This is a genomic window from Paenibacillus catalpae, from assembly GCF_900112695.1.
In the GTDB taxonomy this organism is placed as follows: Bacteria; Bacillota; Bacilli; order Paenibacillales; family Paenibacillaceae; genus Pristimantibacillus; species Pristimantibacillus catalpae.
Window position 1 is genome coordinate 230,686 of record NZ_FOMT01000004.1, and the last position, 57,671, is coordinate 288,356.

General features: G+C 50.0%; 48 protein-coding genes and 1 riboswitch (2 of these 49 only partly in view). Of the genes, 15 read left to right on the top strand and 33 right to left on the bottom strand.

Going from position 1 to position 57,671, the window contains the following annotated elements:
* Both BM200_RS18790 and BM200_RS18795 read left to right on the top strand, forming a co-directional pair.
* Window positions 1-1,149, top strand: the 3' portion of a protein-coding gene (locus BM200_RS18790; protein WP_091188198.1) for a glycoside hydrolase family 43 protein. Its footprint begins 459 nt before the window's first position; 1,149 of the gene's 1,608 nt are visible here — the last part of the coding sequence; the start codon falls outside the window, past its left edge; its stop codon occupies window positions 1,147-1,149.
* Between the two features lie 383 nt (window positions 1,150-1,532).
* Complete coding sequence (locus tag BM200_RS18795; RefSeq protein WP_091188199.1) at window positions 1,533-2,042, top strand: tetratricopeptide repeat protein; 510 nt, start codon at window positions 1,533-1,535, stop codon at window positions 2,040-2,042.
* 36 nt (window positions 2,043-2,078) lie between these two features.
* On the opposite strand, the gene BM200_RS18800 is transcribed toward BM200_RS18795, so the two are convergent.
* Window positions 2,079-2,471 carry a hypothetical protein gene (locus BM200_RS18800; RefSeq protein ID WP_091188200.1) on the bottom strand — a complete coding sequence of 131 codons (393 nt, stop codon included), beginning with the start codon at window positions 2,469-2,471 and terminating at the stop codon, window positions 2,079-2,081.
* A gap of 294 nt (window positions 2,472-2,765) precedes the next feature.
* Here BM200_RS18800 and BM200_RS18805 point away from each other — a divergent pair, with 294 nt between their 5' ends.
* Window positions 2,766-6,014 (top strand): OmpL47-type beta-barrel domain-containing protein, encoded by a 3,249-nt coding sequence (locus BM200_RS18805; protein WP_245773108.1) that lies wholly within the window; start codon window positions 2,766-2,768, stop codon window positions 6,012-6,014.
* Window positions 6,015-6,100: 86 nt separating this feature from the next.
* On the opposite strand, the gene BM200_RS18810 is transcribed toward BM200_RS18805, so the two are convergent.
* Genes BM200_RS18810 through BM200_RS18820 form a run of 3 tightly spaced genes read right to left on the bottom strand, consistent with a single transcriptional unit; the run spans window position 6,101 to window position 8,050 of the window.
* On the bottom strand, window positions 6,101-7,084 hold the full coding sequence (locus tag BM200_RS18810; RefSeq protein ID WP_245773085.1) for an NAD(P)-dependent alcohol dehydrogenase: 984 nt from the start codon (window positions 7,082-7,084) through the stop codon (window positions 6,101-6,103).
* Window positions 7,085-7,117: 33 nt separating this feature from the next.
* Window positions 7,118-7,558 (bottom strand): hypothetical protein, encoded by a 441-nt coding sequence (locus BM200_RS18815; RefSeq protein WP_139230808.1) that lies wholly within the window; start codon window positions 7,556-7,558, stop codon window positions 7,118-7,120.
* 27 nt (window positions 7,559-7,585) lie between these two features.
* On the bottom strand, window positions 7,586-8,050 hold the full coding sequence (locus BM200_RS18820) for a hypothetical protein (protein ID WP_091188202.1): 465 nt from the start codon (window positions 8,048-8,050) through the stop codon (window positions 7,586-7,588).
* A gap of 145 nt (window positions 8,051-8,195) precedes the next feature.
* A riboswitch (TPP riboswitch) is annotated at window positions 8,196-8,299 on the top strand.
* A gap of 304 nt (window positions 8,300-8,603) precedes the next feature.
* Between BM200_RS18820 and thiC the strand changes: the two genes are divergently transcribed.
* Entirely contained in the window at window positions 8,604-10,367 is a 1,764-nt protein-coding gene (thiC, locus tag BM200_RS18825) for a phosphomethylpyrimidine synthase ThiC (RefSeq protein ID WP_091188203.1), read from the top strand.
* Between the two features lie 59 nt (window positions 10,368-10,426).
* Here thiC and BM200_RS18830 read toward each other — a convergent pair whose 3' ends face one another.
* From BM200_RS18830 to BM200_RS18860, 7 genes are all read right to left on the bottom strand, one after another.
* Window positions 10,427-11,305 carry a carbohydrate ABC transporter permease gene (locus BM200_RS18830; protein ID WP_091188204.1) on the bottom strand — a complete coding sequence of 293 codons (879 nt, stop codon included), beginning with the start codon at window positions 11,303-11,305 and terminating at the stop codon, window positions 10,427-10,429.
* Window positions 11,306-11,553: 248 nt separating this feature from the next.
* On the bottom strand, window positions 11,554-12,435 hold the full coding sequence (locus BM200_RS18835; protein ID WP_091188205.1) for a carbohydrate ABC transporter permease: 882 nt from the start codon (window positions 12,433-12,435) through the stop codon (window positions 11,554-11,556).
* A 96-nt stretch (window positions 12,436-12,531) separates the two neighbouring features.
* The gene (locus BM200_RS18840) at window positions 12,532-13,863 is read right to left on the bottom strand and encodes an extracellular solute-binding protein (protein WP_425434592.1); all 1,332 of its coding nucleotides are present in this window, start codon (window positions 13,861-13,863) and stop codon (window positions 12,532-12,534) included.
* A gap of 123 nt (window positions 13,864-13,986) precedes the next feature.
* Window positions 13,987-14,775, bottom strand: coding sequence for a response regulator transcription factor (locus BM200_RS18845; protein WP_091188207.1), 789 nt, complete (start codon window positions 14,773-14,775; stop codon window positions 13,987-13,989).
* A complete protein-coding gene (locus tag BM200_RS18850) occupies window positions 14,772-16,526 on the bottom strand; it encodes a cache domain-containing sensor histidine kinase (protein WP_091188208.1) in 1,755 nt (584 codons plus the stop codon). Before BM200_RS18850 ends, BM200_RS18845 begins: the two co-directional genes overlap by 4 nt.
* A 210-nt stretch (window positions 16,527-16,736) precedes the next feature.
* Complete coding sequence (locus tag BM200_RS18855; protein WP_091188209.1) at window positions 16,737-17,306, bottom strand: GNAT family N-acetyltransferase; 570 nt, start codon at window positions 17,304-17,306, stop codon at window positions 16,737-16,739.
* 101 nt (window positions 17,307-17,407) lie between these two features.
* Window positions 17,408-17,698, bottom strand: a complete 291-nt coding sequence (locus BM200_RS18860; RefSeq protein ID WP_139230809.1) for a hypothetical protein — start codon at window positions 17,696-17,698, stop codon at window positions 17,408-17,410.
* A gap of 68 nt (window positions 17,699-17,766) precedes the next feature.
* Here BM200_RS18860 and BM200_RS18865 point away from each other — a divergent pair, with 68 nt between their 5' ends.
* A complete protein-coding gene (locus BM200_RS18865) occupies window positions 17,767-18,165 on the top strand; it encodes a GNAT family N-acetyltransferase (protein ID WP_091188211.1) in 399 nt (132 codons plus the stop codon).
* Between the two features lie 93 nt (window positions 18,166-18,258).
* Here BM200_RS18865 and BM200_RS18870 read toward each other — a convergent pair whose 3' ends face one another.
* Genes BM200_RS18870 through BM200_RS18885 form a run of 4 tightly spaced genes read right to left on the bottom strand, consistent with a single transcriptional unit; the run spans window position 18,259 to window position 21,683 of the window.
* On the bottom strand, window positions 18,259-18,861 hold the full coding sequence (locus BM200_RS18870) for a response regulator transcription factor (RefSeq protein WP_091188212.1): 603 nt from the start codon (window positions 18,859-18,861) through the stop codon (window positions 18,259-18,261).
* A gap of 5 nt (window positions 18,862-18,866) precedes the next feature.
* A complete protein-coding gene (locus BM200_RS18875) occupies window positions 18,867-20,018 on the bottom strand; it encodes a sensor histidine kinase (protein ID WP_091188213.1) in 1,152 nt (383 codons plus the stop codon).
* Window positions 20,018-20,776, bottom strand: coding sequence for an ABC transporter permease (locus BM200_RS18880; protein ID WP_091188214.1), 759 nt, complete (start codon window positions 20,774-20,776; stop codon window positions 20,018-20,020). The genes BM200_RS18875 and BM200_RS18880 overlap by 1 nt, the downstream gene beginning before the upstream one ends.
* 16 nt (window positions 20,777-20,792) lie before the next feature.
* Window positions 20,793-21,683 (bottom strand): ABC transporter ATP-binding protein, encoded by an 891-nt coding sequence (locus tag BM200_RS18885; RefSeq protein WP_091188215.1) that lies wholly within the window; start codon window positions 21,681-21,683, stop codon window positions 20,793-20,795.
* A 199-nt stretch (window positions 21,684-21,882) separates the two neighbouring features.
* Between BM200_RS18885 and BM200_RS18890 the strand changes: the two genes are divergently transcribed.
* Entirely contained in the window at window positions 21,883-22,341 is a 459-nt protein-coding gene (locus BM200_RS18890; RefSeq protein ID WP_091188216.1) for a VOC family protein, read from the top strand.
* A gap of 265 nt (window positions 22,342-22,606) precedes the next feature.
* Here the strand turns inward: BM200_RS18890 and BM200_RS18895 are convergent, their stop codons facing one another.
* Together BM200_RS18895 and BM200_RS18900 are read right to left on the bottom strand one after the other, a co-directional pair.
* Window positions 22,607-23,269, bottom strand: coding sequence for an HD domain-containing protein (locus BM200_RS18895; RefSeq protein WP_091188217.1), 663 nt, complete (start codon window positions 23,267-23,269; stop codon window positions 22,607-22,609).
* 93 nt (window positions 23,270-23,362) lie between these two features.
* Complete coding sequence (locus tag BM200_RS18900) at window positions 23,363-23,815, bottom strand: GNAT family N-acetyltransferase (RefSeq protein WP_091188218.1); 453 nt, start codon at window positions 23,813-23,815, stop codon at window positions 23,363-23,365.
* 118 nt (window positions 23,816-23,933) lie between these two features.
* On the opposite strand from BM200_RS18900, the gene BM200_RS18905 reads away from it, so the two are divergent.
* On the top strand, window positions 23,934-24,368 hold the full coding sequence (locus BM200_RS18905) for a GNAT family N-acetyltransferase (protein WP_245773086.1): 435 nt from the start codon (window positions 23,934-23,936) through the stop codon (window positions 24,366-24,368).
* A 50-nt stretch (window positions 24,369-24,418) separates the two neighbouring features.
* On the opposite strand, the gene BM200_RS18910 is transcribed toward BM200_RS18905, so the two are convergent.
* Complete coding sequence (locus tag BM200_RS18910; RefSeq protein ID WP_091188220.1) at window positions 24,419-24,877, bottom strand: GNAT family N-acetyltransferase; 459 nt, start codon at window positions 24,875-24,877, stop codon at window positions 24,419-24,421.
* Window positions 24,878-25,067: 190 nt separating this feature from the next.
* Here BM200_RS18910 and BM200_RS18915 point away from each other — a divergent pair, with 190 nt between their 5' ends.
* The 3 genes from BM200_RS18915 (at window position 25,068) to BM200_RS18930 (ending at window position 28,586) form a co-directional block, all read left to right on the top strand.
* The gene (locus tag BM200_RS18915) at window positions 25,068-25,874 is read left to right on the top strand and encodes an alpha/beta fold hydrolase (RefSeq protein WP_091188221.1); all 807 of its coding nucleotides are present in this window, start codon (window positions 25,068-25,070) and stop codon (window positions 25,872-25,874) included.
* Window positions 25,875-25,898: 24 nt separating this feature from the next.
* Window positions 25,899-26,873 carry a sensor domain-containing diguanylate cyclase gene (locus BM200_RS18920; RefSeq protein ID WP_091188222.1) on the top strand — a complete coding sequence of 325 codons (975 nt, stop codon included), beginning with the start codon at window positions 25,899-25,901 and terminating at the stop codon, window positions 26,871-26,873.
* A gap of 498 nt (window positions 26,874-27,371) precedes the next feature.
* The gene (locus BM200_RS18930; RefSeq protein ID WP_091188224.1) at window positions 27,372-28,586 is read left to right on the top strand and encodes an MFS transporter; all 1,215 of its coding nucleotides are present in this window, start codon (window positions 27,372-27,374) and stop codon (window positions 28,584-28,586) included.
* A gap of 52 nt (window positions 28,587-28,638) precedes the next feature.
* On the opposite strand, the gene BM200_RS18935 is transcribed toward BM200_RS18930, so the two are convergent.
* The 3 genes from BM200_RS18935 to BM200_RS18945 all read right to left on the bottom strand — a co-directional run bounded on the left by BM200_RS18935 (window position 28,639) and on the right by BM200_RS18945 (window position 31,462).
* A complete protein-coding gene (locus tag BM200_RS18935; protein WP_091188225.1) occupies window positions 28,639-29,844 on the bottom strand; it encodes a glycosyltransferase family 4 protein in 1,206 nt (401 codons plus the stop codon).
* Complete coding sequence (locus tag BM200_RS18940) at window positions 29,834-30,832, bottom strand: lysylphosphatidylglycerol synthase domain-containing protein (RefSeq protein WP_245773110.1); 999 nt, start codon at window positions 30,830-30,832, stop codon at window positions 29,834-29,836. Before BM200_RS18940 ends, BM200_RS18935 begins: the two co-directional genes overlap by 11 nt.
* Before the next feature lie 180 nt (window positions 30,833-31,012).
* Window positions 31,013-31,462 carry a GNAT family N-acetyltransferase gene (locus BM200_RS18945; RefSeq protein WP_091188227.1) on the bottom strand — a complete coding sequence of 150 codons (450 nt, stop codon included), beginning with the start codon at window positions 31,460-31,462 and terminating at the stop codon, window positions 31,013-31,015.
* A gap of 153 nt (window positions 31,463-31,615) precedes the next feature.
* On the opposite strand from BM200_RS18945, the gene BM200_RS18950 reads away from it, so the two are divergent.
* Together BM200_RS18950 and BM200_RS18955 are read left to right on the top strand one after the other, a co-directional pair.
* Window positions 31,616-32,146, top strand: a complete 531-nt coding sequence (locus BM200_RS18950) for a hypothetical protein (protein ID WP_091188228.1) — start codon at window positions 31,616-31,618, stop codon at window positions 32,144-32,146.
* Between the two features lies 1 nt (window position 32,147).
* Window positions 32,148-32,633 carry a hypothetical protein gene (locus BM200_RS18955; RefSeq protein WP_091188229.1) on the top strand — a complete coding sequence of 162 codons (486 nt, stop codon included), beginning with the start codon at window positions 32,148-32,150 and terminating at the stop codon, window positions 32,631-32,633.
* 408 nt (window positions 32,634-33,041) lie between these two features.
* Here the strand turns inward: BM200_RS18955 and BM200_RS18960 are convergent, their stop codons facing one another.
* Window positions 33,042-33,206 (bottom strand): hypothetical protein, encoded by a 165-nt coding sequence (locus BM200_RS18960; RefSeq protein WP_175532925.1) that lies wholly within the window; start codon window positions 33,204-33,206, stop codon window positions 33,042-33,044.
* A 476-nt stretch (window positions 33,207-33,682) separates the two neighbouring features.
* On the opposite strand from BM200_RS18960, the gene BM200_RS18965 reads away from it, so the two are divergent.
* Window positions 33,683-40,123, top strand: a complete 6,441-nt coding sequence (locus BM200_RS18965; RefSeq protein ID WP_091188230.1) for a tandem-95 repeat protein — start codon at window positions 33,683-33,685, stop codon at window positions 40,121-40,123.
* 154 nt (window positions 40,124-40,277) lie between these two features.
* Window positions 40,278-40,895 (top strand): DUF975 family protein, encoded by a 618-nt coding sequence (locus BM200_RS18970; RefSeq protein ID WP_091188231.1) that lies wholly within the window; start codon window positions 40,278-40,280, stop codon window positions 40,893-40,895.
* A gap of 114 nt (window positions 40,896-41,009) precedes the next feature.
* Here BM200_RS18970 and BM200_RS18975 read toward each other — a convergent pair whose 3' ends face one another.
* The 9 genes from BM200_RS18975 to BM200_RS19015 all read right to left on the bottom strand — a co-directional run bounded on the left by BM200_RS18975 (window position 41,010) and on the right by BM200_RS19015 (window position 50,631).
* Window positions 41,010-42,023 carry an ABC transporter substrate-binding protein gene (locus BM200_RS18975; protein ID WP_091188232.1) on the bottom strand — a complete coding sequence of 338 codons (1,014 nt, stop codon included), beginning with the start codon at window positions 42,021-42,023 and terminating at the stop codon, window positions 41,010-41,012.
* A 97-nt stretch (window positions 42,024-42,120) separates the two neighbouring features.
* Window positions 42,121-42,960: a helix-turn-helix domain-containing protein gene (locus BM200_RS18980; RefSeq protein ID WP_245773087.1), complete on the bottom strand. Its 840-nt coding sequence runs from the start codon at window positions 42,958-42,960 to the stop codon at window positions 42,121-42,123.
* An 86-nt stretch (window positions 42,961-43,046) separates the two neighbouring features.
* Window positions 43,047-44,087: a FecCD family ABC transporter permease gene (locus BM200_RS18985; protein ID WP_175532926.1), complete on the bottom strand. Its 1,041-nt coding sequence runs from the start codon at window positions 44,085-44,087 to the stop codon at window positions 43,047-43,049.
* 3 nt (window positions 44,088-44,090) lie between these two features.
* Window positions 44,091-45,173, bottom strand: a complete 1,083-nt coding sequence (locus BM200_RS18990; RefSeq protein ID WP_245773088.1) for a FecCD family ABC transporter permease — start codon at window positions 45,171-45,173, stop codon at window positions 44,091-44,093.
* 87 nt (window positions 45,174-45,260) lie between these two features.
* Complete coding sequence (locus BM200_RS18995) at window positions 45,261-46,268, bottom strand: iron-hydroxamate ABC transporter substrate-binding protein (protein WP_245773089.1); 1,008 nt, start codon at window positions 46,266-46,268, stop codon at window positions 45,261-45,263.
* A 238-nt stretch (window positions 46,269-46,506) separates the two neighbouring features.
* On the bottom strand, window positions 46,507-47,484 hold the full coding sequence (locus BM200_RS19000) for a glycoside hydrolase family 43 protein (RefSeq protein ID WP_091188655.1): 978 nt from the start codon (window positions 47,482-47,484) through the stop codon (window positions 46,507-46,509).
* Window positions 47,485-47,513: 29 nt separating this feature from the next.
* Window positions 47,514-48,356, bottom strand: a complete 843-nt coding sequence (locus BM200_RS19005) for a carbohydrate ABC transporter permease (protein ID WP_091188234.1) — start codon at window positions 48,354-48,356, stop codon at window positions 47,514-47,516.
* Between the two features lie 2 nt (window positions 48,357-48,358).
* Window positions 48,359-49,243, bottom strand: a complete 885-nt coding sequence (locus BM200_RS19010; RefSeq protein WP_091188235.1) for a carbohydrate ABC transporter permease — start codon at window positions 49,241-49,243, stop codon at window positions 48,359-48,361.
* Between the two features lie 110 nt (window positions 49,244-49,353).
* Window positions 49,354-50,631: an ABC transporter substrate-binding protein gene (locus tag BM200_RS19015; protein WP_091188236.1), complete on the bottom strand. Its 1,278-nt coding sequence runs from the start codon at window positions 50,629-50,631 to the stop codon at window positions 49,354-49,356.
* 150 nt (window positions 50,632-50,781) lie between these two features.
* Between BM200_RS19015 and BM200_RS19020 the strand changes: the two genes are divergently transcribed.
* Complete coding sequence (locus BM200_RS19020; protein WP_091188237.1) at window positions 50,782-51,846, top strand: GntR family transcriptional regulator; 1,065 nt, start codon at window positions 50,782-50,784, stop codon at window positions 51,844-51,846.
* A 124-nt stretch (window positions 51,847-51,970) separates the two neighbouring features.
* Here the strand turns inward: BM200_RS19020 and BM200_RS19025 are convergent, their stop codons facing one another.
* Together BM200_RS19025 and BM200_RS19030 are read right to left on the bottom strand one after the other, a co-directional pair.
* Window positions 51,971-52,804, bottom strand: coding sequence for a sugar phosphate isomerase/epimerase family protein (locus BM200_RS19025; RefSeq protein WP_091188238.1), 834 nt, complete (start codon window positions 52,802-52,804; stop codon window positions 51,971-51,973).
* Window positions 52,805-52,915: 111 nt separating this feature from the next.
* Window positions 52,916-57,671: the 3' portion of a CIA30 family protein gene (locus tag BM200_RS19030; protein WP_091188239.1), read on the bottom strand. It continues 869 nt past the right edge of the window; only the last 4,756 of its 5,625 coding nucleotides appear in the window; the start codon falls outside the window, past its right edge; its stop codon occupies window positions 52,916-52,918.

The window sequence follows — 57,671 nt, forward strand, 5'->3', positions numbered from 1 at the left end:
CCGTTTTACGGTATTGTGCTGCAGGAATACAATGCGGCTGAAGAGCGGCTTGTAGGCAAAGCGGAAGTGATCTTCAAAGGCACGGACATTAAGCTGACCGAAGCTCCTCATTTGTACAAAATCAACGGCTATTATTATCTGCTGACCGCTGAAGGCGGCACCAAATATGATCATCAAGCGACGATCGCACGTTCAAAGGATATCCGCGGACCATATGAAGTTCATCCGGACAATCCGCTTATCTCTTCGTTTGCGCATCCGCGTATTCCGCTGCAAAAAGCGGGACATGCTTCGATTGTCCATACCCATACGGATGAGTGGTTCCTTGTCCATCTGGTCGGACGTCCGCTCTCGCGGGAAGGACAGCCGCTGCTTGATCCGCGCGGGTTCTGCCCATTGGGACGCGAGACGGCGATCCAGCGTCTCGAATGGAATAACGACTGGCCATATGTCGTAGGCGGCAATAAACCGTCTCTGACCATTGAAGGACCAAATATGGAAGAAGTCGTGTGGGGACCGGATTTTCCGGAAAAGGACGAGTTTGATTCGGAGACACTTAACCTGCATTTCCAAACGCTGCGCATTCCGCTTGGCGAGAAGATCGTTTCCTTGAAGGACAACCCGGGCCATCTGCGCCTCTATGGCAAAGAATCTCTGACGTCGAAGTTTACGCAAGCCTTTGTGGCACGCCGCTGGCAGCATTTCAACTTCACGGCGGAGACGAAGGTGGCCTTTAACCCGACGACGTTCCAGCAATCGGCTGGTCTGGTGAACTATTACAATACGCAGAATTGGACATCCTGCCAGATTACCTGGCATGAAGAGAAAGGCCGTATTCTCGAGCTTGTTGCCTGCGACAACTTCTCGTTCTCGCAGCCGCTGCAAGGAGCGGAGGTTGTTATTCCGGAGAGCGTGGACTATGTGCATATTCGCGTCGATGTAACGGAGCTGACTTACCGCTACTCGTATTCCTTCGATGGCGAAAGCTGGACGACACTGCCGGTTACATTCGACTCGCATAAGCTGTCGGATGATTACATCCAGGGCGGCGGCTTCTTCACCGGCGCATTCGTTGGCATGCAGTGCCAGGATACGTCTGGGCGGAGTCAGTATGCGGACTTTGACTATTTTGTTTACAAAGACAACTGAGCTCAGGGAGACATCTGAGCTCGTCATGGCGGGAAAAGTTCTCCTTCCAGCTCACCGAAATTTCGTCAATATCTAGCTAGTTTCCGAAATTCGGTGTGGCGGTTGCCCGTGTAAAATTTTGAATATACTCATTTAACGAGATTTCACACGGACAAAGGCAAGCGCTACGCTCCTCCAGGAGAAACTTTTCCCTCTATTCCTCGCACGTTGTCTTATTTTTTTGGGGACAGAATGGACGAAAGGAAGGAACCCAATGTAGGGTCCCTTCCTTTCTTTCTGTGTAATAGAGAAATATACACCTCATAGTTAGGATATTATTTCTTGTAATTGTATGGGCATTCCATTACCTTGATTACAAGATCATCTTAAGGAATGGTGAACCAATGACAAGAGACGATTTGAGCAAAATCATCGAACGGCGTGAAGAAGGACGAGCGAAGCAGGATCAAGTGATTTTAGCCGAGGTTCGAGAGCAATTGTTAGAGCTGCTTACTGATTATCCCGATGATGCGGAGATTAATTATCAACTGGGGATAGCCTATGACAATTCCGGTCTTGGAAATAAAGCGATCCCCTGTTATGTTCACGCCATTGAACGGGGCTTGTCTGCCCCGGATCTAGAGAGATGCTTGATGGGCCTCGGGAGTACATACCGATACTGGGGGCAATACGATAAAGCGGTCGAAACGTTACGCAGAGGCATGCAGGAATTCCCGGAGAATCGTGCGATTCAAGTGTTTCTCGCCATGGCCCTGTATAATAGCCAAAGCTATAAGGAAAGCGTTGAACTGCTGATCACCAATTTAATGGAAAGTACGACGGACGAAAAACTGCATTATTTTAAACGCGGAATTTTGGCCTATAAGGAAGACCTTGATGAAACAGCCGAATAAAATAGGGCGGTAGTCTTTCTGTGGCTACCGCCTTATTTATTGGGGATGGTTTTCTGCATGTCTGCGAGTGACATTTAATGATTCTTTCATGCTCCAATCCTTGTCGATCAACTCAACCACAAAATGATCGTGAATGGTATCACGCTCATCATACCTCCAGGTACAAGTCCAAATATCCCGCTCCCCAGATGAATCACAAATCAGTTCCCGAAATTCCCATTGTTGGGTTCCAGTCGGAACTCTCCACACTTTTATTCTCTGGGCATGAGAGATTCTAACAATGATTTTCATCTCTCCATCCCCCTCCGGCAGATAAACCCAATTACCTTCAGGTGCGGGAACCGTTTCGATCGTCATATGAGGGAATGCTTGCACCTTCGCAGAAAACAAAAAAAACAGCATGAGTGAAAAAAATATCTTTGTTGGCATGGTAATCCCTCCTGAAAATAACATGCCCATTTTTCCTCAATAGAACTACCCGCTAAGCATCGCTTCGAACAGATAGTCAATCCATAACGTTAATTTGATTGTATTGTGCACAATACAATATGACCTACCCTACTTTTGCCCTAGTTCTCTTTAACCTACTTTACAATACCCTATCACCATTCACTAGAAAGGCATGGTAAAATATGGCCGAAATGATATACAAATAGTTGTTGGGAGGAATGGATGGTGGAGAGATTGCTTCAAGTGAGACACAGATGGCTGAAGTTGCTATTAATGATGCTTTTGGTAGTGCCGGTTCAGTATCAATGGACAAGCAGCAGCGCTCATGCGGAGGGACCAACGGATCCTGCCCCATACATCGATGCGAAGGTCGTCAACGAGAACGCAGGCAAAAAGGTTTTGTTCGACAACACTCACGCACAAACAGCTGGAGCAGCCGACTGGGTGATCGACGGCGGGTTCTCGGACTTTGCCAATGCGCTTGCAAGCAACGGCTACTATGTCAAAGAGCTGCGCAAGACAACTGCATTTACGTATGATGACCTGAAGGATTACGACGTTTTTGTCATTGCGGAACCTAACGTTCCTTTCAAAACAACAGAGCAAGCTGCCATGGAGCAATATGTGGAAGGCGGCGGCAGCATCTTTTTCATCGGTGACCATTACAACGCCGACCGTAACAAGAACCGCTGGGACGGCTCGGAGTCCATTAACGGTTATCGCCGCGGCGCATGGATGAATCCGGCCAAAGGCATGAGCACGGAAGAAGCAAGCTCCGATGCGATGCAGAATGTCGCAAGCTCGGACTGGCTGGCGGATAACTTCGGCATCCGCTTCCGTTACAATGCCCTTGGCGACATTAACGCAACAAACATCGTTGCCCCTAACCAGGCTTTTGGCATTACAGAGGGCGTATCGTCCGTAGCCATGCATGCCGGTTCAACACTGGCCATCATTGATCCCGCAAAGGCAAAGGGCATAGTATACCTGCCGCAAACCAACGAAGCATGGGGAAGCGCGGTTGACCAAGGCGTTTATAACGGCGGTGGTGTAGCGGAGGGTCCTTATGTAGCCGTCTCCAAACTTGGCGGCGGCAAAGCGGCTTTTATCGGCGACTCCTCGCCGGTGGAAGATGTAACGCCAAAATATTTGCGCGAAGATACTGGCGCAAAGAAAACGACTTATGACGGCTTTAAAGAAGCAAATGATGGCGTATTGCTCGTGAACGTAATCGATTGGTTGTCGACGAAAGAGAGCTATACCAGCTTTAGCGACGTAAGCGGCCTGCAGCTCGACCAGCCTACGGCTTTACTTTCATCAGAGACCCCTTCCCTGTCAACAGAGCCTCAAGCAGAACCTTGGGCTGCGCCAAATGCCGGCTACAAATGGTATGACCGCTCAACCTTCAAGGCAGGTTCTTTTGGCGGCGCAACAGCTGTTTCCAACCCTGCTTACAGCTTTGTTCATCAAGCGGTGCTGCCAAACAGCGAAGAGTTCCCGATTCGTGTAGTATTTAATAACCTGGCTCCTAACTCGACGGTCAACGGTTACCAGATTGGCATTTATTTAGTAAGCGGCGGCACCCAAATCGCACAGGTACAAAACGCGGACGGAACATGGCCGACAGCCTACGGCTACAGCGCTAACTTCAGCGTGACGGCCGATGCAACGGGACATGCCTACAAGGATTTGAACGTCCGGGTGAAAGCCGGCACGACCGCCGCATCTAATCTTCGTCTCAGACAAAACGGCACCAACTTGGTGACGGAAGCAGTCACGCTTGGCAATGTAACCGCTGAGCCGCTTCCGGGAGATGAAGGCGGAATTCCCGCCAAAATAACAATCGCGGAATCCCGTGCCAAAACCGTTGGCTCGAAGGTAACCGTTGAAGGTGTCGTGACGACGGAGCCTGGTCTTTTCGGCGGGCAAACCTTTTACTTGCAGGACAATACAGGCGGTGTTTATGTCTACCAGAATGCAGCCGGCTACCATCAAGGCGATGTTGTCAAAGTAACAGCGGCCACTGCACTGTACAATACGGAGCTTGAGCTTACGGATATCATTGCTATTGAAAAAACAGGGACGGCAGCATTGCCGTCTCCTGCCCTGGTAACCGAAGTGAACAGCTCCAATCAAGGCCAGCTGCTGCAGCTGATGGATGTTACCATTACGAATATCATTTCAGCAACACCAGCGGGTTCATTTGAATTTGATGCTGTCAGCGATAACGGAACGACCAACCATATCCGGGTCGACGGACGTACGGGCCTGACGCAAAGCAGCTTCCCTTATACCGCCGGCCAAAAGGTTGCCATAACCGGCGTAGCTGCCATTTTCAAAGACATCTACCAGCTCAAACCACGCGGCCTTTCCGATTTTGTTCTTACACAGCCTTCGGACAACGTTCCGCCAACAGCGGCGGCTTCGTTGTCCGCCACTCCTAATGAGGCTGGCTGGTTTAACCAAGACGTGGAAGTGACCGTGACATCTGCAGATAATGCAGCCGGTACAGTAAGCAGCTTTTACTCGCTGAACAGCGGCAGCTTCTCCGATTACGCGACGCCTGTTGCCGTAACAACGGAAGGCGATAATACTTTCGCTTATTACGCGGTTGATGCGGCAGGCAACAAAAGTATTCCGGCTGCCCTGCAGATCCCTCTGGACAAAACCGCACCATCAGCAGCACTAACGCAATCTGGCGGAGAAGTTTCGGATGTTGTAGAGACCGCAACCCTTCGCTTCGAACTAGCAAGCAGCGATTCCCTCTCCGGCGTTGCATCGGAACAATTGCTCCTGGACGGCGGCGTTATTGCAAACGGATATTCCGTAGCAGCTTCCAAGCTTGGAGTAGGGACTCATACGGTAAAATATACGGCAACGGATAAAGCTGGCAATGCAGCTAGCGCAAGCTATACGTTCAAAGTGACGAGTAAACCACTGGCTACCGGCGTTCCCGGAACGCCGGTCCTCTCCCATAACAATGGCTGGGACACAGGTCTTCAAGACGGGAGCTACACCGTAACGATGAACCTGTGGTGGGGCAATAACGGTACGGAGTACCGGCTGTACGAGAATGGCGTATTAATCGATACGGCAGAGCTGAAGGATGCTTCACCTTCTTCCCAAACCGTCCAAACCGATATTTCAGGCAAAGCAAACGGCATCTATACGTACACGGCCGAATTAGTTAATACCTACGGCAAAACGGTCAGCAACACGCTGATTGTAAAAGTAACGGACGCCTCCCCGGGTAAAGCGGTATTATCCCATGATAACTGGGATCAGAACGGCAGCTACAACGTGGCCATGAACCTGTGGTGGGGTACAAACGCCACAGAATACCGCCTGTTCGAGAACGGCGTACTTATTGATACGCAATCGCTGGAGGCAGCAACTCCTGCATCGCAAAACGCCGTAACCGTCGTTTCGGGCAAAACGTCCGGCACCTACGAGTACCGCTGTGAGCTCGTAAATGCAGCGGGTGTTACCTCCAGCGATACGATTACCGTCACCGTGAAGTAAAAAAAACCGTCTCCCTCTATAGGAAACGGCCGGCCTATAATCTAGAAGCCCCTGCCTTCTCACAAGGTAAGGGGTTTCTGTTTTCTTTAGCTTTTTATTCGAACGATAATCTTCCCCTTGAAATCCCCTTCGCCAAAATAACGAAGTGCTTCCGCTGCATCGTCCAATCCGTATTGCCGATCAATAACAGGCATAACATGGCCCGCTTCCACAAGCGACTTCCATACATTCTGATCCTCATGGTTTGGCTTATGGATTAGAATCGTCATTTTCTTCTTTTCAAATCTGCCGATCAGCGGTGCCGCGAGCAGAGTCTGAAGAAGGCGCGGCATTAAGCCGCCAATCATAACATACGTGCCTCCTGTCTTAAGCGCGCGTTTTACTTCGAAGACGGAACGGGTACCTACCACATCAAGGATCAGGTCGTATTGCCGTCCATTTGCGGTGAAGTCCTCTTTCGTATAATCCAATACATGGTCTGCCCCAATGGACAGCAGCAGATCCCGTTTACCTGCACGGTCGACAGCAGTTATCTCTGCCCCAATACATTTGGCATATTGAACAGCAAACGTACCAACGCCGCCGCCAGCCCCATTAATCAGAATCTGCTGACCTTTTTGCAAATTTCCTTTGTCCCGCATCCCTTGCAAGGCAAGAACGGCTGCTTGGGGAATGGCTGCCGCATACTCGAAGCTTAGTCCTGCGGGCATTGGGGTCAAAGCGTCTTCGCCAGCGCATACGTACTCCGCAAATCCTCCCCAGCTGCAGCCGGACAGATCCCCGAACACCTCGTCGCCAGGCTGGAACCGAGTGACAGCGGAACCTATCGCGGTGATTTTCCCTGCAACGTCCGCACCAAGAATGGAATAACGCGGCTTTCGAAGCCCGCCAAGTCGGTTTATGTACGGCTTCCCGCGGAGCAGATCCCAATCCCATGAATTCACCGAGGCGGCATGAACCTCGATCAGCACTTCATGATCTTTCGGCACAGGGACATCTACCTCTTTAATCTGAAGAACCTCAGGTGAACCGTAAGTTTCATAGACCATCGCCTTCATCGTACGTGCCATCTGGCCGTCCTCCCTTTTGCCGATCCTGAAAAATCAAAGCTTATCCATTGCCCGGGTAATCTGCTTCATAAGAAGGGGATTATCTTTATTGCCAGACCAGTAAACAGCGATCAAATTGTTTTTTTTGAATAAATGTGGATACAAATCCTTTAACTTTATCGGAACGGGCGTTCCATCTTCTCTCTCGATACGGATTCGTTCTTTTTCAGAAGAAAATACATAGAGCAATAAAAATTCACGATGTGCCATATCGCCTGTCGGCAAGGTTAATTCAAGAGGTACGGGTGCTTTTCCATTTATTTCAATACCCGTGGATGCCAGCTGTTCCGCCTCCTCCAGCGTTATCTCCTCAACTTCCAAGCCGTTTTTTTCAAGAGCCCGACTCACATCATCGGCAGTAAATGCTCCTTTGCCCGCACAAGCTGTCAACAAAAGGACTAGCGCTAGAATTAAGACCCCTAATTGCTTCTTCATATCATCATACCTCTCCAAACCGTCTCCTTATATCCATCTGAAAAAGAAGGAATAGTCCACTTTCACATTGTTCTTCCCCGCCCACTCCGCGATATCCGCAATACCCCTCTCTTCCTTGTCCACGTACCTGAAGCACATGCGAATCGGAACGATTCTTGCGCCACGCGGCTTTATTCCGATAATCGGGTGAACCGAATCCCGCCTGATCATGATCACTTCAATCTGTTCCGCTGTTATCGCTCGTCCGTTGAGCAAGATCGCATCATCCTGGAGGCTAAGATCAATGGGCTTCTTCATTGCGCGAAACAGGGACCACAACAATACGCCGGCACATAAACAGAAGAATACTATTCCCAGGACATGCAGGACCGTATTATCTTCATTTGCCCGTAACTCACTAATAAGAAAGAGTGAACACAGCACCGTCATCGCGAAAATATTTTTCATTCCTGAAGGATTTCTGACCGTGTGTTTGAATGGCTGAAGCTCCACTTTCACCAACCTCCTCAGATCGTGAATATACTGCGAGATTATATATTACTATTCAATAAACAGCTAAATCATCCTGCTTAAAAGGAAAGCTTCTGCTTGAACACTTACTTGACAGTCCCTGGTTACGAGTGTAATCTTTGACTATGAATTCCACTAGGGGCGCCCGTAAGGGCTGAGATAAGGCTAAGCCTTGGTCCCTTTGAACCTGATCTGGGTCATGCCAGCGTAGGAAAGTGGTCTTGTGCGCGTCAGCCAAATGCGAGAAACGGGGTGCTATGATCATCTGCCCGTTTCCATTTGTGTAGATCTCGACACCTCAAGCCGCTCCCGACGGGGCGGCTTTTATTTGTTGCCGGCGATAGTCCGGCCGCTTTTGAAAGCTGTCTCGGGGAGCGACCGGGCTTTTGGCGGGCTTTGCCTTGCCAGGGCGAGCTTTGCCGCCCTTTCGTCGTATCTAACCTGCTGAACGATGCGTGCACATTTCTCATTTCCCGAAGCAAAGGCCTCCTAGTGGACATTTAATCCATGAAATGTTCTGAGGAGGTTTTTTGTGATGCCGATTTTATCAACATCCCTGCCGGGCAGCTGCAAAACGTATGTTAGAGGATCCAGAGATGACATTCGGGTTCCCATGCGCGAAATCGCATTATCCGACAGCCAAGGGAAAGACGGAAAGCAACAACCGAACGAACCTGTACGCGTGTACGACTCGAGCGGCCCCTATACGGACGAGTCCTATGAGGCTGATGTACGAAAGGGACTCCCTGAACTACGTAACGGGTGGATCAACGATCGCGGCGACACAAAAGGATATGAAGGCCGAATAATCAGACCGGAAGACAACGGATTTGCAACTGAGGAACGCGCGAAGGAAAAAGGGGCGGAAATCTTCCCTGGCCTGAACCGCCGGCCTCTCCGGGCAAAGCCGGAGCGAAACGTGACACAGCTTCATTACGCCCGCAAAGGCATCGTCACTTCGGAGATGGAGTTTATTGCGATTCGCGAAGGGGTCGATCCAGAGCTTGTGCGCTTGGAAGTGGCTCGCGGGCGGGCAATTATTCCGGCGAACATCAACCATCCGGAACTCGAGCCCATGATCATCGGGAGCCGTTTCCATGTCAAGATTAACGCCAACATCGGCAATTCCGCCGTCGCTTCTTCAATTGAAGAGGAAGTCGAGAAAATGACGTGGGCGACCCGTTGGGGAGCGGATACAATTATGGACTTATCCACGGGCAGAAACATTCATACGACCCGCGAATGGATTATTCGCAACTCCCCCGTTCCCGTTGGCACGGTGCCGATTTACCAAGCGCTTGAAAAAGTGAACGGAAAAGCGGAAGATCTGAGCTGGGAAATTTTCCGCGATACGTTGATCGAGCAGGCTGAACAAGGCGTCGATTATTTCACCATTCATGCCGGCGTACTGCTGCGTTACATCCCGCTTACGGCCAAACGGGTTACCGGCATCGTTTCCCGAGGAGGTTCCATCATGGCGGCCTGGTGTCTCGCGCACCACAAGGAGAACTTCCTCTATACCCATTTCGAAGACATTTGCGAGATTATGAAAACCTATGATGTATCGTTCTCGCTGGGGGATGGCCTTCGTCCGGGCTCCATCGCAGACGCTAACGACGAAGCTCAATTCGCGGAGCTTAGGACGCTTGGAGAACTGACGGAAATCGCTTGGAAGCATGATGTTCAGGTCATGATTGAAGGTCCTGGCCACGTTCCCATGCATCTGATCAAGGAAAACGTCGATCTCCAGATGGAGCTTTGCAAGGAAGCTCCATTTTATACTCTGGGTCCATTGACGACAGACATCGCACCGGGCTACGACCATATCACGTCGGCGATAGGAGCGGCGATGATCGGTTGGTTCGGCACGGCGATGTTATGCTATGTAACCCCGAAAGAACATCTGGGTCTCCCGAATAAGGAAGACGTTAAAGACGGTGTTATCGCCTACAAAATAGCGGCGCATGCCGCGGATCTTGCCAAAGGACATCCGATGGCAAAAACTCGTGATGACGCACTATCGAAGGCAAGATTCGAATTCCGCTGGCGCGACCAGTTCCATTTGTCACTTGATCCGGAACGGGCGATAGCCTACCACGACGAGACGCTGCCCGCCGAAGCGGCGAAGACAGCGCACTTCTGCTCGATGTGTGGACCGAAGTTCTGCAGCATGCGAATCACGCAGGATATCCGGGAATACGCTGAAGCACGCGGGCTAGATAACGAAGAGGCTCTGGAAGCCGGAATGAAGGAAAAGGCGGATTCGTTCAAAATGTCCGGAAGCAAGCTGTATCGTTGATCTCAAACAAAAACAACCGTTTCCCACCAAAGGGAAACGGTTGTTGTACAAGAAACGAATTAACCTTTTACCGAACCGGCCGCAATGCCTTCTACAATCCTGTCGCTGAGGAACAGGAACGTAATGAGAATCGGCAGGATACTGATCATCAGCGTAGCGCCGATAGCGCCCCAATCGGTGGTATATTGGCCGATGAAGTTCTGCACGCCGACTGTAAGCGTCTTGAACTTATCCGAGCTGATAAACGTATTGACGAAAATAAATTCGTTCCAGTTGTAAATCATGTTAATGATGCCCGTTGTCGCCAGCACGGAGCTGGTCATCGGGAAGACGATCCGGAAAAATACGGTATGGATGCCCGCACCGTCGATAACAGCCGCCTCTTCCACTTCCTTCGGCAGCGCATAGTAGAAGCCGAGCAGGATCATAATGGTGATTGGCATGTTAAACGCCACATATGACAGGATCAAGGACAGCGGATTATCAATCAGATGCACTTTGTTGAACATGCTGAAGAGCGGAATAAGCGTCGAGTGAACCGGAATCATCATCGCGACCATGAAGAGGCCAAGGACCAGCGAGCTTAGCTTCCATTTCATGCGGGTAATCGCGAATGTAACCAGGCTGCCGAGTACGATTGTTCCAGCGGTTGCCGCCACGGTAATCCATACGCTGTTCAGGAAATACGTATCAATATTGCCCGCATTCCACACTTTGCTGTAATTCTCCCAGTGCGGAGGCGAGGGCAGAGCAAATGGCGATAGATTAAACACTTCCTGGTTATTTTTCAAAGAGAAGAACATGAGCCAGATGAGCGGATAGATCTGGAACACCGCAACGGCGATGAGAACAATATAAAGTACAGCGTAGCCGATCTTCATCCCTATTCTCGTACCGGATTTCGCTTCGCCGCCCAGGTTCACAGTTGTAGATGACATGAAGCGTACCTCCTCAAAAGAATTATCACACAAACAGCCTGGTTAAGGCTGTTTGTGATGATTCTTGCATCGTAAGCATTAACCTAAAGAATTATCACACAAACAGCCTGGTTAAGGCTGTTTGTGATGATTCTTGCATCGTAAGCATTAACCTAAAGAATTATCACACAAACAGCCTGGTTAAGGCTGTTTGTGATGATTCTTGCATCGTAAGCATTAACCTAAAGAATTATCACACAAAACAGCAATTAAGAATATTGGATCGTGTCTTTACTTGCAGTTGCCTTGCGGATGATATACGTCACGATTAGACAGATCAGGAGCAGGAAGAAGCCGATCGCACTGCCGTAACCAAAGTCATAAGCTTTGAACGCTTTATGGTACATGTACGACGCCATTACTTCACTTGAACCGTTAGGACCGCCGTCCGTCATGACATAGATCAGGTCGAAGTATTTCAGGGAACCTACCACTGCAAGGACAATCGTTACTTTGACAACCTCCATCACAAGCGGGAACTTGATTTTCCAGGCTATCTGGAAGGCGTTCGCTCCATCAATCTTAGCTGCTTCTTCAAGCGAAGACGGGATGTTCTTCAGTGCTGCATAATAGATCAGAATATAGAAGCCCGCGTACTGCCACAGAATCGGAATAAACAATGCGAACAGAACAAGATCCGTTTCTGCAAGCCAGGCGGGAGGATTTGCAACGCCAAGGGATTCCAGCAAGCTATTCATAATACCGTTAGTAGGATGATAGATTTTGAGCCACAACTGAGCGATAGCTACCGAAGACAGCAGCATCGGGATTAAGTAGATTTTGCGGAACAGGTTTGCTCCTTTAAGTTTTGCCGCTAACACCATGGCAACAATGAGATAGATAATAAGGCTGACCATCGAAAATACAGCGAGTAAAAGCGAGTGCCCCGCGCTTTTCCAGAAATCTTCGTCTTTAATCAGTGTTGCGTAATTATCCAAACCAACCCACTTCATAGCGCCAATCCCGTTCCACTCGTTCAGCCCGTAATATCCCGTCAGAACGATAGGAATATAAACAATGGCCAGGATGAGCAAGAGCGAAGGCAGAACATATAAAGCAATGACTTTCTTGTTAGATAGCACCTTATCCAAATCGGCCGACTCCTTTCTCTGTCAAAAACAAGGAGAGCAGCCTATCCGGCAGTTGAACCCGGCCGGACAGGCCTCCCTTATTTTTAGATGTCTGAACTAGTTGCCTTTCGTGATGGCCGCATCTTGCTCAGAAGCAAATTTCTCTGGGTTAACGGCTTTGCCGAAGAGCGATTGGATCATGTTCAGATGAGTCTCAGCCGCATTAGCCGGCAATTGTACGTCTGCGAACAAGGTAATGCTGCTTGCTTTGTTCAGTTCGTTGAACAGATCGATGTACAGCTGAGGCAGCTCGATCGAAGCTGTGTCGATCTTCGTAGCCGGGATAACGCCTGCTCCCGTTACGGATTGCTCGCCCCACTTCGTTACGAAGTATTGCACGAATGCTTTTGCTTCTTCTTGTACTTTCGAGTTTTCCGATACGAACAAGCCTACGCCAGGACCGCCAACCCAGCTGTCCGCGTTGCCTTTTCCGCCTTCAACTGTCGGGAATTTGAAGAACCCAACGCTGTCGCGGAACGATTGCGGAACGTCCTCGTTTGTCGTGAAGTTAGGCAGCTCCCACGTACCCATCAGGTACATTGCAGCGTTGCCGTTCAGGAATTCAGATTTTGCTTCTTCGTTCGACAGGCCGTTGAAGCCTTTCACGAATGCATTCGCGTCTACAAGCGACTGTACTTCAGCAGCTGCTTGCTGCAAGCCTGGATCCGTGAATTTCGCCGTGCCTTTGATTGCGTTTGCTACCGTTTCTTGACCGGCAATGCGGTCAGCCAGATACATGTACCACAGGGAACCTGTCCAGCGGTCTTTGTTGCCAAGTGCGATTGGGGCTACGCCTTTTTCGGACAGCGTTTTCACAACTTGCTTGAATTGCTCGTATGTCGTTGGAACTTCAAGATTGTATTTTTTGAAAATCTCTTTGTTGTAGTAGATTGGAGCGATGTTGAACTCCAGCGGAAGCGCATACGTTTTGTTGTCGATTGCGTAAGCTTCCGTTGTACCCGCTACGAATTTGCCGTTCAGCTCGCCGCTCAGCAGGTCGTCAACCGGAGTGAACAATTTGCCGTCGACGTAAGGCTTCAGGAAGCCTGCTGCCCAAGTTACGCCTACATCAGGAAGTTGATTGGAAGCAGAGAGGACTTTCAGCTTGTTCTTGTATTGCTCGTTATCCAGAACCTCTTGCTTGACTGTAACGTTTGGATGTTCTTTTTGGTAATCGTCGATGATTTGGTTAACGATCTTGTTCTGTCCGGCAGATACGCCTTCCGGCCACAGATGCATGAAGTTAATCGTTACCTTCTTATCGGAACCGCTTTCAGAAGAGCCGCCGTTAGAAGCTGTGTTGCCGCTATTTGAGCTGCTGCCGCTGTTGTTGTTGTTGCCGCATGCTGCCGTTACAAGGGCCAGACAGAGAATAAGTGCCATTGTCATCCACTTCGTTTGCTTGAACACGTTTACAACCCCTTTTTTACTGATGTGTTTGTCTTGCTAAGTAGATTGTAACAGCGCTTTCACTATGGCATAAGGTCATACGAGTTGGGAAAAGTACTACTTTTATTGGATTGTTTCCTCGGCATGGGTAACATTCTTCCGGTACTGTCCGGGGCTTACGCCTTCATGCGAGCGGAACACTTTCACGAAATATTTGGCCGTCTGGTAGCCTGCCTTCTCGGCAATTTCATTGATTGACAGGCGCGTATTGGTCAGCAGCTCCTTGGCTCTCTGAACCCGCCGTCTCGTTAAATAATCGCTGAATGTCAGCCCGCATTGTTCTTTGAAAAGCACGCTGAAATAACTTGCGTTCATATGCAAGTGGTCAGCAATATCCTTCATCGTAATCGGCTCATGCAGATGCTCATCCAGATATTGAATCGCCTCTTTTACAGGTGCGCTATACTGGTTCTCCTGCTCCGTTGTCTCCAGCAGCTTTGTATCCACAAGTCGTTCCATCCGCTCGATGCGGTTCATCTCTACCTCCTTGCGGAAGGCGAGCTCTACGGCTTCAACAAGCTTAGCTTTGTCTAACGGCTTAAGTAAATATTCAATAACGCCAAACTGCAAGGCCTTGTGGGCATAGTCAAATTGGGGATGGCCGGAGATCACGATAACAACCGGCGGATGTTGTCGTTCCCTCAGCTTCTCGACAAGCTCCAGCCCGTTGATCTCCGGCATCCGGATATCCGTGATGACGAGATTCGCCTCATTCTCATCCAGCCATTCCAATGCCTCTACCGCGCTTGACGCCGTTGTTATACGGCAACGCCCGGCGGACCAGGACTCCAGCACTTTACGTACGCCTTCTCTTGTTCTTGGCTCATCGTCCACAATCAGTATCGTCTTCATTCTACCAAGCCCCCATGTTCAATCGGTATTTCAAAGGACATCTTCGTGCCCGCTCCCGGCTCGCTTTGAATCTGCAAGCCTTCCGTCTCTTCCCCGTAATATAGCCTTAGCCTGCGATCCACATTCGATATGCCAACCCCGGTGCCCTTCGCATCATGCACATGCCCCAGCTTCATCGCCGCATACAGGGACTGCACCTTGTCAAAGCTTATCCCCGGTCCGTTATCCGTAACCGAAATTCGAATATAGCCGGGACGTTCCGTATCCTCGACGTTTATGACAACCGATCCTTGCCCAAGCCGCTGCTCCACGCCATGCGAGATCGCATTCTCGACAAGCGGCTGGATTAACAGCTTCGGAATCGGAACACGGCGGCGGCTGTCGCAGCCTTCAATTCGCCACACAAGCCGATCAATCAGACGCATGTCCATAATTTTCAGATAGCGTTCCGCATGCTCCAGCTCGTCTTCCACCGTTACCCATTCATCATCGTCTGCACGGTTAATGACATACCGGAACAAGCCGGACATGGCAACAACGACCTGCGACAGCTCTTCCTCCCCTTTGTCCTCAAGCGCCCAATACAGCGCCTCCAGCGTGTTGAACAGAAAATGCGGGTTAATCTGCGCCTGCAGCGCCTTCAGCTCCGTCCGGCTCTGGATGATTTCCTTCTCATACACAACCTCGATCAGCTCGTTCAAATACGCGACCATCTGGTTGTACGTATTGTTCAGCTCATCAATCTCCAGGGTGGAGGAGGCAACCGGAATCGGCTTCAGCGAGCCGTACTTGGCTCCCCTCATTGCCTTAATCAGATTAAGGATTGGTCTCGTAATCATGGTCGACAGTATAAACGTCAGAATGATAAACAACAAACCGCCGATAATGACAGACACCTCAATGGCGGTCCGCAGAACAGAGATTCCTTCCGTCGCGTAGGTAGCCGGCGTCAGAATGAGCACCTTCCAACCCGCTGCCGTATCCAGCTGCTTTTGCACCGGGATATACGATTTGCCGTTCATCATAATGGCCTTCCGGTTTGTCTGCTGCAGAACGTCCTGCGGAATGTCCGACGAGAAGTTAGCCGCTATAATCTGGCCGGAGCCGTCAATAAGCCCCATCTCTTCTTTCCCGTCCGAGGACGTATTCGTATCGATCAGCTCAAAATATTTTTTATCAATTCGGACCAATAAATACCCGGCATTCGAAAAGGATTGGTCAATCAGGCGGACTCGCCGTATTGCCGTAATCTGATTCGGATTTTTCGGATCAATGCCGTACCAGACCAGCTGGCCTGCCGCGCGATCCGCCTGACGGATCCACTCGTTCGGCACCTTGTTGTACAAGCTGACATCCGTCAGCGGGAACAACACCCGAAAGCCGTTGGAATATAACTCAATGGATTGCACGCCGCTGACATATGCCTGCTGCTTACGGATTTCATGCTGCAGCACCTGACGCTCCTCGAACGTCAGCATCGTTCCGCCAGCCTCCTTGGCCATCAGACTCTGAATCGACGCATTGGTAGCCACCTGCATTGTAAACGTATCCATTTGATGCAGCAGAACATCCATCTTGCCGGTCGCCTGCACCGCCGTCTGCTGGATATGCTTCTCGGCATTATTGCGCAGCAGCTCCGAGACTTGTCCGTAGGTGAAAAAGCCTACGGAAGCAAGCACCAGCAGCATAACGAGCATAAACCCCAGGAAGATTTGGTTCCGCAATGTGTTCATCCGGTTGAACTGGAACAACTCAAACACCCCCGCCCTAATATCTGTAGCCCCTACTATACACAAAATCACTAAAAAAAAGAAAGCCCTCGGTTGGGGCTTGTCTCATTCGCCCGCCGCAGGCAAGCCGCTTCAAGGTGCGCTTAATCAAGCTTTATCTGCGGGCATCTGCGCTGAATCTCAGCTGTAACAGAGAGCCACAAATCCCTTTTTTGGCACAAATACCAATCCTTAAATCCCCCTGTTCATAAGCTTATCCAGGCGCTCCTTCACCTGCTGCCATTCTTCCGAGATAATGCTGAAAATAACGTAATCGAGTCCGTTATACTTCTTGCGGAGTATCCCTTCGCGCTGCGCGCCAAGCCGTTCAATGGCACGTTGAGAGCGATGATGCGTGGTCGTTGTAATAAGCTCCACCCTTACCGCCTCCCACTCTTCGAAGGCATATTTCAGAAGCAAATACTTGCATTCCGTATTCACTAATGTCCGCCAGACCTCCGGTGAATACCAAGTCCAGCCGATATTCAAATTACGGTGGAAAGAGGCAATCCGGAGAAATCTTGTCGTTCCGACGATCCGGTTCAGCTGCTTATCGAAGACGGCAAAAGGAAATTCATCACCACTCTCACGGCCTTGCAGCGCTTGAGTGACAAAGTGCTGCATCTCCTGAACGGTGCTGACCTTTACAGGCAAGTGCTCCCACAGTTCTTTCGAACGGGAACAATCAAATAAAGGCTGGACATGCTCCGCTCCAAGGGGCAGCAGCTTTACTCTTTCACCTTCCAGCTCAATATTATCCATGTAAACAGCTCCTCTGCTTGTTAGTCCGCGCCATTATTATCCATTTTCTGTTATATTCCTAATCATATCTTCTCCTCCGTAATGGAGTAAAGGACAAACATCTATCCAAGCTGCTGGCCAGATTTGAAACGTTGCCGCTTCTGCATTCGGTCAGCCATATTCCCGCTATCCCCGGCTTTGTTAAGCATCCGCCATGCATCGGGGCCGTTCTGGCCTCCACGCCGCTGCCTCGGGAGGTTTTGCCGCTCACCGTTGCTTGGGAGCAGCAGCATATCCCCGTTGGACTGCTCCAGCAGCGAGACAGTGGCTATCCATCGGCAGCCCGGGAAACATTTATAGAGCTTGTCAAGACGCTTATAAAGTCTGAAGTACAGGAAACCCGCCATTGACATAATGGGCTGTGCGCTATATTTTTCTAATAAGCTTGCTGCTAAATAAAACATTGCGAGGTGTTGTGGACATGTCTGTTGAATACCGCATTGAGGCTCCAGTAACAGCCGTCCAGGTTGCCGAAGTATTCCGGAGCTCCGGAATTAAACGTCCAGTAGACAATCTTGCCCGTATTCAGAAAATGATCGATAACGCCGATCTGACAGTCACGGCATGGGACGGTGACGAGCTTGTCGGTGTCGCCAGAGCCGTAACGGACTTCTCTTATTGCTGCTATCTGTCCGATCTGGCCGTCAGCAAGACCCATCAGCGGCTTGGCATCGGCACAGAGCTTGTTAGCCGCCTTCGCGAGCATCTCGGTGAAGAGGTATCTCTGCTGCTGTTATCTGCCCCATCCGCCATGGATTATTACCCTCAGATCGGATTTAATAAAGCGGATAATGCGTTTTTGATTAAACGAGTAAGATAACAAAAAAGACCCGACGGAAATCGCCGGGTCTCATTTGTATCTAAGACTAAACAGCCTTATCCATCGCATGCCAGTAATCCGTTTCAAGCATCTTCAGTCCAGCCAGCCATTCTTCTCCGCGATCCCGATCGCATCGATCCGATTCTTGGCATCCAGCTTCTGAATCGCTTCCGACAAGTAGTTGCGGACTGTTCCCGCCGACAGGAACAGCTTCGCCGCAATTTCGTTTGCAGTCTTGCCTTCCCGTGCCAGGCGGAGCACTTCCCGCTCCCGCTCGGTAAGCGGATTCTCTGCTTCCCAGAACGATAAAGCCAGCTCCGGGCTGACCGCCCGCTTCCCTCTGTATACATTACGCAGGGCAGCCGACAGCTCATCAATCGGAGAATCCTTGAGCAGAAACCCTTTTACCCCGGCTTTCATCGCCCGTTGAAAATACCCGGACCGCGAGAAGGTAGTCAGGATGACGACCAGGCAAGGATGTCTATCCGCACCAAGACGCTCGGCGACATCAAGACCGCTCAGCTTAGGCATCTCTATATCCATCACGCATAAATCAGGCTTTAGGCTTCGGATCATCTCCAGCGCCTGCTCGCCGTCTTCCGCTTGTCCAATCACTTCAATATCTTCTTCCATATCCAGCAAGGCGCTCAGCGCACCGCGCAGCATCCCTTGATCTTCCGCTACAAGTACTTTCACTTCGGTTATTCCCCTTTCTTCGAGCGTACTCTCGGCACCATAATGTTCAAGCAAGTACCCGTACCTTTCACCGATTGCACGTCAAGCCTGCCGTCCACCAGGTTTAGCCGCTCCTGCATGCCTCTAATCCCGTTATGAGCCGGCCCCTTCTCGACCGTATCGCAGCCTATCCCGTTATCTCGGATGGCCAGCCTATACTGGTCTGGCGTCATGGCCCACTCAATGACGCAATGGCGGGCCTCGCTATGCTTCACCACATTGGTTACCGCCTCGCGCAGACACATGCCAAGAATGTTATCTATAAGCGGACTTAATTGGGCGGAAGCAGGGTCGCCTTGAACATTTAACGTTATAAAAGCAGCGGCCAATATCCGCTTCGCATTTGACAGTTCGTCCTGCAGCGTTACCGTATTCATGCCCGATACAAGCTCCCGAACCTGCTTCAGCGCTGCGCGGGAAGTAAGCTGAACATCCCTTATTTCCTGCTTGGCTCGGTCGGGATCGTGAACAATCAGCTTTTCGGCCAATTCGCTCTTTAGCGTGATCATCGTCAGCGTATGGCCAAGCGTATCATGCAGCTCGCGGGAAATCCGCTGCCGCTCCTCCTGCTTGGACAAGCGCGAAATTTCGTCATTAGCCAGCTCGAGCTGGGTACGGAGCAGCTTGGAACGACGGCCGATAAACATAACAAATGGGACTAGCAGTACGGCAACCATGGCAGGCAGTAATTCAAGCAGTGCTTCAAGATGGTTCATATTCTCGTAATGCCACACCTGAACCCCAAACAACAGAAGCTCACAAGACAGAGCAATGCCAATCTGTCGGAGGTTCGGCAGCATCCCAATCAGCGAGGCTGTAAAAAAGCCCATGTATATAAAGTTTTCATTGTACCGCCAGCTGAAATAAGTAATAACGAGCAAATGAATAATGACTGCCCAGATACGCCAGCGTTTGCTCAGATGACCTGCGATATAACTAACGATAAATACAATAATAACCGGATATCCTACCCATTGCTCCTCAGCTGGACGATCGCCTAAAGCTGAGATGGGGAATAAAATGTAGACGAGCCATAGCAGCATAAAGAAAATTGGCGGCCCCCCTTCAGGGGGCCGCTTTGTAATCACTCGACGTATTGCGATCAATAAATTTTGCATTACACCGCTTCCTGTTTTTTCATGATATAAGACGAAATCGCGAGGAATACAACAACATACGCAGCCAATATTCCTACGCCGGTCCAATTAATCGATACGCCGGCAACCGCATCCCAAGCTCCTTGGCCAAGACGGTAAGTCGGGGTAAGATGAGCTATGGTCTTCATCGTGCTCGACATTGTATCCGTAGGGAACCACAAACCGCCAAGAATGGAAAGTCCCATATAGCATATCATGGAAAGCACCTGTACAAAATCCGCATTTTTGATCGAACCGATCAGTGTGCCGAGGCCCATAAAGGAGAAGCCGCCGATGAAGATAAACAAGCCGCATGCAATCCAGGTCGATATACTTAAATTCACGTCTTTGAAGATACCGCCAACAAGGAACATCACAATAATAATGGCAAGATTAATGACGGCTTGGGACAACACTTTAGACAATACATAAGACCACGACGGCAAAGGCGTGATTTTCAGCAATGACAACCATCCTTGACTCCGCTCTCTCGACAGCCGCTGAGCATAAGAAGTAAGACTAGCCCCTACAACGCCGTATACCGTCATCGACATCAAATAATAGGATTTCCAATCGACATTGCCAACTTGCACATTATCGCCAACCGTATTGGTAAAGATAAAGTAGAACACAACGGGCATTATAAACGAGAAAATAACGAATCGGCGGTTACGCACCGTACGCAGCAGCTCCGCTTTGCACTGGGCAAGCGTTGCTTTCATATTTGTAGATTGACTCATAAGATAACATCCCCCTTTAATTCGTGGAGTGAACGATCGCTTGGAATGCATCCTCAAGCCCGCCACTTTGGATTTCAATATCTTTCATATCGAAACGCTGTTCAATCAGCTTCATAATTAATTGGTCCGTATCCCGGCTATGCAGCTTCACGCGTCTGCCGCTCCATTCCACATCGATAACGCCAGGCAGGGCCTGCAGCTGCTCTGTTGTAACAGTAACGCCGGCGGTAAAGGAAATAACGCGGCCTGTTGTCTCCGCTTTAATCTGGCTTGGCGAGCCATCCGCAACAACCTTGCCCTGATTAATAACAACGATGCGGTCCGCAAGGCTGTCTGCTTCTTCCAGATAGTGCGTCGTCAGGACGACCGTACGCCCTTTTTCCGCCATGGAACGGATCGTATCCCAGAACATTTGGCGGGAGGTTACGTCCATGCCAACCGTTGGTTCGTCGAGGAAAATAATATCCGGATCGCCTGCCGCCGCAAGCGCAAAGCCCAATCGGCGCTGCTGTCCGCCGGACAGGGAGGCGGCCATTTTGTCTTTTTCCGTCTCGAGGCCGGAGATGCGAAGCAGCTCCGGCAAGGAAAGCGGGTTGCTGTAATAGCTGCGGAACAGCTCGATCGTTTCCGCCACTTTCAGATTATCAATGACGCTGACGTCCTGCAGCATTGCGCCGATCCGGTTGCGCACCTTGATATCCTTCGGACTGCCGCCAAGCAGCTTAATTGTTCCGGAAGTCGGCTGCTTTAGTCCGAGAATCATGGAGATGGTCGTCGTCTTGCCGGCGCCGTTTGGTCCGAGCAGCGCAATGACCGTTCCTTTCTCCACCTTCAGCGTTAATTGGTCTACCGCTTTTTTGCCCTGGTAGATCTTCGAGACTTGATCCAGTTCAATTGCAAAACTCATGGTTTAACTCACTCCCGCTATCTATAATTTGTCATGCTGTTTCATCTGAAGTTGCGGCCCTTGCTTACATACTCATCTTACCGTTTCCGGATAGGTGATCCTACGCATGAACGTAATCTCTTTCAGATGACAAATGTCATATAGTGGAGATGATAAGTTACAATAAGGCAGTACCTATTTACAAAAGGAGCTTACCGATATGATTGATTCCATCTTTGAAACTCATCTGCAAGTGACGAACCTGGAGCGCTCCATTAAGTTCTATACAAAGCTGGGACTGACTCTCGCGCTGCATAAGCCCGAGCGGAGGTCGGCTTTTTTCTATGTGGGAGAACGCAGAGACCTGCTGGCTTTAAAAGAGGTGCCTAAAGGGCAAAAGCTGCAGCCCCGCCACTTCGCCTTTGGCTTACAGCTCGACCAGCTGATGCAGGCGGAGGAATGGCTGATCGAACGGGGCATCTATCCGCTTCCGGGCTTTGGCAAAGATGCATCGGAACCCTTCGTCCATGCGTGGATGCCGGCAGCAAGCGTCTACTTCAACGACCATGACGGCAACGAGCTGGAGTTTATGGCTTGGCTGGACGACGAGCCGCAAAACCTGGACTATGTTCCTTACTTAAGTGAATGGAATGAAATAAAACAAAAAATAAGACCCTGAAGGGCCTTATTTAATCGGGCATATGTATCCACACCAGTTAAGCAGACTCGCACTGTACAAAGTGCAGTATATTAGCCCAAAATACGGGCGACGGACAATCTATATTGTACTGAATACAGTATATTATTCGGAAATTAGCCCTTATGCAGGGTTTAGTTCATCATATCCTGCACGATGTGCAGGATATCTCTATTTTGGGGCTCAAATGAACGATTATGCTGCACTTCGTGCAACGTCGGCGTTGAAGACGATGAACAGGGGGACTCTATCGGTTTCCTTCCCACTCCTCGTAAAATTGCTCAACATACTGCTCCATATAGCGGTGACGTTCCTCTGCTATTCGCTTGGCCGCGTCCGTATTGACCAGATCCTTAAGCTTCAACAGCTTTTCGTGAAAATGGTTGATAGCCGTGCTCTTCCCGTTACGGTATTCCTCCCGAGTCATCTCGCTGCGTGGCGGGATAGCCGGGTCGTGAATCGGAGTCCCCTTCCAGCCCGCATACACAAAAGCCCTCGCAATAGAGATAGCCCCAATTGCATCAAGACGGTCGGCATCCTGCACAACCTTACCTTCCAGCGTACGCATCGGCGGATTAGTCCCGGCGTTATAGGACATATTCGAGATGATGTCCATGACATGATCGCGCTGCTCTTTATCATGCATATACTCCTCAAGCCAGAAACGGACCTTTTGCAGTCCGGCTTCCTTCGACGGATTCAGCTTCTCGTCCGCCACATCATGCAGCAGCGCTGCAATCGTGCAGATGAAAGAATCCGCCCCTTCCTCACGGGCTATACGCTTCGCCATCTGCACAACCCGGTGGATATGCCACCAGTCATGGCCGCTTGCGTCCTTCTCCAGTTCGGAGCGGCTGAACTGTTCCGCCGCATGAATGATTCTCTCTTTTTCGTTATGTGCTAATTCCATCGTTACACCTCATGTTTCAAGAAATGACCTTCATTCTTATCTCTGGACATACCCGCCATACAAAGCTTAACCAATAACAGGCCGAGAATTCACTTATAAATCCTGAGACAACCGGATCATATCCCTGCACGGAATACCGTTCTCATAGATCTCCTCTGCATAATGCCGGGTAAAAAAATCGATATCCACGCCTACAATTCGAAAGCCGCATTTTTGATAAAGAGCTAATTGCCCCACACCTGAATTCCCCGTGCCGATTTCTATCGTTTGGTAACCTCTTGATCTGGCTGTTTGAATGGCATGCTTCACTAATTGCTTCCCGATTCCTTTGCCCTGCCTGTCTTCTGCCACCGCAACATTAACCAGTTCAACCGTTGCGGGCCGTGTAGGCAACAGCACATATACCCCAACGATTTGGTTCTCTATTTCAGCTGCATAACACTGCCCTCTTTGTATGTATTCCTCAACAAGCTCTTGAGAAGGGTCAGCCAGCAGCAAAAGATCCATGGGGTAGTTCTCGCTCGAACTTAATAATCTGATATTCATGGACTCCCTCCCTCCGTTTGTAAATATTTGTATGATACCCAGAATGATTATACCTGTCTCTTCCCTTGTAGACCACCTCTTTAAGAGAGATGATGATAGTGGAGGTGGCTATCGAGCATTGATTACATGGAACAAAATAAACGCTGACAACTGGTATGCCTGCACGCTCCTGGAAGCAGCAGAGGAGCAGAAAACACTGTTCCCGGCACCTGCTGTGTTCTGGCTCGCCGAGGCTGCATATTGCGGGATGAACGCACTAGCCTTATATGCCGGAAAAGAGATCGTTGGATTCGCTGTTTATGCCATCGATCCCGATGACGGCAACTACTGGATTATGGCCTTTATGATTGACCATCGTTACCAAAGCAAAGGTCACGGCCGGAGCGGGATGTTGGCGTTGGTGAAGCATATCCGGGAGCAGCACGGCTGCAAGGTTATCTTATTAGGTCATCGCCCGAATAATGAACGGGCTGCAAGTCTATATGCTTCCCTAGGCTTCACAGAGGTAGACCGTACAGAGTACGAAGTTATTCGTCAGCTTTCTATGCCATAAATAAAGGAAGGCCGGTTCTCTCTCATCAGAGGTACCGGCCTTTCTATGTTTTACAATTGCTTCTCAAAGCAGAGACTCGACTCGCTATCCGCGTATTCGCCAAAGCGGTCAATCGCGTAATAGCCATGCTTTATATAGAAGGCAAGAGCTTCCGGCTGCGGGGCACCCGCTTCCAAGCGAATAACCGAAAAGCCCGCTTCCTTGGCACGGCCCTCCAGCTGGCTAAGCATACCTGCGGCGATCCCGTGTCTTCTATAGGCAGGCTCCACATAGAACCGCTTCAGCTCCACAAACTCTCGGCCATGCGGCTTAATCCCTCCGCAGCCAGCCGGGTCCCCTTCTGCGTATGCAACAATAAAGATCATATCTGCTACAGCAGGGTCGCTAAAGTCTACCGTAAAGATCTCATCCGGCGAATGATACCGCTGCCCCAAATCCTCATCCAGCTTGCGGATCAGCTCATGCAAATCCTCATTATCCGGTTGTACCTGCTTCATCGTTGTCTCCATTACCGATCCTCCCATTCCATCCTCACTCTCTTATTCTAGCTTATCCTCCAAAAACACGGCAAACTCCGCTTCATAGAGTACTAATCCCTCTGGTACATTCGACACAAATCAACAAAATTTCATCCCTCCCTACGAATAATCCGATATAATGTTCATAGCATTAAACTTCTCTTGAGAGAGGAGATTATCTATGAATACGGATATTCTCACCCGCAATAACGTCAAAGTGCTCGGCCAAGGCAAACAGCCTATCGTATTTGCGCATGGTTTTGGCTGCGATCAGGATATGTGGCGCCACATGGTTCCCTATTTCGAGCAGGACTATCGGATTGTTCTATTCGATTATGTCGGCTCGGGGGCTTCTCAAATTAACGATTACAGCTCAGACAAATATAACAGCTTGAACGGCTATGCCGAAGATGTGCTCGATATTATGGATACGCTCCGGATGGAAGACGCGATATTCGTCGGCCACTCGGTCAGCGGGATGATCGGCATGCTTGCCTCTATCCGGGAAACGAAATATTTTCAGCGGATTGTGATGCTTGGAGCTTCTCCCCGCTATGTGAATGATCTCCCTAGCTATTACGGAGGGTTTGACCGCAACGAAATTGACGAGCTGCTGCAAATGATGCAGATGAACTTTATCGGTTGGGCGAGCTACCTTGCACCTATCGTTATGCAAAATCAGGACCGCGGAGAGCTGTCCGCCGAGCTCGAGAAGAGCTTTTGCTCCAGGGACCCGCATATCGCAAGACAGTTCGCAGAAGTGACTTTCTTGTCCGACTGCCGGTCAGAGCTTGCCTCGGCCTCAATCCCGACGCTTCTCCTGCAATGCACGGACGACAGCATCTCGCCTCCAGAGGTAGGCGACTACTTGCATTCTCATTTGAAAAACAGCACTCTTCGTCATATGCAAGCTACGGGCCATTACCCTCATCTCAGTCATCCGGCTGAAACAACGCGGTATATCAAAGACTATTTAGCCATCTCCTAATAGATGAAGAAAGGCTGTATTTGAATGGATATTCTATTAAATGAAGCCCCTTGCGGTTATTTCTCCATAACGGATAAGGGACTAATTCAATCGGTCAATCAAACCCTGTTAAGAATGCTGGGCTACGATCGCGAGGAATTGCTGGAGCGGCATATCGAGTCAACGATGTCCGTGGCGAATAAAATGTTTTTCCATACGTATTTCTACCCCTACATCCAGCTTTATGGCCAGGTGAACGAGATGTATCTCTCTTTCCGGACCAAAGACGGCAAGGATTTGCCCGTCCTGTTAAATGGCATTCGGCGTGACCGTGACGGCAAAGCCGTGATCGAGTGCGTTGCTCTGGAAATGCGGAAGCGGATTGAGCATGAGAAGGATATTATGAAGACCAAGCAGCAGCTTGAAGCCTTGTGTCAAGAAACCAATGAGGCCAATCACAGACTGGAGCTGCTGCATGCCCAATACGAGAAAAAGCAGCAGAAGCTGCTTGATTTGAATGAAAAGCTGGAGACGCTGGCTTCGACAGATCCGCTGACCGGCCTGAGGAACCGCCGTTATTTTCAAGAGCAGCTGCAGAAGTATATGGAGTTGTTCGAGCAATCGGGAGAGATATTCTCGTTATGCATTATCGACATTGACCGTTTCAAAGCTATTAATGATACATACGGCCACCCTGTCGGTGACCTCGTCCTGACCCGTTTAGCGCAATTGCTGCAAGAGCAGTCATACGGCGATACCGTTGTAGCCAGGTTTGGCGGCGAAGAGTTTGTTATTCTGCTGCCGGGTCTGAATCAGGAGCAGGTACTGGCAGCGGCTGAACGGTACCGGTCTGCCACGGAGACTACTCCTCTGGGGGATTTGCGAATCACCATCAGTATTGGCGCAGCAACCTGCTCGCCTGAGGACACCGAGCTATCCCTGCTGCAGCAGGCTGACCAGGCCCTCTACATCTCGAAACACAACGGCCGCAACCGGGTTACACACTATAACGCCGGTTAACTGGAATAAGGCAGTCCCAAGCTTGGCGGCTTGTGACTGCCTTTTGCTTCGCATCGTTAAGCAAAAGCCGGGCTATCAACGGCGACCCGGCTCTCCATTTATATGGTTTCTTTTAAACAATAAGCCATAGAGAAAGAGTACCGTAAGGATCAGTGCAGCAGAGAGAAGAAGAATATAAACAACCGTGGAATGAACATATTCTCTATGAAAAGAAACGATATGCAGGCAAACAATCATACTTAAACCGAAATTTTCCCGATTGTACTTTGTAAATCTATATCGGAAGATCCGATAGGTAAGCAAAGCAAAAACGAAACTTATAACAGCGCTCCCGAAATAAATCATACCAACAGCCTCCTGGCACCTGCCCGTTTCCAATTATAACCAAATACTACCATGCTATAATGAATCTGACTACTTACATAAATAAAAATACAGGTAAGATGGTTAAGAGCATGCCCTAACAATCTTGCTCCTGCTCGAAAGGAATCCGTCTCTATGTCTTCTACTCATCTTCTGGAATCTCCGGCAGCACCGGCGGAAAAAGCAACACTCTCTAAAGGACTGCTGCTTCTAATGGCTTTCACAGCCGGTATGACCGTTGCGAATTTGTATTACAATCAGCCGCTGCTTGCGGATATCGGCCGCTCCTTCGGCGTTGCCCCCGATGAGGTTGGTTTTGTCTCCACCTGCACCCAGATCGGCTATGCGCTTGGCATGTTCCTGTTTGTACCGCTTGGCGACATCAAAGAACGCAAAGGACTTATTACCGTTCTACTCTCCCTGGTCTGTATTTCCCTGATTGGTGTAGCCACTGCGCAAAACCTCGCCTGGATGTTTATCGCGAGCTTCGCTGTTGGTCTGACGACCGTCGTGCCGCAAATTCTTATTCCGCTTGCCGCTACACTTGCTGCTCCCGGGGAGCAGGGGAAAGCGGTCGGCACCGTTACAAGCGGCCTGTTGCTGGGCATCCTGCTCACCCGGACCGTGTCCGGCCTGATCGGCGGAACCTGGGGCTGGAGATTTATGTACGCCCTCGCCGCTGCTGCCATGCTCGCCCTGCTCCTCCTGCTTCGGATGAAGCTCCCGGTCAGCCGCGCGGCTGCCGAGCTACGTTACAGCGAGCTGCTGCTCTCGATGGGAAGGCTTGTGCAAAAGTACGCTACGCTCCGTGAATCCGCTCTGATTGGCGCGGCCAATTTTGCCGTTTTCAGTATTTTCTGGACCGCTTTATCCTTCTACGTTGAAGGCGAGCCTTATCATTACAGCAGCCAGATCGCAGGCTTGTTTGGCCTCATTGGAGCAGCCGGCGCATTAGGCGCTCCCTTCGTCGGCAGGCTGGCCGACCGCATCCCTACCAAATGGATGATTGGAGCCTTAATCTCCCTGAATATTATCGCGTATCTGTTCTTTGGCCTGCTGGGCAGCATGTTATGGGCGCTGATTATCGGCGTCATCTTGCTGGATCTTGGCGTACAAGGCACGCAGGTCGCCAACCAGACCCGCATCTATGCGCTGGAGCCTCCGGCACGAAGCCGTCTGAATACCGTTCAGATGGTAACGACTTTCCTCGGCGGGGCGATCGGCTCTTCCGCCGGAAGCTACGCCTGGCATGAATGGGGCTGGATCGGAGTGTGCTTCGCGGGAGGAATCGCGGGGCTGATCAGCTTCTCCGTTTGGCTTGTTCATCGCATGAAGAATGAATCTCCTTAGGCATACAAAAGCGCTGTTAAGCCTTCCCTGGCTATACAGCGCTTTGCTATTCTTATGGGCGCATCCGTTCAACGGTGCTTTTCCCCGCCCGTTTATAGATGGCGGCGGCTGGAGCAGCGCAGATACGTCCCGCATATTGATCAAATACCTCGGCCAGCACATCATGCTGGAACTGCAGCTTAGCGCGTTTATAACCCTCGCGCACCAGACGCTCACGCAGCGGAGTATCGCTTGCCAGCCTTACAACCGCATCCGTAATTGCCATAAGCGATTCGGGCTCTACAAGAAGACCCGTTACTCCGTCAAGGACGGCTTCCGAAGCGCCGCCGGAGCGCCCGGCGATTACCGGCACGCGGGCGGAGGCTGCCTCCAGATAAACGATGCCAAACCCTTCCGCATCACCCTTTTCCAACTGCCGGCTTACCATAATGAATTGATTCGCCAGATTATAATAATCGTTCAGTCGTTCCGTGCCGCTCACTCCGCCCACGAACCGGACCCTGCCCGCTACGCCAACCGTCTTGGCGAGCTCCTCCAGCCTTTCCCGCTCCGGTCCGTCACCTACAATGACATAAACTGCATTCGGGATATGACGTACGATGCCAGGCATGGCTTCAATTACCCGATCGTGGCCTTTGCGCGTAACAAGCCTGCCTACCGACAGTAGAACATACTTCCCTTCCAATCCGTGCTGCCTTCTTAATTCCTCATCAACCGTTTTTGGCTCAAACAGGCTTTCCACACCGGGATGAACAATGCCGATTCTTCCTGCTTCCACACCATAGTCCTCCACCAGACGGCGCGTGAATTCACTATTGACCAGCACTCCATCCGCCTTGCGCAAAATAAGCTTCACAATCTGATTAAGACCGATATAACGCCGGAACATCAGCATATCCATGCCATGGGCCGAAATGATATAACGGCGCCCGCCAAACACCCGGAATAACAGCCCAATAAATCCGATTAACACATAACCATACACGGTTACATCCGGCTCTTCCCTGCGCAGCGTCCTCTTGACCTGACGGAACAAACGGCCCCAGCTCGTCACATCCGCGCGTTCTCCCCTCATGAACGGCCCCCTTACAATCCGGTATGGCTGCCCTTCATCAAATTCAGCAAAATCCGGATATTCCGGAGCAATCACCGTCATATCATGCTTGGTATGCTTGGAGAGATTGTAATAATAGTTTTGCATGCCACCGACTCCTGGCGGAAAAACCCCCGCAACCAGAACGATTTTCCTACGTTTCATATACCTTCTCCCCTCGCGATAGGTAGTAAACTCCCCGAATAATCGCCCAGAACAATACCTCGGCCATAATGTTCCAAAGCCGGGCAATAACCGAAATCTGCAGCGCCGTCTCCGTTCCAAGCTTCATAGACAGGAAATAAACCAGGAACCCTTCCCTTACGCCAAGCCCGCCGGGCAGAGGACTAACGAGTCCAAGCAGCCAGGAAGTCGCAAACGTCCCTGCCGCATAGAACAAACCGACTTTTCCTTTATCAAAGCTGTTCGTAAGCAGCCAGAAAGCGATGCCCATGATGAAATGGCTGCCAAGAAAGCAAGCCAGATAGGCAAAAAACTGATTACGGGTCAGACTTACCTCCGAGCCTGCCATCTCCACGCCGCCAAATGACTTTGTCATTTTCCCGATCATCCGTTGCAGAAATTTCCACTTGGAGGCACGGACGAACAAGCCTTTAACCAGTTCCGTAAGCGGTGCATAGAACAAGTAAATAAGCAGAAAGACCGCAGCCAGAAGCAGCCCTACCCAAATCGGAACAATGTGCAGACTAATAATCAGCATCAAGGCATAGACCAGTGCCGCCGCAATCAGCAAAATATTCTCGTACACAATCGCAGCGAATTGCGCGTCCAGCGGCACTCCCGCCTTGGTCGCCATAACAATCCGTCCGGCAACATTCCAGAAGCCTCCTGGAATGTATTTACCGAACTGCGTTTCGATAAATATACGGAGTCCTTTAAGCATTGGAAGTCTCGCGGTGCCGCTAAACTTGCCGCTATCGGATAAGGAGGCATTGACGATTAATACCCAAATACCGGCTTGAAGCATAAGAAATACCGAGAATAAGAGCAGAGACAAGTAAAACCGGCTGTTCGCATGCACAAGGAAAGACGTTAAATCCTCCAGCTTTAGCGGAATGTTGCGAACGATAAATACGACGATGATGGCCAAGACAGCGACCTTAAGCACCGTTGGCGCCAGCTTGCGGTACATCGGCAACCATCAACACCTCCTGACTATATGTAAGCCATCTTCCCATTATAGGAATGTTCTGTTATCCGTGATTTATCTAGAATGCCGAATTTGGTAAAATTCAATACCTTTTTCATGAACAATTGAAACGGTTTCGCCTTCATAAAACGCTTAAATCAACATCCACTTTTCACTATGCGGCTAACCTAATTCCCGCAGCTTCTTCTTAAAGCCTTGGTTATCACTCGAGTAGCCCAATGCACGGTAAAACTGATGAGCCTTCTCCCGATAGCCGCTTGATACAAAAATAATGTAGCTGCAGCCGCGTTCTTCGGCAAATTGCTCCAGCCGCCGCATCAGCATTTTTCCGACGCCTTGTCCTCTGTAGTCCGGGCTGACCACGACGTTCTCCACGACCAGGAAAGGGTGGCAATCTCCCACCAGATCGCAGCACTCAATCCCCATCGCTGTTCCAATCACCTTGTCTCCATCACAGGCCCCCGCCAGGAAATAATGCTCATCTTCCGTTACTCTCTTCAATTGTCTGCTCATTGCTTCTAGGTTGGACGGCACCTCCATCAGCTCCTCGAACAGCTTGGCCAAATCCTGAAGGTCCTGAAGCTCCGCTTCCCTTATTACAATCGTTGACATGCTCTAAAAATCCTCCAATTTTTCGTTTCAGTAGATTATTGTATCATTCCCGTAAGGGAAAAACCGAATAGGCCAATTCTACTAATCCTACTATCCCGCATTATTCGACAATGTTATACTAGTTTCAACCAAATTAAGGAAGGTATAAAACCTATGAGCTATGATTTCTCTGTCAGTGCTACCGCTGTCTATCAGGAAAAATATATTCAGTTCCTTTTGCAGAATTATGAGGATCTGAATCAACCTTACCCGTTCCCTGTCACCCTGAGCTATATCTCAAGTCCCCTTCTTATGGAAGGTAAGGCGATCCTCTGCAAGAACGAGGATGGAGAAACCGTGGGCGCAATGGGTTATATCCATGGCACGGGCGAGCAGGATTATGAGGACACCGAGGTAATCCAACTGCAGATTGTATTTCTCCACCAAACCCGCCGGGGAAGCAGACTATTGCTCAGGGCTGCCCAGTTCCTGGCCCAGCATTGGGATCAGGTACAACAGCCTCCTTCTGAAATCAGGTTCTGGATCCCTAACGATCCATCCCTTCTCCGCCTGTGTTCCCGGTTCGCCAACCGCTTCACGGAGAACGCCAGTCTGACAGAATTCAGAGTTTCATTCACCAGTTTTAAGGCATTTGTCTTACAGTATAACCACGAAAATTATTACGCAGAAGCAGGAGGACGATAGCATGCCTGTACGCTATTCTATCTGCCAAACAGACGCCGATCTCGCACGTTACGCTTCCTTTTTTATTAAGAACCGCACGGAATTCAGCAAGGATTATACGCTGCCGGTTGTATTGATGCATATGCTGGAGACCCTTGCGGACGCTAAAATTATCCTCATTGAAGATATAGACGGCCAGGTGATTGGCTGGGGGAAATTCGAATACCGTGCGCCGGATACAATCTTTGTGGATTCCGTCATTATTGATAAGAGGCTTAGAAGCAGCCGCGTATTCCTTGATGGTTTCCGCTATCTTGTCCGGTATGTCCATGAACAATATCCGCAAGTGAACCAGCTGTCCTTCCGCGCGTTAAGCAGTCAAAGCTATGTCAACCGGCTCTATTCCAAGTTCGCCATTAAGACGGAGGAACGGGAAGGTGTTTTTGAGCTCGAGTCCGTTTATACGGCCCCCCTCCCAAACTTGCTCTCTTACTTAGGAGTTAAATAGTAGGTTCGACTACAAAAGACAATTGACTCCAATTTATTCCATATGTTATGGTACTTGATAGATTAATACAGGAAAGGAGGCCTACATCCATGGTACCTATGCTTCCAAGCATTGATAAAAAAAGCAAAGGCGGGTTCATTTCAAGAGTCACTTTGAAAGCGAACGAGCTGGCAAGAGCTACTGCGAAATAAGCAGCAAACCAAAAAAACCGTTGCCACAAAGGCAACGGTTTTTACATAGGCAAGGACTATCAGCCGATGTCCAGCCTTTGGTCAGCATTTCCCTCAGAGCGGAAGCCGAATAGGTCGTTGGGAATATAACGCCGATATATCTTAGGACCGGCAGCACTGAATACGGAAAAAAATATACAGCTCCGTCCACATCCGGCCTCTTACAAAAGCGAGCGCATTAGCCAACGTAGCTCCCCACCTTTTCCTCATTATTAACCACGTTTACAGCTTTCCGCCCGGTAATCCTCTCCTTCTGACCATCAATGTAGAGATAGACAACATCCTCCAGATTAGGAGGAAGCATCGCATACTCATCGATTGGCAGATCACTGGTGTTAACCATCCAATCCAGAAGAGTTCCCGCCCGGTTCTTATCGATAAGAAGGCGCAGCCGGTTCTCGCCCGTCTGGCCTGTCCTTGAAATGACAAATTTCTCTCACCGTATCTCCTTTATTGCAAAAATATTTTCTATAAAACGGTCTCATTATTAACCTATTAATTCATTATGGTTAAAATACAATAATTTTCCTAATCATCCGCTTTACTTAACTTTTTATAGTGAATCGCAAGAATGTATCCCTATATTTCCCACACAACATTCAATTGGTAATTTACTCCATTTTAATTTTATTTAATTCCAAATTAAGGGTGTTCATCGCTTTAAGTAAAAATGGATAAAACTAGAAACTTTCGTGTTGACGCTGTCGTCTGCTGTCTATTATAGTTATTTAGTACTAGATTGGTGTCGAATGACGGGGTCTAATTACCTAAATTTGACTCATCGAGATTTTACTATAAAAGAAGAAAGGAAGTGAATCTATGTTGGCTCGATCATCAGCCTTTACAAGAATTGCACTGTTGCTCCTTGTACTGGGTGTCATGCTCGCAGTCACGCATCCAACTGCCTCCAAAGCAGCAGTAAATGTCGTTGACATCAAGAGCAATGCGATGAATTTGGGTACACCTACCTTGGTTTCCGGTGTAACCGGGAATAAGGATGCAATCTACAGGTACACCAACGTGATTAAAAGAGACGGCATAACGGTTGATGCCAAAGTTACCATTAAGGAAGCAACCACCGGTGCATCACTGCACAACAATGTATTGGATAATGCCGGGACAGGCTTTGATGAGCGGTTTAACCCCTGGGTAACAACTGGCTCTGGAACCGGTTATCTGACCTTCCACTTTGACTTTATTGATCAGGCAACCGGCGATCCGGTTTCGATCAAGAACTTCTTTGTGACGCTAATCGATATTGACGGCAGCAGTGCATCGGCTAAGGAATATATCGAGATGTCTGGTTTTGCAAGCTATTCTGTGAATAATCCTACACAGCTTGTCATTGGCCCCGGCTCCAGCGGCAGAACGAAGTTTGCGGGAAGAAACTCTTCCCTGAACGGAACTACATTCGACAACACGGCGTCGGCTATCGTCAACTATACCGCGCCTGTTAGCGCACTGGATCTTGTCATCGGTAATACCAACAGCCTAAGTCAACGGCAGTTTTCCATCAACTTTGGTGCTCCGGGCGGTAATTTTACTAATCCGGTACAAGTAGACAACGCTTCCTCCCCAACAATCGATGTTACGATTGATGACGGCGGAGACGGCAAACTGACCGCAGGCCAAGATACTCTCAGCTCTGTAAAAGTTTCAGGCTCGACTACCGCTGGTGTTGGACAACCTGTCACTCTTACGGTGAAGGATTCCTCGAACACAGAACGGAACTATGCAACAAACGTTGGAACAGACGGAAAATACTCCGTTCAGCTTGATTTCTCCGACCTGAAATACGGAACTATTACCGTATCCGCAGATACCGTCAATGTGCAGGGAAATCCGGCCAAGACGGCAAATGATACAACCGATAAGGTAAACACGAAGCCAACTGCGGAGAATGCTGGTTTTGAGGGGGATGAAGATACGGTCTTCAACAAATCCCTTAGCGATAAAGGCAACGACGCTGATGGTGATTCAATCACTTATTCTCTTGTAACTGCTCCTACGCACGGCATTTTGACTCTGAATCCGAACGGATCTTTTACATACTCGCCAAATGCGAATTACAACGGTCCGGACAGCTTTACTTACAAGGTAAACGATGGTTCGCTTGACTCGGGTACATCTGCGGTTGACCTAACGGTTAACCCGGTTAATGATAAGCCTGTAGCCAATGATTCCAGTACAAGCACCGAGGAAGGCACGCCGGTAGATGGCACGGTATCAGCATCGGATATCGATGAAGATATATTGCATTTCCTCAAACAAGATGAACCGCAGCACGGTACAGCTGAACTAGATCCGGTGTTAGGAACTTACAAATATACGCCTGACGACGGCTTTATCGGAACAGACACCTTTACTTTCACAGCCCATGATGACACTGATGAGTCTAATAAGGCTACCGTCACCATCACGGTAACGGAAGCACCTAATGCTGCACCAGCAGCACAAGATGGCAGTGAAAGTACTAATGAAGATACTCCGGTTAACGGTTCGGTAACGGCAACAGACGGCGACAACAATCCGCTCTCTTATTCCGTTGTTACATCGCCGGTTAACGGCACATTAACGATGAACCAAGACGGAACCTTTACCTATACACCAAATGCTAACTACAACGGTGCCGACAGCTTTACTTATAAAGCGAATGACGGCAAAGCCGACTCCAATGTCGCGACCGTTAGCTTGACGATTAATGCAGTAAATGATAAGCCTACTGCGAATAATTCAAGCAAGACCACTGACGAGAATGTACCTGTGAGCGGAACGGTAACAGGACAGGATGCTGAAGGAACAGCACTTACTTATAGCCTTGATACAGCTCCTGTAAATGGTACGGTCGTCTTGAACAGCGACGGCACTTACACCTATACGCCAAATTCGAACTACTCCGGTTCGGACAGCTTTACTTTTGTAGCGAACGATGGAGAATTAGACTCCGCTCCTGCTACAGTAACCATCACGGTTAACGAAGTAAATGAAGCACCAGCTGCTCAGAACGATTCTCTGCAAACCGAGGAAGATAAACCTCTTAACGGCAGCGTTCATGCAACGGATGGCGACGGTGATAACCTGCAGTATTCGATAGTTGGCGAGCCTTCCCACGGCGATGTAACCATGAACCCGAACGGTACGTTCACCTACACGCCTGATGCCAATTACAATGGTGCCGACAGCTTTACGTTTAAAGCGAATGACGGCTCGGAAGATTCGAATACGGCATCAATCAGCATCACAATTACAGCTGTAAACGACGCGCCAACTGCTGATGCCTCCAGCAAGACAACTGCCGAAGATACCGCAGTAAGTGGCAGCGTGACCGGACAGGACATTGACAGCAGTACGCTGACTTATTCTCTTGTTACCGGCCCAGCTAATGGTACGTTAACGTTTAATGCGGATGGCACTTATACGTATACGCCGAATTTAAACTTTAACGGTACCGACAGTTTTACCTTTAAAGCGAATGATGGGGCATTGGACTCCGCACCAGCGACGGTTACGATCACGGTCACTCCGGTGAATGATGCTCCTGGTTCGGAGAACAGCACCGTCAGCACTGCAGAGGATACGCCGGTGATCGACAAAGTAAAAGCAAGCGATGTTGACGGCGATTCCTTGACCTATACGCTTGTGAATGAGCCGGATCACGGCACGCTTACTTTCAACCAAGACGGCACCTTTACTTACACACCGAATCCGAATTACAACGGCCCGGACAGCTTCACTTTTAAAGCAAATGACGGCAAGCTTGTTTCACCTGAAGCGACTGTCAGCATTACCGTAACGCCTGTAAACGATGCACCAACAGCAAATGCGGGAAGCAATACAACGTCTGAGGATCAACCGGTAACCGGCACAGTAACCGGCGGTGATGTGGATGGCACAACTCCAACCTACGTTATCGTGACGGAGCCTGAGCATGGCACAGTGGTATTGAATCCGGACGGCACTTATACGTATACGCCAGATCCTAACTACAACGGTCCGGACAGCTTCACATTCAAGGCTAATGACGGCACTTCGGATTCTGCTCCAGCAACTGTGGACCTTACGGTTACTGCAATAAATGATGCACCAACTGCATCTGACGACTCCGCGGTTGTTGATTCCGGCTTGAGCGTAACGGACAGCTTGATTGCCCAAGACGTTGATGGCGATCCCCTCACCTTCTCGGTTGTGACACAGCCGGCGCATGGTAAGGTTGTTATTAACAACGACGGCACATACACGTATACGCCTAATGCAGGTTACGGCAGCACAGACAGCTTTACGTTTAAAGCAACCGACGGCTCCCTGGATTCCAATACTGCAAAAATTTCCATTACTGTTCGTCTTCTAGACGGATGGGTTGGCGACCGCAGCGTAACGGATACATCCGAGTGGACAGTAGCTCCAAACAAACCGCTGAAGATCTCTGCCATTACAGATATTTCGGCAACAACGGTTAAAGCAGCCTTTGACTTCGACGGCCCGGATAACGGCACCGAGAATGATACGTTGACTTTAACACTGGCTAATGAAGAGACTTACTTAACAGACGGATTCAAGAAATGGGAAAACGTGCAATATCGTCTTCCAGCAGAAGCAGCAAGCGGAGCTCATGCGGTAACCTTCACCTCTTCGAAGGGTGAAACGACATTACCGGCAGAACCTGCTTCCAAGCTGCAAAACAATAACTTTACGGTGATCCGCACCGTATCCATTGACGGAACGGTTAAAGATCGCAATACCCAAGCACCTATTGAAGGAGCAAAGGTAACTCTGTATGACCCGACAGGAACCAATAAAGTAGCTGATACAACAACAAATGCTTCTGGTTACTACAGCTTCCCGAATGTACGTACCGAGCATTACCTGGTTGTTGTAGAGAAGCAGGGCTATGCATCCCGTAATCAAGTGATTAACGCCCTGCCTGGACAAGCAGCTGATACTACCGTTCATCAGAACTTTGAGCTGGTGAAATACATCTTGAAGCTGAGCGCTAACCCTAGCTCCATCGTAGGCGACGGCCACACCATTTCGAAGCTGACGGCTGTTCTGACTGACATTGACGGCAAACCGCTCAAAGACGTCAACATCACCTTCTCGGCTTCGCTTGGAACCTTTATTGGTTCCCCGAATGCTGTTACGGATGCAGCGGGTAAAGCAACGATTCAATATCAATCGTCCAAGATCGAAGGTATTTTATCGCAAAGCGTTCCGGTAACAGCTACGGCTAATGACGTTGAACGCAGCATTTACGCGCAGGAGCAGATCATCATTACGTTTGAGCCTGCCTCTGTAACAGGTGTTGTTGCAACAACGGATAACGGCACACGCACAATCGTTGCAGGTGCTGTTGTCAAAATTACAAAAGACTTTGACGGCGACGGCATTATCGATTTCGCAGCCGAAGCGATTACCGACGCGGACGGCAAGTACAACATCGCTGTACCACGCGGTGACGAAAGCTACAATATTGAAGTGATTAAGACGGTTCAAGTGGGCAATGAGACCAAAGAAGTCTCCTTCAAACAAACCGTTGAAGTTGGTGAAGTAAGCGGCCGTGCGGGTGAAGTATTCGAGTCGACCAAGACCGTTACCGGCATCCTTACACAAAAGCTTCCGACCGGACAAAATGACATGCTGAATCAGCAGTTCATGAATCAGGTAACCGTGAAGCTGATCGGCCCTGCACCGGACCACCGTGAATATACAGCGCCTTTGACGGCTGACGGTGTATTCAATATTCCAGGCCTCGAGCTGAATACGGAATATCAGATTGCCATTATCTTCAAGGTTCCTGATGCGGAACATCCGGGCGCCTTCAAAGACATCATTATTAACGCCGTTGACAATAACGGCACGCTGCCAAAGATCAAGCTGGCAGCCGATGGCGAAATGAACATCCTGAGCGAGCTGATTGACCCGTACGGTGACATTACCGACATTGCTACCCACGCTGCAATTGACGGAGCAACGGTGAAGCTGTACTACGCGAATACGGCACGCAATATTACAAACGGCAATACGCCTGACACGGAAGTTACCCTTCCTGCTATCGTTGGCTTTGCCCCTAACGACAACGCGAACCCGCAGACAAGTAAAGACGGCGGTAAATACGCGTACATGGTATACCCGACAACCGATTACTACATCGTAGCAACGGCTCCAGGCTATATCACTTACACGAGCCCAACGATTCCAGTCGAGTTCGCAATTGTCCGCCATGATATTCAAATGTCCAAGGCAAGCGTATCTACCGGCAAGCCTAACGTTGTTGTTAACGTATCGGTAGACAAGGACAGACAGGAAGAGAATACAGCAGGCAAGATTAAGGTGGAGTACCTGAACAACGGTACTAAACAAGCAACAGGAGCAACCGTTACGCTGACTCTTCCCGCAGGCACGGTTGTAACGAATGCAGACGGCGGCAAGGCGGACGGCAATACCGTAACCTGGAATGTCGGCGATCTGAATATCGGAGATAAAGGCACACGCCATGTAGAAGTGAAGTATCCGTCCATTAAGGAGACAGAGCTTCTCGTGACGATCTCCGCTGAAGGTAAAGCAAACCAAGCGCTGCTGAACCCTGAAGCGGCAAAAGCATCCGTGAAGGTATTGCTGTTCAAGACCGGAGAAGAGATTGTTAAGCACCAGCGCTACATTCTTGGCTTCCCTGACGGCAAATTCAAACCAAGCCAGAAGCTCACCCGCGGCGAGCTCGCAGCGATTATCGCACGCCTGCTTAACGGCGGATCGACAACGCTGAAAGCTGATTACGATGATGTACCGTCCACCCACTGGGCAAGCGGTTATATCCGGATCGTAACGGACAGCGGCATCTTCAAAGGCTTCGCAGACGGCACCTTCCATCCGAATCAAGCGGTTACCCGTGAGGAATTGGCTACGGTTATGGTCCGCTACTTGAAGCTTGAGACATCCATGCCGATTACACCGCAATTCGGAGACAGCGAAGGACGCTGGTCAAGCGCAGCGATTGAGGCCTTGTTCCGTAACGGCCTGACAACGGGTTATCCGGACGGCACCTTCCAACCGGGCAAAGACATCGTCCGTCTTGAAGCGGTAACCTTGATTAACCGCCTCTTGTACAGAGGACCGTTGACCGGGGTTGAACCATCCTTCCCGGATGTTGCGAAGAGCAACTGGGCGTTTGGTCAAGTTGAAGAAGCAACAAGAAGCCACGAAGCTACACGCACTTCGGACGGCAACGAGCATTTCGTGAAAGCATTGGATGACAACGTGAAGTAACAACAGATTAGGCCGGTATTCCTTGAACTGAAGGACTACCGGCCTTTCTTCTCCCGAATATTTCGTAACGGAAATTAGGTCATTAGTCTAAATAAATAGAGGACTTTTACCGAAATGGTATTTATACAAAAAAATAGGAGAGTGTATTTTCGCAATGAACGTAACGTATTCAGAACTTCGCGCAAGAGCAAGAGAGAGCCTGCAGGGCAATTGGGGGAAATCAATCCTAGCCCTTATTGTATACGGAATAGTTGCCGGACTAATCGGGATATTTACCCTTATTCCGTTTGTAGGCTATATCGTGCAATTCCTCACTACAGGGGCACTTACGCTTGGCTTTATCATCTTCTTTGTTGGCATCGCGAGAAAAGAAGGCCCTCCGATCAGCGAAGTATTTAGCGGCTTTTCACATTTCCTTAAAGCCCTTGGTGTTTATTTTTTCATGACCATCTTTACGTTGCTTTGGTCGCTCCTGTTCATTATTCCAGGCATCATTGCTTATTATCGCTACTCGCAAGCTTATTACATTCTTCAGGACAATCCCGATATCGGAGCGCTTGAAGCCATTCGTCAAAGCAAGCAATTAATGAAGGGCCGCAAGTGGAAGCTTTTTGTGCTTCATCTTACGTTTATTGGATGGGTGTTCCTTGCACTCCTTACTTTTGGCATCGGATTCCTTTGGCTCTACCCGTATTTCTTTGTAACTCAGGCTCATTTCTACGATGAAATCACAGGCAGAATAATTCCTCCACCCCACCCAGATTCGTTCTAACGAAAAGTAGACAGCAGCCAAATAAGGATATGACGTTTCGTTAGCTCGCGCGAAATAGGGCAGTTCCAAAAACCAAGCGGTTTTTGAAACTGCCCTATTCTTTTTCTCCGTTTATTACTTCTGAAGAGCCTCCAGGACCGCTTTGACCCCGTAGCTATTGCCGATTGGACCATAGCCCAACGCAAGCTCGCCGTTAATGCCATAGACATGATTATTCGTTACAGCCTTCAGCTTCTTCCATACCTCGCTGTTTTCCCATTGAGCGGTAGCTGCTGGAATGGTCTTATCGCTGTAGTTAAAGTAACCGAGGAACAAATAATCCGGATCCAGGGCGCTCAGTCCTTCCAGACTAATCTTCTCCCCTTCAGTCATCGTATCGGAAGCTGGGGCTTTAAGGCCCATGCCCTCATAATACTGCTTCGTATAATTAGTACCTTGCAGCCATACTTCATTCTCACGAACCTGCACGAAAGCTACGCTGCCATCCAGATTGGCCAGCTTCTCTTTGGCTGAAGCCAAATCTGCTTTGAACTTGGATACATACTGCTCGGCCACATCCTCTTGGCCCAGAATTTCGCCGAATTTCGTTACGAGTGAAGGCCAGTCCGACCATACATCCGTTTGCTGTTCATCAATCATCACGGTAGGAGCAATCTTCGTCAGGTCGGCTGCAATATCCTTGTTAATTGCATTACCTGCGAGAATGAGATCAGGTGCGTAAGCCAGCAGCTTCTCCATATTCACTTGCGTGTTTTCACCGACAATCTGAATATCCTTTACTTTATCGACATAAGGCTTGTACTCATCGGAATGAAGCACGGACTGCTTCTCTGTGAATGGCAGGGCCAGTCCTACCGAATCGACATTAAACAGCAGAAGCGAGTCGATATAGCCCCAATGTACAACCGCGATTTTCTTGGGCTGTTCCTTGATTGTCACCTCACCGTTCGCATCTTTAATCGTGCGCGGGAATTTAGCCGCTTCAGATGCGTCTGTTGCTTCAGGCGTACTTGCTGCTTCACTCCCGGCGTTATTCGTTTTATTGTTGGCGTTGTTGCCGCCGCAGGCACTTAGCAGCAATACGAGGCTTAATGCCGTTAATATGATTGGAAACCATTTCGCTTTCATGATTCATTCCCTTTCCATCTCTTATTAATAACAATTATCATTATCAATCAAATCCTATCATCTCCCCTTGCGAAAGCAAATAGAGAAATTCCTGTTTCTATGATGGACGATTTCGCTTTTGATGCAGGCCGAAATAGCCCGGCGACGTCCCTTTATGCTTCTTAAACAACCGGCTGAAGTAATAGGCATCCTGATAGCCGACGCTTCTGGCAACGGCAGCAACCGTAAATTGCCCCGTCATCAGCAGCTCATAGGCTCTGTTTATACGGTATTGAATCAGATAATCAATTGGCCCGATACCCGTATAGCGCTGGAACAAGGAGGAGAAATATTTGGGCTTCAGTCCAAAACGGTCCGCCAGCTGATGAAGCGTAATGGGCTCGTCAAAATGATCATGGATATAAGCCATGGCCTCTTCAATCAGCGGATAGCTCGCTTTGTTCTGCTGCGTCCGTTCGGATTGCAGCACCCGGTTAATCAGCTGGTAGAACAGCGCCTTCTTCTCGAGGAGCAGCATGGCATCCGGCGACGATGAAGCTTGCAAAAGCTTCTCCAGCAGCTGCAGCAGCTCAGGGCTTTGCGGTGTATGGAGCATACTCACATCAATGAGCCGCTGGGCATCCTCCGTCCCCGTGCGCACGGGCACGTAATGAATAAGCCCATATTCGAACCCTTGCTCGCCAGTATGGATTTCGAGTCGTTTCATCATTCCGCCAAGCAATATTTTCCCCGGCTCCAGGGTGAAGCGTTCCGTTTCGTTATAAATAAATTCCGCCTGCCCGCGCAGGCTTATTATAACGGCACATTTGGTCGTCGGGCGATCCACATGACCGTCATAGATGACGCCGGACTCCAGTTCCGTCCGATACACCCCGTATACCTCTATAGGCAGCTTCACAAATGCCTGAGCCAATTCTTCATGCAGATAAGCCATCATCCCGTCACTCCTTTTACCCTATTATGCATACTGAAAAAAACCGGTTAGCCCTCGGAGAGGGCTAACCGGCTTTGATCAACTACCGCTTATCCTTTTGTCCGGAACATTAAGTAGAGGAAATATGGAGCTCCTATAACCGCAACAACAATACCTGTCGGTATTTCTGCCGGCTGCAAGATCCACCTGGCAAGCGTATCGGCTACGAGCACAAGTAGTCCGCCAACGAGAGCCGTTGCAGGAAGCAGCGTCTGATAACGCTGTCCAACCAGCCGTCTTGCCAGATGAGGAGCGATAAGCCCAACAAAGCCAATGCTGCCGCTTACGGCAACACAAGAGCTTGCCAGACCAACGGCAGCGGCGAGAAGCCAAATCTGCTGTTTGGCAACCGCTGCCCCGAGCCCCGTAGCCATCGGTGGACCAAGGTTAAGGACATTAATGGTTTGCGACTTGTAATAAACGAAAGGCAGCAAAATAACGATAAAAGGCAGCAGCGCAATGACATAGTTCCAATCCTTACTCCAAATGCTGCCGGCTATCCATGTGGACACGAATTGATACTGCTCCGGATTAATCCGCAAGGAGACCAGAATCGTCACCGCCGAGAAGCCCGAGCTGATTGCTACGCCGTTAAGAACCAGCCGGTTAGACGACAATCCCTTATGCTTGCGGTACGAAATAATAAAGACGAGTAAAGCCGCAATGCCCCCGCCCGCCCAAGCAAGAATAGGCAATAAATAGACTGGAGCTGCCGCAGGCGTTGCATAAAAGGCAACAAAGAGCAGGATAACCATGCCCGCACCGGAGTTAATTCCGATAATACCGGGATCAGCCAAGGCATTGCGCGTCAGAGCCTGAAGAACGGCACCGGATACGGCAAGCCCCATCCCGATCAGAATCGAAATAATGATGCGGGGCAGCCGGAAATCAAATAAGACAAGATGCTGCTGAGTTGTCCCGAAGCCAAACAATGTTTTGAGTACATCGAGCGGGGACATCCGTATAACCCCGGTGTTCATACTAATAAGAAAAGCAACGATAATGCCAATAAACAGGAAGGAAATAACGATGATGCTGCGGTGTCTTCTTTGCTGTTCAGCAAGGGACATTTTCATGGACGTCTCTTTCATCGGTTACAGCTCCCTCCTTTCCTTGTTGGCAAGGTACAGGAAGAATGGTACGCCAATCAATGCAATCATTGTACCAATTGGTGTCTCATAAGGAGGACGGACCGTTCTTGCCGCCAGATCGGCCAGCACAACAAGCAGAGCGCCAAGCACCGCTGAGGTAGGAATAATCCATTTGTAATCCACGCCAACAAGCTTGCGGGCGAAATGCGGGACCAAGAGTCCGATAAAGGATACTGCCCCTGCTACCGACACGGCCGAGCCTGCCAGCATAATAACGATAATAACACCGGCCAGCTTAACGGGTCCGGTCCGAAGACCAAGCCCTTTCGATACTTCTTCCCCAAGGCTAAGCATAGTAATTGAACGGGACAAAATCATAGCCCCGATTAGTGCCGCAAGTACCCACGGGAACATGATTTTGAGCTGCTCCCAGCGGATGCCGGCAACGCCTCCCGCGTACCAGAAGGCCAGCTCCTGACCGATCCGGAAGTACAATGCAATCCCTTCGCTTAATGCCGTCAAGAGTGCTGACAAGGTCACGCCTGCCAATACCATTCGCATCGGCGTTAAGCCGCCGCGAACGGATGCGCCTAAAGCAACAACAATAATTGTACTGACCGCCGCGCCTAGAAAAGAGAACAAAATAATATAAGGGTAAGAAAGGCCGGGAGCAAAAGCAAAGCATAAAGCCAGTGCAAAGCCTGCACCGGAATTAAGGCCAAGCAGTCCTGAATCGGCAAGCGGGTTACGCGTCATGCCTTGCATAATCGCGCCTGCAACAGCAAAGGCACTGCCAACAAGCATACAGCCCAGCACTCTGGGGAGGCGAAGCTCCCGAATAACCTGATGCTCCTTCATATCCGGATTGAAGTGCAAGACAGCTTCCCATACCGTCAGGAATTTAATGTCCATCGCGCCAAAAGAAACGGATAATCCTAAAGCGAGCACCAGTGCAACAAGACCGCCGAGAATAATAAGTATTGCTGTCAGAGGGCGGGAATAAATCTGTTCCACTTCTGAGCCAGCTAAAGCTGATGCCGATTCCGATTGCGGCCCCGGGTTATGCAGCCTAGAGTTATCAGCCATATCGTTTTTTCTCCACTCCACATGATTATAGGGTAACGGAAAAAAAGGGAGCAGCAGCTCCCCTTATTCCTACTACTCATTATTTCATTATTTCGCAATATCTTTCAATACGTTATCAATCATTTGGGAGCTTGCAACCGGTCCATAGTACAACCAGCTGGACGCAGCTTCATATTCATACATATGGCCGTTCTTCACAGCCGGGATAGATTGCCAGATTGGATCTTTCAGAGCTTCGGAGCCTGTGCTCTTGTCGCTGTTGATCAGAATCAGATGATCAGCGTCCAGGTCAGCAAGCTTCTCAAGGGAAATTTCATTCCAGCTGCCTGTTCCGGAAGCTGAGATTTCTTTCACGACATTTGGAACTTTCAGACCGAGGTCATTATAGAGAACCGCGCCGCTCGAAAGTTTATCGCTAACAACATAGAATTTGTTTGCTACAAGCCAGAGAGCTGCAACCGATTGGTCTGGAATAGCTGCTTGCAGTTTCGTCTTCGCGTCTGCCGCTTTTGCCTCGTAGTCGTCAAGCACCTTTTGAGCTTGGTTTTTCTTCTGAAGAACTTCGCCGATCTTCAGCAGCGCTTTGCGCCAGTCGCTGTTCACTTCATCGCCAAGGACAAAGGTAGGTGCAATCTTCGAATATTGCTCGTATTTGCCGCCTTCAACCGTGCTGTTCGCGCCAAGGATCAGCAGATCAGGAGTGAAGCTTGTTACCGCTTCGAACGGAAGATCATACGAGATTGTCGGAATGTCCTTCAGGTCTGTCTGCAGGTAATCTTGAATGCCGTTTGGAACGCTCCATTGCGCAACGGGCTTCACGCCAAGAGCAACCAGGTAGTCCTCCAGGTAGGAAGCGATAATCTTTTGCGGATTAGCCGGAATCGTTACTTCGTTGCCGAGGCCGTCAGTGAGCTTTTGTTCCGTTGGTGCTGCCGCAGTCTCCGTCGCTTCTGGCGACGGCGAAGCACTTTCCGTTGCCGCCGTGTTGCTTGAACCTTCATTATTCTCTTTATTCCCTCCGCATGCCGCAAGAACAAGCGAAAGAACCATTACACTTAGAAGAACGACAATCAGTTTTCTGCTCTTACCAAACACAAAAACAACCCCTTAAGCTCTATTATGTTGTATTCTCGTTTTTTGACTACTGTGATGATAACAATTCTCATTATCAAAGTCAACTATTAATTATACCCTTTTACTCTGGATTAAAAGAACCTGTATCGAGGCCTTTCCAAGATGAATGACCGCGGTTAGCGATAGGTCTTATCTCCAAATTAAAAAACGTCCTCCCGCACGGCACATGGCCGCGCTTCAGAGGACGTTATTAAGACTATTAAGTTGCTCGCAATGCCGCTACAGAAGCCCGGAAATCCGGTCTGCCGTCTTCGGTCCACTGCAGCTCCGTTACAAAGGTATGACGGTTAGGATCGTACAGCGGATCCCCAACAATCTCCTTATACGTTCTGGCATGGAAGACAAAGAGTGGCGTTGTGCCGTCTTCCGCTACCGTAAAGCTGTTATGGCCCGGTCCATACATCCCCAAAGTCTCGTCCGTCGTGAGAACCGGCACCGGTGATTTATCCCACGAGGCTGCATCAAGCAGGTCCGCATCAGCGGATGCTTCCAGAAGCCCCATACAGTAGTTGAAGTCTGTCGCGCTTGCCGAATAAGAGAGGAAGACGCGGTCTCCCTTGCGGATAAAGGCAGCTCCTTCATTCACCTTGAAGCCGATTCTCTCCCAGTCCAGATCCGGCAAGGAAATCATCGTCTGCTTGCCGGCCAGCGTCCAAGGATTGTTCATTTTCGAGATATAGAGGTTCGAGTTGCCTTCAATAGCCGGGTCCTTCTGCGCCCATACATAATAGCGTTCGCCGTTATGCTCGAAGGTTGTCGCATCCAGCGCAAAGCTTTCCCAAGCCGTCCGGACCTGCCCCTTCTCTACCCACTCGCCCTCCAGCGGGTTAGCACTTGCGCACTCGAGGACGAACATCCGGTGATCGAACAAGCCTTCATTCGTTTCGGACGTATGCGCTGCCGCGAAGTAAACGTACCATTTGCCATCGATAAAATGCAGCTCCGGTGCCCATATGTTTGCGCTGAGCAGTCCCGTCTCATGCTTTCTCCACACGACAGCCGGCTCAGCCTCCGCAAGTCCTTGAATCGTATCTGCCTTGCGAATCTCGATCCGGTCATACTCCGGTACCGATGCGACAAAGTAATAGCAGCCGTCCGTATGTCTATAGATGAAAGGATCAGCTCTTTGCTCAATATGTGGTTTAACTCCGTTTATTTCCGATTGGTGGACTCCCATCCCGTCACCTGCTTCTTTAGTATTTGTCATTAGCCTTTAACGCCACCCACGGTTAGGCCGGAGACGAAATAGCGCTGGAAAAAGATAAAGACGATCATAATCGGTACAATCGCGAGCACGGAACCGGCAATCAGAATATCGTAGTTGTTGCCGTAAGGGGTCACGAGACTCGAGAGGCCGATTGGCAGTGTTAATTTTTCACCCGAATTCAGGACGATAAGCGGCCATACAAAGCTGTTCCAGCTGGCGAGCGCCTGTACGATAATCATGGCGCCGAAGGCCGGGGTCATCAGAGGCACGAAGATCTTGAAGAAAATGCCGTACTCCGAGCAGCCGTCAATTCTTCCCGCATCCATGAAATCCTTAGGCAGACCCGCCGCATATTGCCGGAAGAAGAAGATCGGCAGCGGCGATACCACAAACGGCAGGATGACACCGCTGAACGTATTAATCAAATTCATGGCAATCATCTGCTTGTACAGCGGAAGCATGATAATCTCTACCGGCACCATCATGACCAGAAGGACGAATAAGAAAATAATATTACGGCCTTTGAAGCGGTACATCGCCAGTCCATAACCAACCATCGAGGAGAACAGCATGCAGAATAAGGTATAAACAACGGTGATGACTAAGCTGTTCTTATACCAGATCAGGTATTTCTCTGCTCCGCTAGAGAAGATAAAGGAATAGTTGTGGAAGGATAATAATTCCGGCTGCAGACTAATGTTTAGCCCGAATCGCAGCAGTTCCTTTGACGGCTTAAATGATGCTAACAGCAGGCTGTAGAAAGGAAAGACCGACAAGGCCGCAAATAGAATGAATAAGGCAAGCAAAAGCCACGTTTGAGGACGATTCCATTTGGCGCTCATGTTTAATCCTCCTTCTTAAACAAGCCGAATAAACGAAGTTGTATGACATTAAGAATCATCGTGAGCATCAGCAGGATCATGCCGATGGCGGAACCAAGCCCAAGCTCGTTCTTCTCGATCCCATTACGGTATAACAATCCGATCATCGTCAGACCAATGTCATTTGGTGAATGGTTGCCGCTCCATAGAATGAAGCTTTCCGTAAACATCGAGTAACCGCCGTAAATGCTGATCGTAATGACATAGATCGCAATCGGTTTGAGCAGCGGAAGCGTAATACGCCAGAATTTGTTCCAGGTATTCGCACCGTCAATGCTCGCCGACTCATAAAGCTCGCTTGGAATAGCCTGCAGCGCCGACATAAAGTAAATGATGTTAATGCCCGCATAACGCCATGTCGCCAAGATGACCAGTACAAGCATGCCTGTCGTGCTGCTGCCGAGCCAATTGATGGTCTCAAGACCAAACGCATGACGGAACGTGTTCATGACGGAATTATCAAGCGAGCCAAACACGAGCCGGAAGACAATCCCCGCCACGACAACCGAGGTCAAGGCCGGCAAGAATAGGGTTGAGCGGAAGAACGCGCTCCACTTCATAAGCTTGGAGTTAAGGAACACCGCAAGCACTAGCGGCAGCGGAATGAGAACCAGAATGGTCCAGAACGTATATTTTGAGCTGTTCCAAAGCGCGGTATAAAAGGAATCGTCCCATAGATTCCTGTAATTGTCTAAGCCAACGAAATGGGTCTGTCCGGGCAGCACTTCCTGAAAACTCATAATGAAGGTCGACAAGACTGGATATACGAAAAAGACAGCTAATGAAAGCACGAACGGCAGCACGAAGACATAAGGGGCGATTCGCTGATTGTATATAAGCTTCTTCATTTGGCGTTTGCTCGCTCCTCTCCAGATAAGGATAGCTTCACTGAAGAGCCGGCCAGCCGGCCCTCCAGCAAAGCGGTGAAGCTAGATTTTTTCTGCTTTCTGCAGACCAGTTACTTGATGCTTGCGGCCGAATCATCCAAAACTTGCTTTACATCTTTCAAATCATTAAGCGCCTGGAACATGGTTTTCGTTTTGAGCACATCGGATACTGCAGGCGTTTTTTCTTTAATATTAGTAGGTGCGATTTCGTCCTTCAGGCTGCTCAGGAAAGTAAAGATATCTTTGCCGAAGTAGTCCGTGTATTTGTTCGACTCGGTCATAGCCGCATCTGTCCAAACATCGGAACGGATTGGATCGAAGCCAAGCTGTTTCCAAATTTCAATGTTGCCTTCTTTTGATACTTTCGCGAACTCAAGGAACTTCTTAACTAGCTCTTGGTTCTTCGATTGGTTCGTAATAACGGTACCTGTACCGCCCATACCGGATGAACGCAGTTCGCCTTGCTTGAATACAGGCATTGGTTTGATGATGATTTTGCCTTTCAGATCAGCCATATAGTCCGTGAAGCGGCCCATGTACCACATAGGCATCCACACCGAAGCCGCGCCGCCGCCGTTCATAAAGCCGTAGTATTCTTCCGAGTGGTGGAAACCGCCAGGCGCCACAACAGCTACCTTCTCGTTAACGAGCTTTTGCAGGTAAGTCAATACCTCAATATTCGCTTGATCGTTAAGCGTGACATTGCCGTCTTTATCAAGCAAGTCCGAGCCATGTTGTACAACAAGCGGCCAGTACGACCATTGGTCGGTAGTCTCTACCGTTGCCATCGGCTTGCCTGTTTTCTCGAGCACTTGCTTGCCGGCTGCCTCGTAATCGTCCCAAGTGATAATTTTGTCCGCATCTACGCCAGCTTGATCAAGAATCTCTTTATTGTAGTAGATCACCTGTGCGCCTACGTGGTAGTCGATGCCGTAGTATTGGCCGTCTTTCGCGTAGTTGTCGAGTCGGGACATAACGAGATTATCTTTATTGGGCTCTACGATATCGTTGAGCGGCACAAGCTGTGGCTCGCCTTTCAGGAAGTTGCCGATTTTGCTAATCTCGATGTCTACAAGGTCTGGTGCGCCTTTGCCGGATTGCAGCGCAACCTGCAGTTTGTTGTGATTGTCATCATACGGGAATGTTGTAGCCACCAGCTTAATTTTTTCATCCGGGTGAGCTTCATTCCATCTGTCTGCCATACTTTCGAAGAACTGCTGATGCAGTTCATTAAAGGTCCAGAAGACGACCTTTGTTGCTTTCCCCGAAGAATTATCGGAACTGCAAGCGGATAAGACCAACATGAGTGCCAATGCCAAGGTTGCTGTGAACGTAATCCCTTTTTTCATTTGACGTTTCCCCCTCACATATTGGTTAAGCTTTTTTGTTACCTGAACCATTGTAAGCGCTTCATAATTAGATTATAATAGGCGTAAAGTATTATTTATATAACCAATTGGTTATAAAAACATATTTATTTATTGAGAGTAGGTGTCCTCATGAAAAAGACAGCTCTGTACAAACAAATCCAGATCGAAATTAAAGAAAGGATTGCTTCCGGGCAGCTCCGGCCGCTCGACCGCATCCCTTCCGAGCAGGAGTTAATGGATGAATTCAAGGTCAGCAAGATTACGGTCAAAAATGCGCTAACCGAGTTAGCCGATGAAGGGCTCGTCACGCGTATTCAAGGAAAAGGAACCTTTGTTGCGGCTGATTTGAAGCCTGTCGTGGTGAAGGCACCTGCTTCCGAGCCTGAACCGGTCAAAGTCCCTCTTATCGGCTTCATTATCCCTACGATGAAAACGACCGTTATTCAGAAGCTCGTTGATTATATGGAATTCTATCTGAAGGAAGCCGGCTTTCAGATGATTCTGAGCATTACCCGTGAGCATGCCGCAGAGGAATCAAGGGCAATCAGCTCCTTGGTGGATGCGGGGGTTCAGGGGCTTATTGTCTTTCCTACGGAAGATGAGAAATATAACGAATCCCTTCTCCGGCTGTCTCTAGACAAGTTTCCGTTTGTATTTATTGACCGTTTCCTGCGCAATATTGAGACCTATACCATTACTTCCGACAATGATGGCGGCGCCTACCGGACGGTGACGCATCTCCTCTCTAAGGGACATCGGCAAATTGCGCTGATCTCGCCGGAGAATGCCAATACCGCCATTGAAGACCGGACGACCGGTTTTGAGAAAGCCTATATCGATCAAGGCGAATCTATTGATAAAAGCCTCTGGTGCCATATGCCGCTGGATGTGCTGCGCAGCGAGAGCGCCCTTGACTATATTACAGACTTCCTGCAGTCGCATCCGACGATTACGGCTGCCTTCACGTTGACGGAGGAGATTGCCGGCCTGACCTGGCAGGCGCTTCAGCTGATCGAACGCCGTGCAGAGGTTGAGCTCTTCTCCTTCGATAATCCCGACATCCCGAATGTCCCTTACGTCCAGCAGGACGAGCAGGGACTTGCCCGCTCCGCGGTTATGCTGATGCAGGATCAGATCAAGCATACCTACGATCCGCAGCATATCGTTGTGCCCGTACAGCTTGTATTTCCATGAGATGATATGTGCGCCTTTCCGGAACGCATAACGCTCGGTCCCACTCGAGGTGCTAAGATACGTCATACTATGAACGCCAAAAAAAGGCCCTCCCTGGTCGGGAGAGCCTTTATCGTTTATGCATTTAAATATTAGCGAACACCTTGTCGAACCCGGCCTTGGAGCGTTGGAGCGCCTCTTCTACCGAGACCGGAGCGCCGCCTCCAGGCGTAAGAATTTCTTGCGCTACCGCACCCTTGTAGCCGATACGCTTCAGGCTGCCGAGGAAACCAGGCAGATCGATGACGCCTTCGCCCGGATACAGACGATCATTATCGAGCACCTGCTCGACCGGGATATCCTTCGCGTCGTTAATATGGACATGGACAATTTGCTCGGGAGACAGCTTCTCGATGTCTTCCGTTCCAAGCCCGTTCGTATACCAGTGATACGCATCAAGCAGCAGCCCAACGTTCGAAGTACCAATCGCATCCGCAAAGGCCAAAGTGTCCTCCATCGTATAAATAAAAGGATATTTCCATGCTGTGCGCAAATGATGCGGCCCAACAAACTCCAGCCCAAGCTTAACGCCATAAGCATTTAATATATTTGCACATTCTCTCAAGCGGCGAACGGCCTGAATCGTAAAAGCTCCAGGGGACAAGTCCGTTGCCGGTAAAATGTAAGTACAGCTAGCCGTGCAACCAAGCAGGGAAGCTGCTTTTGCCTGCTCTTCCAGCTGAGGAAGGCCGTCCCGGAACGCTTCGTCCGTACCGCGCCATTCTACGGGGAAGCCGCATGAGCCTATGGAAATCCCATTCGCCGCCAGCAATTCCCGTGCCCCGTCTACGCCATATGTATGAATAAGCCCCGCAGCATCCAGATCTACCGATTGAAATCCATGCCGTGCCGCCTGCTCAATAAATGCTTTGTCGTCACCAATTGCTCCAAGTCCTGCCCGCGTTAACCCTTTCAGCATCTGATCAGCTCCATCCGAATGTAATGCCTATCAAGTTCATTATACTAGAGACATTCTCCAGCCACTATTATAAAAAGGCGCCATACTTCGGCGCCTTTTTATAATGCGATATTACAGCAATCTGTCGAGCAAACGCGCCAGACCAACTGCTGCTTCCGCACGCGTAACCTCTTGGACTGGTGCGAAGTTTCCGTTGCCGACACCATTCATCAGACCGGCGGCAAAAGCCTTGTTAATCGCTTCAAGCGCCCAGCCGGAAATAGCTGCGATGTCGTTATATTGGTGTTCGTCAGCTTTGACTTCCCCCGCCTTCAGCTCATAGGCTCTGACAATCAGAGCGGCCATCTCTTCGCGGCTGATCTTGTCGTTAGGCGCGAAGGTATCCGCATCGCGGCCGTTAATCAATCCGGCCTGTGCAGCCGCCGCAACCGAAGCCGCATAATAAGCATTTGCGTTCACATCCGCGAACGGCAGGTTCTCTGCTGCGGGCAGCTCCAGCACCTTCGCAAGAATAACGGCGAACTCCCCGCGCGTAATCGACCGGTTTGGAGCAAAATGCTCCGCATCCGTGCCATTAATGATCTGCAGCGCAGCCAGCTGCTGTATCGCATCACTTGCCCATGAATCGGCTGACACATCCGCAAAGTGCTTCACTTTTGTCAACACCGCATAACTGCCGGATTGGGTAATTAACGTCCGTATTACCGTTCCTTGTTTATCCGTACGTCCCCCGGCATAGATCCACCCGCCGTTGGTACCGCTCAGATAAATACCGGCAAGCTTCGGATTCAAGCCTTCGCTTAACGGAAGCTGAAGCAGCACAGGGTATGGCCATTGCTTCAACGCTTGCTTGCTGCCAGCTGCTGTCCATACTCCGACCTGGATATCGTATACCTTGGCGCCGGCCTTCCACTCTTCACCGGCTGTCCCAGGAACAACAACAGCAGTTCCGTTCGAGGCAACTAAGGAAATAAACAGGCTTGCTCCTCCCTGATTACCGGAGGCAATCAGCTGAGATGCTGCCTTCAGCGCATCCGCGCCTACGGTGAGCTTCACATCACCAATCCAAATCGCTAAATCGCTTTGCCCAAGCAGCTCTCCTGTCTGCAGCGGCAGCTTCAATGTTGTAACGCCCGCCGGCGCCTTCAGCTCGACCGGACCTTGGCCCATTGGCTTAAGCTGACCAGCTGTTACCTCAAGGACCGTCTTGTCTTGAGGTGTACCCGGATTAGAAGGCCCGCTTGGTCCCGGATCAGTCGGATCCATTGGATCTGTATCTTTCTGATAGAGGCCAATGGAATCAAAGTACAATTCACCTGAGCCAAGGGTGCCGTCTCCCTGATTCACATACAGCGAAAACTCCGAAATCGCGTTAAGATCCAGCTTGCCGTTGCCCGCCGTGTTCCACGGAGCATGCACAAACTCTTCAAACGGCATTTTCAGTACTTTAGCCGTTGTTCCGGTCAAAGTAACGTAATATTCCCAAGTCTCGCCGTCCGATTCCTTGAATTGCACGACCAGCTTGCGTCCGGAGCCGTCCGGCGTGAACCAGAACCGGATGCCGTCCTCACCCGACCAATCGGCCTGACCAAGCAGCTTAGTCGCTCCTGCGAAGTTGGTTGCCGCATCTGGATACGAGTACGCATACTTGACCCCAAATCGTCCGCTTTCCTTATGATCCGCATCCGGCGTCATCGTCAGGCCGCCGCCCCAAGGGTTGCGGGTATAGGCCTGCAGCCCGATAAGCTCTGCGCCGCTATAGTAATCGAAGTTGTCGATCACGGGAATCGTCGTCAGCCCAACATCGTCCAGGCTTACCGAGTACGAACCTGCTGAGCCGCTGCCTTTATTCACATAGATCGAATACTCGGCTACGCTCGATACATCCAGAACACCGTCTCCAGTAGACCAGAGGGTACGGCTTAATCCTGCCAGCGGAATCGTCACCAGCTGCTCTTCCGTACCTGCCATGTTAACCTGCGCTTCCCAAATATCGCCGTCGGTCTCTTTGAACTGGAAAGTTAGTCCATGGTCCGCACTGTTTGGCAGCATCCAGAACCGAACGGCATTACCGCCCTCCGACCAATTCATGGCGCCAAGCGCCTTATTCACCCCGGCATAACCAAGCGCATCCGTCAGTGTGTAGTCCAGCTTCAGGGCATAATTGCCGGTCTTCTTCCAAGCGGAATCAAGTGATGCGGCAATCTCATCGCCGCTCGTATTTCGGGTATAAGCCGCTCGAGCAAGAGAGGAGGAGCCTTGATAGTATTCAAAAGTATCGATATCCTTCAGCTTCGCCGCCCGGATATCGTCCAGATAGATAGCGCCCGTGCCTGCTTCTCCCGCTCCACGGTCCACATATACGGAGAACTCCGCGATGGAGCTGATATCCAGCTTATTATTATCCTTGCTGCTCCAGCTCGGCATAGCGAACAGATGGAAAGGCACGCTCACCGTCTGAGGAGCTGTTCCGGAAGTCCCGAACTTAGCTTCCCAATACTCGCCGCTCGTTTCTCTTACCTGAACGGTAACCCCTCTGTGCTGACCGTCCGGTTCCAGCCACAGCTGAAGACCGTTATTACCGGTCCAGTCGATCCCGCCAAGTGATTTGTTCACGCCGGCAAATCCTTTGTTCGTCAAATCATAAGCCAGCTTCATGCCCTGCTCGCCTTCACTCTTATGCCCAGTGTCCAGAGACAGCGTAATTGGACCGCCGTCCGGGTGAGCGGTGTAGCTTGCTGTCAGCTTGGCATTGTCGCCGCCGTAACCTTCGAACGTATCGATCGTCGGCACGCGATAAAGCTTAATATCATCAATCATTAAGGTCGTGTCGCCCGCTAATCCGTCGAAATACAAACCAAACGAAGAAGCATCGCTTAAATCAACAGCACCATTGCCTTGCCCCACATGGCTGGTTTTCCACCAGTCAGGAATAGCAAATCTGCTAAATGGAAGCTGGACAAGTACCGGCTCATTGCCGCTGATGCGGGTATCGGCCTTCCACACTTCATTTTGCGTGGCCATACCTTCGGTCAACTGCAGAGAGATGCCTACATCCTTGCCGCCCGGATTAATCCACAGCTGAATGCCGCTGTTGCCCGACCAGTCAGCACCAGCCAGATCCTTCTCCATGCCGCCCCAGCCTTTGCTCATATCGGTCGACAGCTTCATGGCATAGGAACCGTTAACCTTGCCTGCCGCATCCATCGTTAACGTAACCGGCGAGCCGTCCTGATTCGCTTTGTACGCTGCGCGCAAGGCATTATTTGAGCCCGTGTATCCTTCAAAATCATCGATAATCGCCGATTTCGCATTCTCCGCCGGCTGCTCCAGCTTCGCGCTGCCAACCCCAATCTGCAGATTGCTTACCTGCGGATTCCAGCGCTCTTCCTTATGGCTCTCCGGTACAACCGGGAACTCAAACTTCACATAGCGCGTACCGGCCGGAAGCTGATAAGCGATATATTCCGTCTTCGCCCAATAGCCCTCGCCCATCTTGCTCGACTTCACGACATTCGTAAACTCGGTATAATCGGTGCCATTCGCCGAGGTGTAGAACTTAAAGTCCGGCAATACATAATCGGCCGGATTCTGGCGTGCATACTCGTAGAACTTGAAATAGTTCATATCGCCATCCGCTTTATAGGCGAACCATTCATGCTCATTGGACGTGCGCTGCAGACGTTTCGTATCCCCGCCGAAATATTTCGGATCATCCGAATTGAAGCCAAGGTTAACCGAATGGGAGTCCATCTTCAGGAAGTTGTTCAGGTCATCGGTCAAAACTCCGTCCGTTATGCTGCCCTGCTGCACGGAGTCCGGGAATGCAAGCGCGGTTCCGTCATGTTCATACTCAATAACAACCTTGCCAAGCTGCCCCGCAGCGGATGCTGCCGGATAGTCGATCTTCAGCAGCTTCACGCCATCTGCCAGCTCCCCTGCCGTATAGACCCGTTTCTTCCACGAGCTGCCCGACTCGGCCGCTTCGGCTTCAACCGGCTCAAAAGCCGATCCGTCCGTTGAAGCAGATAAGCTGAAGTTCTGATCACTATGTTCTGAAGCCACGTAGCCTTCCACTTTCACCGACAATACTTTTACAGGAGTACCATTCTCGTGAAGCGGAAGCGCATATTGCACGCTTTGCGGAATGTCGGTCGCGAGCGCTTTTATACGGGATACATCCCCGCCAAAAGCACCCGGATCACGGCCTTCATATTCCAGATCCGACGTATGGCTGTACAGCTTGCTGTAATTACGCATCTCATCCTGGATCACGTGCTTGGCTACTACCGGCCCTGCAACCGCAGAAGGCGCAGATTCACCGGCGCTGTTCTTTGCGGTTACCCGGTAATAATAGGACTCTCCTGTCACAGCGGTTGTATCGTTGAACAGCTGTGATTCTGTTGGTACGGCGTCATACACGTCTTCACCGACCGTAACCCAGCCGCCATCCGGCTGCCCGGAGCGTTCCACCTTATACGAGGAGGCACCAACTGAACCAAGCCAGCTGATCGTTGAAACGGAATCAACCGGCAGCATCACTGCAGCTTCCGGCTTCTCCAGTGCCGGCGGTTCACTAATGCCGCGGATTTCAAACGCTTTGTCCCGCAGCGTATTCAGCATATTGGTCTCGTCAAAGCCGTCACCGGACGGGAAGCCCGGCCAGCGGTAGGCTCCATAAAATACGCCGTTAAACGTAGACTCGGTATGCGGATAGAAGCCGCCGTCCCGGCTATGATAACGAAGGCTCCAGATCATGGCGCCGGATGTACCGTTCTCGATGGCATTATCGAGGAAAGCCCCAAGCTCATTCGTTGGCTTGAAGCCAAACTCGCCAACGATAAAAGGCTTTTTGCCCGCAGCCTTA

Bases quoted from the DNA above. Each gene is read 5' to 3' on its own strand.
- BM200_RS18940 (WP_245773110.1), bottom strand. From the start codon at position 30,832: ATGTACCGCAAGCTGGCGCCAACGGTGCTTAAGGTCGCTGTCTTGGCC.
- BM200_RS18935 (WP_091188225.1), bottom strand. From the start codon at position 29,844: ATGAAACGTAGGAAAATCGTTCTGGTTGCGGGGGTTTTTCCGCCAGGA.
- BM200_RS18980 (WP_245773087.1), bottom strand. From the start codon at position 42,960: ATGATGGCTTATCTGCATGAAGAATTGGCTCAGGCATTTGTGAAGCTG.
- BM200_RS18915 (WP_091188221.1), top strand. From the start codon at position 25,068: ATGAATACGGATATTCTCACCCGCAATAACGTCAAAGTGCTCGGCCAA.
- BM200_RS18815 (WP_139230808.1), bottom strand. From the start codon at position 7,558: ATGAAGAAGCAATTAGGGGTCTTAATTCTAGCGCTAGTCCTTTTGTTG.
- BM200_RS19010 (WP_091188235.1), bottom strand. From the start codon at position 49,243: ATGAAGAAGCTTATATACAATCAGCGAATCGCCCCTTATGTCTTCGTG.
- BM200_RS18910 (WP_091188220.1), bottom strand. From the start codon at position 24,877: ATGGAGACAACGATGAAGCAGGTACAACCGGATAATGAGGATTTGCAT.
- thiC (WP_091188203.1), top strand. From the start codon at position 8,604: ATGCCGATTTTATCAACATCCCTGCCGGGCAGCTGCAAAACGTATGTT.
- BM200_RS18880 (WP_091188214.1), bottom strand. From the start codon at position 20,776: ATGAGTCAATCTACAAATATGAAAGCAACGCTTGCCCAGTGCAAAGCG.
- BM200_RS18830 (WP_091188204.1), bottom strand. From the start codon at position 11,305: ATGTCATCTACAACTGTGAACCTGGGCGGCGAAGCGAAATCCGGTACG.
- BM200_RS18840 (WP_425434592.1), bottom strand. From the start codon at position 13,863: ATGACAATGGCACTTATTCTCTGTCTGGCCCTTGTAACGGCAGCATGC.
- BM200_RS18960 (WP_175532925.1), bottom strand. From the start codon at position 33,206: ATGGTTAACACCAGTGATCTGCCAATCGATGAGTATGCGATGCTTCCT.
- BM200_RS18900 (WP_091188218.1), bottom strand. From the start codon at position 23,815: ATGAATATCAGATTATTAAGTTCGAGCGAGAACTACCCCATGGATCTT.
- BM200_RS18810 (WP_245773085.1), bottom strand. From the start codon at position 7,084: ATGGCACGTACGATGAAGGCGATGGTCTATGAAACTTACGGTTCACCT.
- BM200_RS18985 (WP_175532926.1), bottom strand. From the start codon at position 44,087: ATGAAAGAGACGTCCATGAAAATGTCCCTTGCTGAACAGCAAAGAAGA.
- BM200_RS18950 (WP_091188228.1), top strand. From the start codon at position 31,616: ATGAGCTATGATTTCTCTGTCAGTGCTACCGCTGTCTATCAGGAAAAA.
- BM200_RS18965 (WP_091188230.1), top strand. From the start codon at position 33,683: ATGTTGGCTCGATCATCAGCCTTTACAAGAATTGCACTGTTGCTCCTT.
- BM200_RS19025 (WP_091188238.1), bottom strand. From the start codon at position 52,804: ATGCTGAAAGGGTTAACGCGGGCAGGACTTGGAGCAATTGGTGACGAC.
- BM200_RS18860 (WP_139230809.1), bottom strand. From the start codon at position 17,698: ATGTCAATGGCGGGTTTCCTGTACTTCAGACTTTATAAGCGTCTTGAC.
- BM200_RS18945 (WP_091188227.1), bottom strand. From the start codon at position 31,462: ATGTCAACGATTGTAATAAGGGAAGCGGAGCTTCAGGACCTTCAGGAT.
- BM200_RS18970 (WP_091188231.1), top strand. From the start codon at position 40,278: ATGAACGTAACGTATTCAGAACTTCGCGCAAGAGCAAGAGAGAGCCTG.
- BM200_RS18845 (WP_091188207.1), bottom strand. From the start codon at position 14,775: ATGAAGACGATACTGATTGTGGACGATGAGCCAAGAACAAGAGAAGGC.
- BM200_RS18875 (WP_091188213.1), bottom strand. From the start codon at position 20,018: ATGCAAAATTTATTGATCGCAATACGTCGAGTGATTACAAAGCGGCCC.
- BM200_RS18955 (WP_091188229.1), top strand. From the start codon at position 32,148: ATGCCTGTACGCTATTCTATCTGCCAAACAGACGCCGATCTCGCACGT.
- BM200_RS19015 (WP_091188236.1), bottom strand. From the start codon at position 50,631: ATGAAAAAAGGGATTACGTTCACAGCAACCTTGGCATTGGCACTCATG.
- BM200_RS18885 (WP_091188215.1), bottom strand. From the start codon at position 21,683: ATGAGTTTTGCAATTGAACTGGATCAAGTCTCGAAGATCTACCAGGGC.
- BM200_RS18805 (WP_245773108.1), top strand. From the start codon at position 2,766: ATGATGCTTTTGGTAGTGCCGGTTCAGTATCAATGGACAAGCAGCAGC.
- BM200_RS18895 (WP_091188217.1), bottom strand. From the start codon at position 23,269: ATGGAATTAGCACATAACGAAAAAGAGAGAATCATTCATGCGGCGGAA.
- BM200_RS18855 (WP_091188209.1), bottom strand. From the start codon at position 17,306: ATGGATAATATTGAGCTGGAAGGTGAAAGAGTAAAGCTGCTGCCCCTT.
- BM200_RS18890 (WP_091188216.1), top strand. From the start codon at position 21,883: ATGATTGATTCCATCTTTGAAACTCATCTGCAAGTGACGAACCTGGAG.
- BM200_RS18795 (WP_091188199.1), top strand. From the start codon at position 1,533: ATGACAAGAGACGATTTGAGCAAAATCATCGAACGGCGTGAAGAAGGA.
- BM200_RS18800 (WP_091188200.1), bottom strand. From the start codon at position 2,471: ATGCCAACAAAGATATTTTTTTCACTCATGCTGTTTTTTTTGTTTTCT.
- BM200_RS18865 (WP_091188211.1), top strand. From the start codon at position 17,767: ATGTCTGTTGAATACCGCATTGAGGCTCCAGTAACAGCCGTCCAGGTT.
- BM200_RS18975 (WP_091188232.1), bottom strand. From the start codon at position 42,023: ATGAAAGCGAAATGGTTTCCAATCATATTAACGGCATTAAGCCTCGTA.
- BM200_RS19020 (WP_091188237.1), top strand. From the start codon at position 50,782: ATGAAAAAGACAGCTCTGTACAAACAAATCCAGATCGAAATTAAAGAA.
- BM200_RS19000 (WP_091188655.1), bottom strand. From the start codon at position 47,484: ATGGGAGTCCACCAATCGGAAATAAACGGAGTTAAACCACATATTGAG.
- BM200_RS19005 (WP_091188234.1), bottom strand. From the start codon at position 48,356: ATGAGCGCCAAATGGAATCGTCCTCAAACGTGGCTTTTGCTTGCCTTA.
- BM200_RS18930 (WP_091188224.1), top strand. From the start codon at position 27,372: ATGTCTTCTACTCATCTTCTGGAATCTCCGGCAGCACCGGCGGAAAAA.
- BM200_RS18920 (WP_091188222.1), top strand. From the start codon at position 25,899: ATGGATATTCTATTAAATGAAGCCCCTTGCGGTTATTTCTCCATAACG.
- BM200_RS18990 (WP_245773088.1), bottom strand. From the start codon at position 45,173: ATGGCTGATAACTCTAGGCTGCATAACCCGGGGCCGCAATCGGAATCG.